The sequence below is a fragment of the Gemmiger formicilis genome (genome assembly GCF_024462815.1).
Classification (GTDB): Bacteria; Bacillota; Clostridia; order Oscillospirales; family Ruminococcaceae; genus Gemmiger.
Genome location: NZ_JANGCG010000006.1, coordinates 55,853 through 113,523, shown reverse-complemented (window position 1 = coordinate 113,523; position 57,671 = coordinate 55,853). Strand labels below are relative to the sequence as shown.

The window sequence follows — 57,671 nt, the reverse complement described above, 5'->3', positions numbered from 1 at the left end:
AGCGGCATCGGTGTAGATCTGGTGCTGCAGCTTGAGGACAACGGTCTGTTGACCCCGCTGCAGGCCAGCACAATTCCCGCGCCGGTAAGCGCGCAAACGCCTGCCGGTAAAACGCCGCCCACCACGCCCCCGGCACAGACCACCGCGCCCACATTCCGTATCCCGCAAACCGGCGATGCCGCCCGGCCCGCGCTTTTGTTGGTGCTGGCGCTGTGCTCCGCCGTGCTGTTTGTGGTATTGTGGCGCAAAAAAGGAAAAAAGTAACTGCACTGCCTTAAAGCTGGGCGGCTTTGACCATCCCGGCTGTTTCCTATACATAAGGAGGACCAAATGAAAGCAAAGCGGATACTTGCATCCGTGCTGAGCGTGGCTTTGCTGCTGCAGCTTAGCCCCTTGGGCGTTTTGGCGCTGGACGAGAGCCTGCCGCAAACGCCGCAGGTAAGCACCGTGCAGGAAAACCTCGACCCAGCCCCCACGGAAGAGCCTGCCCTTGTGGAAGAACCTGTCCCCACGGCAGAGCCTGCCCCCACGGCAGCACCGACCCCGGAGCCCACGGCAGAGCCAACCGCCACACCGGCGCCAGAGGAAACGCCTGCGCCGGACGCCGCGGCAACGTCTGCCCCGGAGCCGTCTGCGGAACCCACGGCAGCCCCCGACCCTGCGGCAGAGGTGCAGGCGATGATCGACGCCCTGCCGGACGAAGTGACGGAGGACAACGCCGAGGCAGTGGAACAGGCGCTGACCGACATTGACGATGCCAAAGAAAGCCTTACCGATGAACAATTGGCAGGGCTGGATTTTGCGCGCTATGACGCCGCCGCCAACGCGCTGCTGGCGCTGTGGGGCGAAGCCCCTGCCGATGCGGTGGAAACGCTGGATAACTACCCCGAACCCACCAAAGAAGGCGAGTGGTATGTTATCGACAGCGTAGACGACCTATACTGGCTGGCAACGCCAGCTGCAAAGAACGTCAATGCCAAGCTGACGAAGGACATCACCGTCAACAACAAAGTATTAAACGACGACGGCAGCTTGATTTCCGACCCCAGCAGCCTCAAATCGTGGACGCCCATTGGCACAAACACCGATCCGTTTACAGGCACCTTTGACGGCGGCGGCTACACCATCCGCGGGCTGTACATTGATGGCAATACGAGCAACGTTGGTTTGTTCGGCTACATTGGCAAAACCGGCACCGCAACCGGCACCGTGAAAAATGTCACCCTCGCGGATTCCTATGTGCGCGGAAACGAGTTTGTCGGTGGCATCTGCGGGTGGAACAAGGGCGGTACCTTACAGGATTGCCACAACACCGGTACGGTTTCCGGCACAACGAATGTCGGCGGCGTGTGCGGTAAGAACGACAGCGGCACTGTGGATGGATGCTATAACTCCGGTACGGTTTCCGCCGGATTTTATGTCGGCGGCGTGTGCGGCCTGATCAACAACGGCAGCACCTTGGAAAAAAGCTATAACACCGGTACGGTTACCGGCACAGAAAATGTCGGCGGCGTGTGCGGTCAGAACGCCGAAAGCACCTTGCAAGAATGCTATAACATCGGCACGGTTTCCGGCACAACGAAGGTCGGCGGCGTGTGCGGTCTGAACTACAGCGGCACTGTGCGTAATTGCTATTACCTTGATACAGGTGCAACGACTGCTGACAGCGGCACTTCAAAAACCGCAGCCGAGTTCAAAAGCGGCGAGGTGGCTTACCTGCTGCAAAAAGCGATAAACGATGCAACAACAGAGGGCACACCTGCTGAGCAGGTTTGGGGGCAGAAGATCGGTGAAGACGACTACCCGAAACTGGGCGGCGACAAGGTATACCAGACCACCCCCTGCACCGCAGGCTACAGCAACACCGACGGCACATACAAAGCCCACACCCCCGGCACGGATGGCAAATGCATCGACTGTAAACAGCTATGCATTTCCTACACCGTGACCATCCCCGCCACGGTGGAGCTGGGCAGCACCGTGACCGTCACAGCCGAGGGCGTCATCCTGCCGACTGACAAGCAGTTGAAGGTCGCCGTGTCAACAACTGACAACAAGTTCGAGGTCGCGCAGGTAGACAAGAACAATACCGTCGTTGACAGATGCGAGTATACCGTCACCAACAAAGGCGACACCCCAAACAACCTCAACGGAACCCCGGTAACCCCCGGCGCCACCGTATTGACTGCCGAGAACGGTAAGAATAAAACCGTTTTCTTGCAGTTTAACGCCCCCGCCACAACCTATTCCGGCGAATACAAAGGCACCGTAAACTTTACCGTCAGTGTTGATAACGCATCTTAATAAGGAGAAACCCCCATTATGAAAAAGCTTGTAACCCTGCTGCTCACCGCAGCGCTCGCCATCACCGCCGCAACCACCGCGTTTGCGGATCACCAGATTGGACCCGACGCTAACGGCAACCCGAACCCGGCTAGCAAGGCAATACCCGTTACTTACACGGTAGCCCCCAAATATACCGTAACCATCCCGGCATCTGTAACGCTGGATAGCGATAGCAAGAGTAGCACGGCAACGATTGTAGTCAAAGATGTGACTGTAGACTTTGGAAAAAAAGTAAAGGTTGCGCTAAATAAAGGTACTTTTAATGTAACAACCGACGAGGGTGCAACGCTGCCCTGCAAGGTTACGAAAGGCACCAACAAAACTCCTGTTAATGATAATGGTACTGTTCTGGAAGTCGCGCCTGCTAGCAAAAGTGGCAGCGAAACTCTTACGTTTGCCATTACCGATCCCGTTGTGTATTCCGGCACCTACAAAGGCACGGTAACCTTTGAAGTCAGCGTTGGTTAAACCCCACCCCATAAAGCCATAACCCCCACCAGCCGTCACGCCTCCGTGACGGCTGGTGCTGTTTTATAGGCACAACGGCAGCAGCGCCCGCGCAGCACAGGGAAAAAGCGCCTGCTGCAGCTTTCAAGGCCAATCGCAAGTAAAAAAGAGGGGACCGGCCTATATCAGCGCACGGAAACCATATCCATAGGATTCACACGCACACCATTCTGCATCACCTCAAAATGCAGGTGAAAACCTGTGCTGTCGCCGGTATTGCCTACATACCCTATAACCTGCCCTGCCGTTACTGCTTTCCCTGCGGTAACGGCAGTTTGCGTCATGTGGGCGTATCGCGTGGACAGGCCCGCACCGTTGTCCAGCAAAACTTGGTTGCCGTAGCTGTTGTTCCAGCCGGAAATGATGACCGTGCCGCTGTGGGCGGCGAGGATAGGGGTTCCCTCCGGCGCGGGAATGTCCGTGCCGCGATGACCGGAGTTGCCGTAAGCGTCGTCGTCACCAAAATTGCAGGAAATATAGGTGTGGCCTGGCAGCGGCCAGCATAACTCGCCATCATCGATGATGCCGATGCCGCCGCAGAGGGCAAGCAGCGTAGGGCGCATTTCATCGGAAAGCAGTTCGTGCAATATGTCTTTTTGGCCTTGGGTGAAATTGTACAACTCAGCCAGTTCATCCACGGTTTTGCTGTTGACGGTGATATGCAGGATGTATTCCGTCTGCTGCTCCGGGGCGGGGTCGTCCTCGGTGGGTTCGGGAGTGGTGTCTACTTCTTCGACCTCGTAGGTGATCTCGTGCATAGCCCAAAAGGCGTCTTGAATACGCTGCTTTTGGGCGGCATTGATAACGATAACGTCGCTATCAGAGTTGAGGTTGGTATGTACTGCAAAGATGGCCAGCACCTCCGGCCAGTAGCTTGCCCATGTATGACCGTCCTCGTAGTCGTAGGTGATGGTGGTTTCGCTGCACTCCGGGTGGGCGGATACGATGTCATTGATGGCCGCGCCGAAGTCGGCGTTGGTGTCGGCCACGATTTCGGCAACGGGGATGCTGTTAGGGTCGCCAGATTCGTCCGCAAACAGGATGCCCATGGGTGAGCCAATCACCGCTGCAGCCGCGCCAATGACCATCGCCAGCACCAACACCACGCCGCCCGCGCCCAGCAGAGCCAGCAGCGATTGCGCGGCGCGGCGCACGGCTTTCGACAACAGGGCTTTGATTTTGGCCGTGATATAGTGAAAGCCACGGCTGATTGCGTCAACCGTGGCTTGTTTATTGCTGCTTGTGGGCAACTTGGGTGCGTGGGTAACGATGGGAGCGGTATTGCCCGCCGCTGTGGCAGCCGTCTGCTTTTGCAGATAGCAGCGCACAGCCTCGCGGGTCAGGTGCTGCCGCTTTAAGCGCTGCTGCATTTGGGCTCGGTAGGGCGGCGGTGCCGGTGTGGCCGATGGCGACACAGGGGCTTGCGGCGCTGGTGTTTTGGCTGCGATGGCCTTTTGCCGGAAACGCTGCTTTTTGAACATTTCCCTGCGCTCGGTCTGCGTGGGAACAGTGACTTTCTCTTTTTCAGTCAGCTTTGATGCAGATTGGGCGCTGCCCTGCAAGGTGAGATTTTTCCGCTTCTCCTGCATTGCACGAAACTTGCGGTAGCTCATGCGGGCGGTGCTTTTGGCGGTGTTGCCTGTACGGGCAGCCACATCGGAAATGCCCTGCTGCACCTCGGTTTGTGCGTATTCTTCGGGGGATTCCTGCCGCTGCTCGGCGGTGCGTTCGCCCTGCACCTTGGCCCGCATAAGTGTTTTGCGCACAAACTGCTTGCGCTTTGCATTAATTCCGGGCATCGTCAATTACCACATCATCCAACTGTCGCGTATATTCCGGGTAGCGCAGTTTTACGGCTTCGTACATATACGGCGCAAAGGAGCAGTCGAACAGGTCATACGGTGTACAGGATTTGTCATCGTATCCATTCCAAAGATTATAGGCAAACCGTGTCAGCTTGGTTGTGCCGCTGGTCTGCCATCCTGCGGCCAGCGATTCCGGCTTGATTTCGTCTTTTTCAAAGTCGAAGCAGCCGTCAATATTGTTGCGAAGCGCGGGTACGGCGGTCAGGGTGTAAATCAGTGCGCGGTGGTAGCTGTCCATTGCCTTGCAGCGGTTGAGGTGGGTTAAGTATGCCCTACGGTGGGCAGGGGTCATAAACTTAGGTTCGGTCATGCTGGTGTCCTCCTGCTTTCTTTATATATGAGGTTATATTTTTGAGATTCTAAGGCGGGCGACACCCCGCCTTTTGTTTGTGTAAAATCATGCTCTTAGCGTTCTCCGTGGTCGATGGGTTTGATTTTCAGCTTATTGCCATCGCGCTGGAATTGCTCGTATTGTTCAGGAGTGCATTTCATCGGCAACAGGCCGTGCGGCGTGGGGAGAAAGACAACAGGGTTATGATACAGCCTTTCATATAAGAAAACCTGTCTATCAGTCAAACTGATAAAGTCTTCTCCGCCATTGCCGCAGACCACAAAAGAACCTGCAAGAAAATCTGTATGTCCGTAAAGCCGGTTAGGCGGCAAACCGTCAATCTTCCCGGAGTCGTTGCAGATAACGCAAACGCTATCTCTCCACGGACGGCAACATTCAATATCACCGCCGACAAGCTCCTGCAATGCCCTTAATGTGTTGGGAATCGTGCGCTCCTCCGGGTATTTACCGGGCTGCACATACAGCACGCGGATTTCATTTTCACTCATAGGATTCACTCCATTTCACCGGGTTTGGTCGTGAGTAATTTGTATGTTTTGGTGTCTTTCGGTTGAGGGTTATTGAATGGGATAAGGCTGTTGCCCATCTTGATAATTCCCTCACCGGGCTGAGCCAGCAGCAAATATTTCCTCTGCGGCTCGGACAGGCCGTACAACTCCACCACGCTGTCAATGTCCTTGGTTTGGCGCAGCATGACCACAAATTCGGAGTTTGCCAGCATGGCATAGGCGGTGTCATTGGTAAGGCAGTCCTGCACATTTTGCGTGATGCCGGTGGCGTAGGCGTTGTACTTTCTGAATCGCTTCCAACTTGTGTACAGGAAATTGGCGCTCAAAGAATCGCGCAGTAGCAGATAGATTTCATCAAAGTATACCCATGTGGCGGCCTTGGGGTCGTTGCGTTCGTTGCTCATAACGGCGGTGTTGATGTACTCCAGCATAGAGAGCATGGCAACAGGTTTTAACTGCTCTCCCAAACTTTGGATATTGAAGCAGATAAGGCGGTTGCTCATGTCCACGTTCGTGGGCTGGGCGAACGCTTGCATACTGCCGGTGGCGAAAATTCGCAATGCAAGCGCGATTTCTTTTGACCGTTTATCGCGCTGATTGTTCAGTGCCATCCACAAGTCCTTGATAGTCGGGCATGGCACGGTATAGTGGGATTCCATCAAGGGTTTGTAGATGTTTTCAAGGGCATCGTCAATCAGACTTTTATCACCGGCCAGAATATGCTCCTTGCCCATTATCTGCTCACACAGGCTCAACACAAATTCTGCCTTAGCAACATGGGGAGGTATTTTCGTTGACTTATCATATTTGAAGTCCAGCGGATTAAAGTGCGTAGCGCTGTCCACCGAGATATTCACAACCTCGCCACCCAATTCCTGCACGAGGGGCGCATACTCATTTTCGGGATCTACGACATAGAATCTAGCCTTAGTAAACCGCAGATACAGCATCAAAATTTCCAGCTTAACAAACATGGATTTACCGCCGCCGGAGGTAGCGACAACCATTGCATTGCCGTTCACAAGGCTAGTGCGCAGCCCGATGATGAGATTGCCTGTCACGGCGTTTCTGCCGTAACAAATGCCGCCCGGTGTGAGAATTTCTTGCGTATTGAACGGTACCAGTGCTGTCAGCGATTTTGTCAGCATCGTGCGCATGCTCTCGATGCGGCGCAGACCGTAGGGCATGGCCGTGTTAAAGGCGCGTTCCTGCTGAAAGTACAACTCGGTGAATCGGCAGTTATAGTTCGCCGCCGTGGTTTTCAGTGCATCGGTTTCCAGCGCGAGATCTTCCAGTGTGTCAGCAAAGTAAGTGACGGTGAGCAGGCTCAAAAACATCTGCTGGTCATTTTCCGTCATTTCTTTACGGATGCTGGCAATGATGCGGTCCTGCTCCTGCGTCCGCTGCGGTACGGAAGATGTAAAGTCGAGATTTTCCACGGATTTCTTATTGAAACGGACTTTCTCGGCATCGGTTTTCATCTGCGCATTGTCAATTTCTTTGAAAGCATCCTCGGTTTCCACCGGCTCAATGTCGATTGATAACACAATGTATGGCACTTGCTGAAGCAGTGCGGAGATAAACTTATCATCAAGCTGCTGCGGGTACTCGCTGATCGTCATGCACTTGGCATAAAAATCCTCGATTTCAATATGCTTTTTGCAAAAGCGGATGCAGTCCGGAGCGATAGAATCGCGGAAGTCCTGCCCCAGTTTGGCACAATTATCAAAGTCGAAGTTAAAACGACCCTCCTCGGAAATGCGGAAAAACTTGTGCAGCACCTCCAGCCGTGCGCGGTTGTCCAGCGGCGTGACGGCACATTCCAAGGCGGAAAATGCAGACAGCAAATGCCCCTGCACCTGTACAAAGCGTTCGCGGGCCTCTTTTACGCCGGGTTTGTTCGTGGACACGATGATGTACTTATGCTGCACCACATTTCCATTTTCGCGGGCGTTGGCCTTGATTTGGCGGTTGCGTTCGGCGCGGAGGGCATCAAAGCCGTCGTTCTCGCGGTGGTACAGCACATCACGGGCAAAGGCTTTTTCATCCATGCGCTGGCTGACGATGCAGACTTGCATCCAGCAGTCAGCGGGGATGCCCGCGTAGACCGTGCCAAGCTGCGTTAGAATATTCTGCTTGGCCGCGTCACTCTGCATGGCGTAGTTGATGTCGCTGATTTGCCACATCATGCTGAACACATTTCCCGATTGCCAAACACCGTCTGCATAGATTCTGTCGATGGGGATGCTCTGCTGCACCGAACGCGGCATTTTATGGCTGCCGCGTGTTTTTCGCGTAGATGCGTACTCACTCAATCTCAATGCTTATCACCTTTTTTCTTTTTGCAATATTTGTTTTCAGTTTTCCATAACCGCCAATCGTTTCTGATAACTGTGCTGTCTATTACAACAAGCAGGAATTTTTCAAAGGTCAGACAGTCATAAGTAAAAAATCCTGCTGCTGCAATCGGCGCAGCGGCCACAATGCAGACCCAGCCCGCCGTTTCATGACCCAACAGCGGAGTCAGCCCCAAATAGACCGCAACTGCCACGGCAATGGCCGCGCCGGAGCAAATCATCTGCCGCAGATTCAGCCCCAAAAAGATTTCCTCTTGGTAATGGCGGATTTCTTTATTTATCGGAATTTGCATATTACAACCCCATCATTTCATGGATAATTCGGTCAGAGCCTTTGATAAGGCCAACCAATACGAGCATATTGAAAACTGTTTCCGCAAGATAACTCCACACAATAGTGGTCGCTTCGCCGCTGGCTACTGTTGGCATACTGACAAACGCCGAGTAAATCACGCAGGCCAGCACAATGACCGCACCCTCTAAGCACACGCCGACATAACTTTTCAAAAACGATATGCCCACGGATTGTGTGCTTTCCCCCGCAAAAGCCGCCAGCGGCAGCGGGGCCAGCGCTGTGTACATATACAAGCGGAAAAAGCGGCCATACACGGTAAGGATCATTACAAAGGAAAGCACCGTAATAAACAAGCTGCCGAGAATCGTTACGAGCCATAGCGGTATGCTGGCGAGAAATCCAACATTTTCGATAGCTGTTTGCATTTCTGTGGGCAGCGACACCATAGCTTCCGAGATACCGCCCATGCTGTCGGCCATATCTGTGACGATGCCGTTACAGATGGAAAACACATTCAGCATAATGTCCATGCCGTATCCCACAAGCGCTTTTGCCGCCACAAAGCGGAGAAAGTAATGGATTGCAGCTTCGGGGCGTTTTAACTCGTGAAAATTCATTGTGTTTTTGCATAGCGATATAGCAAAGAACAGCACGACCAGTGCATAGCCAATGCCAACCATACCATTGTGCAAGGTCTGCATCACACTCCACACTGCGCCGCCCTTAAAAGTTTGGGGGCCGGTTGTCACCAGCCCCCATAACTCGCCCAGCTTTCCATTCCATGTGGAAAAAGCATTGTTCAGATTCTCAACGATCCAGTTTTGATTCAAGTTTTCACCCACTTTCAGATAAAAGAAAACAGCCGACAGAGAGTCTGCCGACTGCATAGCTTAATTAAAAAAATTGTTTGTTATTAGGGTGTCCATTGTAGAAGCAACTGCATCACACACTTCATCAAAGCTGATAGTGGAAGCGTAGTCGAAATCTTTTCGGTAATTATCCCATTGCCTACGCATAATCTCGCTGTTTCGCACCGCTTCCACAATTGCTCTATAATCTTGCAAAATCGAATCAGAGCCTCGCTTACTGGCTGTAGCCATCAGTGCCGCCCCTAAAGCGGGAAAGTCTATATTTTCTGCTTGCAGTTTGGTAAGGATATAGACATCATAATAATCTCTTGGCCGGGTATTCTGGTCACTGCGAGATATTACAGTCTCCAGCTTTTCCGCCAGAATGGTGGCCAAATTGTATGCCATAACTTGAATATGACGATCTTCCAGCATCAACTTGTAGTCATATTGAATTTCGCGTGGTGTGATTTTATCGCCAGTAGTGATGTCCAGCTTTAAGGGAACTGCCATAGGCGAAAAATCGGCTGTCAAAGCTACGCGGTATCCAGTATATTCATCACCCTCCCGGATTTCACCAATGCTTTTGAATGTAAATGTGATGTCATCGTCAACAGGAACGGTGAGAATCTGCTCTATCATTTTTTGGACGGCATCCTGCGTAACTGGATAACCCTTTATGGTTGCATCCATATCCATTGTCGCTCTGGAGTTCAGCCCCACCATAGAGGAAATTAAAAAGCCACCTTTGATAATGTAATTATCCCGATACGGGGATAATGATACCCGCTCCAAGAATCGTTCCAGCATATAATTTTGCAGAACAAGCTGTGCGGAAATCTGGTTTTCTTTCGCCAGCTTTTTCATAATCGCTTTCAGCTGCATAGCGTTTTTCATAATAGTACCTCCAAATAAGGACGCAGCCGTTTTTCTACGCGTAGTTGATGAGCATATTCCGAAAGCAAAGGAATGTTCTTATCTTTACGGCCAGCGTACCGCTTGAATGCATCTGTAATGATCTGAATATCCGTGTGGCTGATGGGCTTTAGAATTTCACATAGGGTTTTTTCTGCATTGTAGGCCCGGACTGTATTTCCGGCAGGGGTGTCAACCAGCGCGATTCCAAGACTGTAATAAGGCTCTTTCTTGCAAGAGCATAAAATTCCCGCTGCTTTTGGACTGGATGTATTATATCCATAGGGAAATGCCATGTGAAACTTGTGTGGTGTCCTGTCAGTCAAATCATGCAGAAACAGTGCGGTATCCAATGCAAATACACCACGCTTATATCGCTCTTGAATGGATACAAATTCATCCTCCCAAACTTCCGGCAGGGTATATACCCCACGGGAGACCTGATCTAAACGGCCTGTATCGGCCAAATATTTCAAACTTCCGCGTGATATTCCGGCAGAAGAAATCATAGCAGCAGTTACGATGCCATTATTTTGGGAAGCCAACTCTATAATCTTCGTTGTAGAATCCATAGCACACACCTTCTCTCGAATTGACTTTCACGCTAAACATTATACGCTTATTTAGCATAAAAGTCAACAAGACGGCATCGCTTACAGAATCATATCAAGAATATCCTTTGCAAAGTAAATGACCACGCCGCCAAAAAACGTCATAAAACCTTGCGCCCGCTGGCTGGCATCGTGGCCTTTGAGAGCAAGGCCGATTTGCACGATGCCGAACCCCAGCAGGATCGCGCCGATGGCTTTAATGGCGCTGAACACAAAGTCGCTCAGATTGTTGATGGTCGTCAGCGGATCATCTGCAAAGGCAGGCATGGCCATAACAAAAGCAGCGGCAACCACCGTCGCCGCCACAAGATAAAGGCGCTTGATTTTGCGGTCATTCGCCTTGGTCGTATTGAGAGAAGCTTTCTTCATTTTCATAATAATTTTCCTCCGGGTGTTTTTCTAAGTAGTCGAGCTGTTCGTACATTTCTTCGGTGATTTCGGGTGCTGTCGCGGCGGCAACAGCATCCATTGTAATAGTGGCCGCGTCGCCCATATAGTCGGGCGGCATTACATAAGGCTCACCTCCTGCATCGGGCGTATATTTTACATTGGGATGCTTTAATAAGTTATACTTTCGATCAATTACCGGGTCCTCGCTGCGCATCAGAAGCAGGCACTCATCGTCACGCATACGGCGGATTTCGTCGGGCATACACAGTTCGCGGCCAGCGGTTTGCAGGCTGTCGCTGCTGCTGCCCCGGCTGCCTTTGCCAATGCTTTGGCTTTTGGTACGTTCGGTTTCCTTGCCGAGAATCTTGGAAAGATATTCGTATGTGCCGTACTCGTTACCGCCGAGGTAAAGCAGGGTGTCACAGTTTCCGATTATGCCTTCCCAATCATCTTTGAACAGGCTTTTTAGTTGGGCAATGTTCTGCAAAATGATGTCACAGCTGATATTTCGGCTGCGACACACTGCCAAGATATTTTTGAAGTTCTTGGGCAGGGCGACATTCGCAAACTCATCCATCATCAGCCGCACATGAACCGGCAGCGCACCGTTGTATTCCGGCGTGGAATCGGCCAGCCGAAAAAGCTGGTCGAAAAGCTGCGTGTAGAGCATGGTAGCGATGAAATTAAAAGTCGTGTCATTGTCGGGCAGCACAATGAACAGCGCCCGCTGCTCCAGCCCCATACGCGGCAGGAACATTTCATCGCGCGAAGTCATTTCCGCAAACTTGCGGGAGTTAAACATGTACAAGTTTGCTGCTGCCGAAATCAGGATGGATTGCAGCGTCTTTTTTGCACCTAACATAAAAGATTTGAATTGCAGGACAGCGGGGTGCTGCGGGTCGCGGCGCTCCAGTTCTCCAAACAGCATCATCAAGGGGTTCTCAACCATTTCATTTTCGCTGACTTGGCAGTTCAGAATCATGTACATCAGCGTCGAGAAATTCTGCTCACTGGCGGGCGCTTCGTACATGAGATAGAGAATCAGCGCGGAGATCAGCAGCACCGAGGAATCATCCCAAAACTTATCACCGCCGCTGGGGGCATCTTTGGGCTTCGTATTGTTGACAATCGCAAAGGCCAGCTTGATAGCGTCCTCGTCAGTTTCAAGATAGGCCATCGGATTGTAATGGCCTTGAAAATGCACAAGGTCAAGCACGGTCACATGAATACCTTTTGCTTCCATGATTCTGCCGAGGGTGCGTGTCAACTCCCCCTTGGGGTCCAGAAATAGATATGAGCCAATCAGTTGCAGCGCGTTGGGCTTCACATAAAAGCGTGTCTTGCCGCTGCCAGATCCGCCGATTACGATAATGTTGAGATTATGTTTATGCGCGTGGCTGTCGGTGCTGAAGCGTACATTCTCGGTCAAGATGTAATTTTCTTTGGGGTCTTTGGTATTGCGGTACTTGATGTTTAGTCTGTGGGCGCTGCCCCACTTGGCCGTACCATGTTCCGCGCCGGGGTGGCGGTCTGCTTGGTCGAGCATATAGCAGTAGACGGCCAACGGATAAAACACCAGCACCGCCAGCAGAAATTTTGGAGTGCTGGCGCACCAGCGCAGCATGGATGGGGTGTGCAGAATTTCGGACAACACGGCGGTGATTTCTGCCAGCCCCTGCGCCTGTTCAGTTGCCTGTGCCAGCGCTGCGGCAGCAAACAGCAGCGGTATCAGCAACAGCCCGTACAGAATAATTTCTGTGCGGCGGTCCTTATTCGGGCGCATGATGTTTAGCGGGCCTCGTCCCGCTGCGGTGAGCTTTGGCCGCGCTGCAAACCGAGTGCCTTTTCCACAGTGTCTCCAATAGTCACAGACAGTTCCCGAATTTCTTCCAGTGTTTTGCGTTCCTCACCGGGTGGAATGTGGGTGTCCATCCCGTCCAGTGTAGCGGCAGCGGTATCGGGCATCGGCAGGGAAAACCGCCCGCAAAACTCCACCGAAACGGCCATTGCTGTTTTTCGCAGATAAGGCGCTTGGGAGATACCCGGCGTGTGCTGCTCTGCGGTTGCAATGACGATTTCGGCGGGCAGTCGTGCCAGCACTTCACGCTGCGGCATGGCCGTTGGGAACACAATCGCGTGTTGCTCGGCATCGTACCCGACAACGCCCTCATTTTGAAAAATGATGTTGACCGGAGAAAGGCGCTCCAGTTCCTTGATGGCCTTGTCCATCTGCTCCGGCTTGATTTCAGGAATCGGATACGGCTTATTGCCGTAGGTCATGGACACATCGAAAATTGAGCCGACATTATAATAACCGTTGACGCGCACAAGCTGCGGGATGCCTTTTGCCCCTTTGTTTACGCGCCGCCCGAATTTATCCCAGTCTTTGGCGGTCAATACGGCCCGCGCTTGCGGCAGGGTTTGCAGCACAAGTGCTGCATTGCCGGATGTGATATGGCTACCAAGCCGCCCCCTGCCGTACAGATAGTCGACAAGGCGCTGGCCATCCTGCACAACTTCCTGCAATGCGGATTTTTGCGCCGCAATGGTTTCTTTAAGTTCGGCTTGCTTTTTGGCTTTCCACTCCTCGATGGGCAATCGCTGTTCGTACATTTATCGCTCCTCCTCTGCAATAATATTCTGCACTTTTTTCTGTGCCTGTGCTGCTGTGCGGGCGGCTTTTTTCAGTGCCATAATGGTTGCCCGCACAGATGGCCGGGGGTCAATATCCAAAGGATTCTTCCCGCGCGTCAGCAAGCTGTCGCCGGATTGACGGCGGGTTGGGTCTTTTTTTCTGTCTGCCGTGGTGACCTTGGGAATGGCATATCCCAACTGCTCATAGATGCGGTTTAGTTTGGCGACATCTTCAGCTTTGAACATGACGTCAACTTTTTCGTTCTGTGCCTTATCCTTGATGACCGCGAACAAGACGCCGTACTGCTTTGCCAATTCCTTAAACTGTCCCACGTCTTTGCTTTGCAGGGCAATAATTTTTAGTTCCTTGCCCTCCCGCAACAGACGGTCAAGGCTGGTTTTGCCTTTCACTTTAGGATTTTCCTTGGCGTAGGCCAGCGATAAGGCCAGTGCGTTTTTAATGCCCAGCGCAGACAGCTTAATGGCTACTTCGGTAACCTGTAAGGCTTCCCGCACCATCTGATCGGCTGCTTCGCCTCCGTTGTTCATCTTGTTTCACCTCATTTCGTTCTTCCTGTGCGGCAAGTTCTGCTTGCCGTAGTTTTTCCTGCACCTCGGCAGCATCTGTTTCGATGTCGGAACAGATGTAAACCTCATGGCGCAGGGCTTTCATTTGCTGGGTCAGTGATTTGATTTTTTCTTCCCGCGCGGCACGTTCCGGTTCACGCTTTTGCCGATATAAAACTTTGCGCTGGCGGGCAAGCTGTTGGATTTGGACTTCTGCATTTTCCTTGTAGGCCAGCAGTTCATCCATAGTTTCAATATGGTTTTCCCATAGGAATTTTGTCTGCTGCTGGTATCGGCTGAACAGCAGAAAATCCTCACGCAGCAAAAAGTAGCAGCGCTTTGTGCTCTTGCCGTGGTAGGCTTTGCGCAGCAGGGCGCAGTAGTGATAGTAGCAAGCCATAAAGCCGGATGCATTCGGATACTGGCGCGCCAGCTTGCCGCGATACCGCGCTCGCCGCACAGTGGGCTGTAATTCTGTGGGCTGCCATTTCGGTTTTGCCGGGGCGTTTTCCTGCCGGTATTCCTGCTGCATTTCGGTGGGCATACGGTGCAGTTTGTGGTAGTACTCCCGCAGCGCTGTCTCGGAAAAGCGCGGGTCGAACCGGTCAATGCGGATATTTCGTTGAGCGTCTTTATGGCGCACAGCCATGTGTTCCACACGCGGGCCATATTTGACCGTGTAGCCCATGTTCTGCAATTCCGTGATAAAGCCATCAAAGCTGTCGGCGGCAGCAATAGCCTGTTCCACATCTTTACGAACCATACCTCGGATGGTAGGCTTGCCGGCCTGACCGCTTAGCCACTCGTCATAAGATTTTCCCTTGCCGTCCGTTTCGATGACGGACAGCCGATTTTCTCGGCAAAGTTCATCCGATACCTGTCGGATTCCGTGGTAGTAGGTGTCAAAGTTGTTGCGGAACATTTTTCCGTCCGCATAGGATACCGAATTGACGACTATATGATTGTGCAGGTGGCCTTTGTCCAAATGGGTGCTGACCGTACACTCAAACCGATCCGCAAGAAACCGCCGTGCAAATTCACAGCCAATCTCGTGTACTTGGTCGGGCGTGGCTTCACCGGGGCTGAAACTTTGTATGATGTGGTAGGCCAAAACTCCCTTATCCGTGGGTTGCTCCCACAATCGTTTGGTTAATTCCATGCTCATACAGGCTGTCTCCGGGTCACAATGAAAGCCTGTCACATACAGTTGATGCTCTGTCTTATCTTGGTTCTGCGTATAGGATAAGAGCCGCCTTAAATCATCATCAGCAAATTTTTCAGTTTTGTTTGGATTGCTGGTATAATCCAGACATCGTTGCAGATGATGCTTTACTGCTTTGATTTTTGTATAAGCTATTGGACGCCACCTCCCTTAATGTACCTCCATATTTGCTCCATGATTTGTTTTGCAGTCAGCAAGTCGGTATTACTTACTTTTCCGCTGGCGTTGGCAATGTGGGCAAGCTGGTTTAGATTGTTGCCAAGGGCTGCAATTTGGCGTGACATTTTTATGTAGTCGGCTGTCGGACGCTCCAGAAGTGGAGCGTCCATCAATACTTTGCGCAGCACTTGCTCTTGATTTAGCCCTGTGCTTTTACTTAAATACCGCAGTCGTTCCTGCTCGTCTTGATTGAGCCGTAGGAGTTTTTTATAGGTTCTTGCTTTCATAATTCACCATCCGATGCAGGGGTTTTAGGGGTATTCCCCTAACAAGTGGGCGATGTGATATCACATTGCCGTGCTTGCTCGTACTGTGCCATAGGCACAGTACGCCGCCCGCTGACAATCACCACGGCAGCCGCAGACCTTTTCTGGTCGCATAACGTTCGACACGACGAGCCAGCCGAAACATATTAACCCGGTCACGCAAACTGTACTCGGTGGCTGTGACCTGTATGCCGCGCTGCATGAGCCGCTTGAAAAAGGAGTACAAGTGGCGCTCCTTGCCGCTGATCTGCCGCATACGGCAGATGTAAACGCGGTCAACTTTTCCACCCTTAATCTGCTGCATCATATCGCGGTAGCCGGGGCGCAGCAGCCAGCCGCCGCGCTCGTCAATGCTTCCACCGACAATATCACAGCCGTCATGTAGAGCCTGCATTGAGCAAACTTTATAGCTGTTCATTGTGCCATCGTAGTCGCCGGGAATTCGCGCGTACACCCACGCGCGGGGTCTTTTCTGTTCGTCCATTGTTCACCGTTCCTCATAAAAACTTAGTTGTTCGCCCTCCTGCAGAAAGCGTTCGTCTATCTCACGAAAAGTGCGCCGCCAACTAAAACGTTCGGTGGGTTTATTCGGCACGTCCTGTAATTCAAGCAAAAGCTGCCAGAGTTCGGGGTGGTATCTGTAGAGATGCCGCAGTTCGCTGATTGATGCGTTCGGGCAAAACCAACAACCCCCGCGTTTAGTGAAGTCATACAGCGGGGACAGCAGCTCCTCAGCTGCGCACATAGACCTCGCTTCGGGTTCGGCCACATGGTACTTGTCCAGCAAAGAAATCTGACCGGGCTTTAATCGTGCCAGTCGCTTGGGTTCATCTGCGGCGATGCCGATGTACTGCACCGTGTCCGGGGGCAATGCCTTCTGATATGCCTTGATCGGCGGCAGCTTGCAATCCCGCTGAATTGTACAGCGCCCACTCAGAGGGAATCCCGAAAGCATCCCCTTGGTTTTTCCTCGTGTGACAACATGGTAAAAGCAGGATAGATAGGTCTTTTCGGAGCGCAAAACCCGTGTCGGGATGCCGCGCTGTTCAAAATACGGGATTGCTGTTTCGTGGATAAATCGGTTGTGTTCGGGCAGCTCGCCGGATATTTCCTCGCTGAACATGACCTCGCAATACACAAGTTCGTCCAGCGGTTCACCATGCTGCAAGGCCAGCAACGCGGTGGCGATACTGTCTTTTCCGAAACTGCAACTTAAAATGTGTTTTGCCATCTTCTCTCCTATAAAAATAGGGAGGGCCACGCGGTCCTCCCTGTAAAAAAGTATATTTCATTTTCCGATTATTCCTTAGTCCTCGGTGTCCTCGTCATCATCGTCACGGGGCGCAATATCTTTGCGGCGGGCGCTCTTGTGGACCAGAACGGCCAGCCCTGCAAGAGAGATTCCCGCAATCGCCAGCAGCAGTCCCAACGAAGAATTGTCGCCGGTCTTAGGAATCGTCAGCAGCGGCGTGGGTGTTGCAGTGGGTGCAGCGGGCACGGGTGTCGGCGCTGGGGTCGTGTTCGGCGTGGGCTGCGGAGTATGGTCCGGGGTCGGCGTGTTGTCGGGGGTAGGTGTCGGTGTGTCCTCGCGGGCATCTTTCATTACCACGGTCTGCATCTCGCCGGTGGGCAGAACGGTAAAGTCGATACTTTCTGCAACCTTGTAGCCGTTGGGTGCGGTGATTTCCGTCAGTGTATAATCTCCTGCTGGCATCTTTTCCACATAATGTGGTCCGTTTGTGGAAATCCAACGGTCAATCTCGGTGCCGTCCTTGTCCTTGATAACCAGTTCTGCGCCGGGAAGTTCTTCGTTGGTGGTGATGTCTACCTTGGAAATCTTTACCTTGATGGTATCATCAAACATTTCAAAGGTCTGCACCTCACCGTTGGGCAGCACCTCAAACTCCATGCGCTCCGCAATGGCATAACCGTCCGGGGCAGTCACCTCGGTCAAGGTATACTTGCCAGCGGGCAGCTTCTCCATGTAGTGCGGTGCATCGGTAGAAATCCAGCGGTCAATTTCGCTGCCTTTTTCATCGGTAATGATAAGTTCCGCGCCGGGAAGTTCTTCGTTGGTGGTAAGGTCTTTCTTGGAAATCTGTACCTTGGTAATATCATCCTGCATAATAACGGTGACATCGTCCAGCAGTTTCCAGTCATCCCACTTCCAGAACAAAATGTTCTTGGTGGTCAGATAGTAAACTTCGCACTCCTCCAGAGGATTGCCGTCCTCATCGGATTTCTGAATCAGGCAGAACGTAATATTATCGGCCAGTGCGTACCCATCAGCGGCGCGGAGTTCCGTCAGTGTGTAAGATTCACCGAAATGCAGCCCGGTCACGCGAAGCGGCTCATCGGTGGACACCCATGTGGTTACGGTATTGCCGTCCGTATCCTTGATAGCAAGGGTGGCGCCGGGCAGTTCCTCGTCGTTGGTAAGGTCACGCTTGCTTACCCACATTTCCGTAGGCTTGTTGGCACAGGTGTTATCCAGCACCATGACAGCCTGTCCGTCATAGGTGAAAGTAACCTCCATCGGCTCCTCGTTGACGTAATAGCCGAGAGGGGCGCGGAGTTCCTTGACGATGTAATTACCGCTGTTGGTGGTGGCGTCCTTGCGGATGCTGCTGCCGTAATACTCGCCGCGAATAGGAATATCGCAGTCAAAATAGGTGTAGCCGTCTGCACCGGTTTCGGGGCTGGTGGCGACCAGTTCGCCCGCTGCAAACAGCAGTTTTCCGTCCACGCTGTAAATATCGTCGGCAGCGTACAGGTTGAATACCGCACCCGCAAGGTATTTGCCGGTTTCGCGGTCAACTTTATAAACACCTACTTTGGCCTTTTCGCGGTCATTGTAGAATTTTAAGGTCTGCTGCTCGGTGAAATCTGCGTTGGCATCCTTGCTGCGCACGACCTCAAAACTCTGGGAAGATGCAGCGCCGTCAACCTTGGCAATGCTCGTGGCCATAACCACATCGTTCAGTTCGTTATCCCATGCAAAGGTGACATCATAGCTTTCAGTGGTGCCGATATAGCCGTAAGGCGGCTTGGTTTCCTCAATGTGGTAGCTGCCCAGCGGCAGGGTCACACTGACTTCGCCAATCGTGCCGTCATGGATTACGGACAGGAAATCGTAGGTGGCCTTGATGCGGGCAGGGGCAAAGGCGGCAATGTCTGCGCTGCCGTCGCCGGTGGTGACTACGGCGACCACATCGCCCTTGGCATACCAGAGCGTGCGGTTGCCATAATTGTCGGTCTGCCGATCCTGCGTATAAATATCCTCGGCGGCGGTGATGGTGTATTCCGCACCGGCCAGCGGGCGGGTTTCATACACAAAATTGCCGTCCTCGGCCTCGCCGGTCATCCACGGGTCAAGTGCGCCAACTTCTGTTTTCCAGCCAGCTAAGACCTCGCCTGTTTTGCGGATTGTCAATTTTCCCAGCGTCTCATGGTTAGAGTAGTTTTCACCAATCACAAGGGTATCCATGCCGTTCTCGTTTTTGTCGCCGGTGGCTGCATAAATGCGGTCTGTGGTGATTTCAAAATCCACATAGTAGCTGCCATCGGCATCATCGGCAAGGACCCCGTTTTCGTACCCGGCAGAATCCAGCCATTCGTTGTAGAATCCGTTCGGGCCGGTGACTTCTACAATGCGATACTTGCCCAATGGCAGCTTTTCGGGCAAGGTCAGAATGCCCTCGCCGTTGGTATGAAAAGTGTTTACATCTTTTGTCAGATGGCCGTTGACAGTATCGGTCATTGTGACGAGCTTCGGGTTGCCGTTGCTGTCATAACGGTAATGCCCCTGCTCGTCCAGCCAGTAGATTTGGAAAGCGGTGTCGGGCAGCAGTACCGGTTTGCCGGTTTCCTCGTCAATTTTTGTGATGCGAAGATAAACTTCGATTTCCTCGTCCAGTACCGTAAATTTCTGATAACTGTCAGAGCCTGTCATTACGCTGTCCTTGGGGGTGGCCATAGCGCCCCACGGGTTGTTATCCTGTTCGGGGTCAACGGTGACAATAAAAGGCTCAGCTTGGAACAGGTCGTGCGGTACGGTGGTTTCCACGACCAGATAAGTGCCATAGGGCAAGCCCTGCACACGAATATTCCCGGTGTCATTGCTGAAGATTTCGGCAAGCTGGTATTCGTTGGCGCTGCCGGTGGGCTGCCAGCCATCGCCCTTACCGTTCTTGTTTTCTCCTGCGGCAGTCAGCGTTTTGTTGTACGCGTCAATTTCGTCAGCGTTGACCTCATAGGTCTTTGCGATGGCCTGCGTTTCCGCAGAAAAATCCCACTTCGGATGCTCGTTATCGTAGGTCTTATCAATGTAGGCATCCAAAATGCTTTGCAGGGTGTAGCTGCCGCTGCGGGTCTGCTCAAACTGCTTCAGTTTGGACAGGTCGGACACAAGGAAGAATGTAAAGCCTGCGCCCTCCAGTTCCAGTCCGTTGCTTTGGCCGCTGGAGGATACGATTTTACTGATTTCCACATTGCCTTTTGCTACTTGGTCTTGGCTCTCGGCCAGTGCATTGTCAGCATGGATGTGGTAATTGGCGCTGTAACTGGTCTTGTCGATCTGTTCACCGGCTGCCTGTCGGTTGTCGGCAAAGGTGGTCTTTTCTACATACCAACCCTCATCAGAATAGGCAGGCGTGATGTAGTAATTATGCTCATCGCAGAGGTAGCCATCTGCAAAGGACAGGTAATAGGCATCGTAAGTCCAAGAGCCATCCAACGCTTTACCTTTAGAGACTGTAGAAAACTGGTTCTTGTACACCCAATCCGTGTACTGCCCGCTGTCGTTCTTGGCAAGCGCGGCGGTCTGCCCGGTGACTGCCTTGGTGCGGCTGTCCACGGTGGGATAGGTGCCGGAAACAGCAAGAGCGCCGTCACGCAGCGGGATAACCACGCCGGTGGAGCGCTCTACGACATAATATTTGCCGAGGTACAAATTGCTGAAGCACAGCCAGCCATTCTCGATTTTAGCGCTGGCTACAAGGTGGTCTTTTTTCAGAACGGGTAAATAATCAGACACCCACTGCCCACTGTTGTCGCGGATTGTGGTGTGCCAGATGGGATTGCCGTCTGCATCCACGATTTTGGAGTAGTCCACCACGCCGGTCACGCCATCGGGGTGCGTAATATCTTCGGCGGCGTAGAGGTCATACACCGCGCCGTCCAGCGTGGCATCGCCGTGGGCTTGCCCGCTGGCAAGAGCTGTGCCGTGGGTGGTGCTGCCGCCCACATACCGCACGGCATCAAGGTCAACCTTGGAGATGCTGATTTCGCCCAAGGTGCGGTCATTTTTCATAACGCCGTCTGTTGGCGTGATTGTGTAGCTGTCCTCATTGACCGCCTTGCCGCTATTGTCGGTGTTATAAGTGCGGCTGGGGTCTTTGGCAGTGTCGTAAATGGTAACGGTAGTTTCTACACCTGTACGGGTGACAAGTTTGGTGCCGCCTTTGTCGGTAGTGGCAATGTCGGCATTGTAGTCAGCGTTGTCCAGCCAGATTACAGAATTGTCGCTGTCCTCGGTGATTTCGATATAGTAACCGCGCTTGCCCAGCGGAGTGTTGGCTATGCCGGGATGATTGATGTCTGTCCAATCGCCAAAATAGCCTGTGGGCGCTTTGCTTTCCACAATGATAAACTTGCCCGTATTACGCTGGGTGTAGTAAAGGGTATGCCGCATGGAATCCCTGGTCGCATAGGCTGCACTGTTGATGACCGCATAAGTGCCATCGCCTTGGCGCTGCACACTGTAAGTGTTGTAACCGCCGGTGGGCTGGTATTTGCCTGTTACAGTATCCCACTGGAAAATCTCATATTGCGCGTCGGCAGCAATCTGATTGCCGGTTTCGCTGTCGGTTTTCTTGATGTTGACCTGCAAGGACCATTCATCGTTTTTCATCAGATAGGCATTGTTTGAATTGGCCGGTACAGAAATGGTCTGGTTGCTGCCGTTGCTGCCCCAATACATTTCAAAACCGTATGGAACACCCACTTCCTCATAGCGGAATTTGACGTTCGCCAGTTCTGCCTTTGCAGATGCAACCGCATTGTCCACCATGCGCTGGGCCTCGCCCTGCAACTCGGCAATCGCAGCATCGCGGGCGCTGTCGGCGGCTGCATCGGCTTCGTCCTGCGTGGTGTAGGGGCCTACTCGTCCGTTGCGGCTGTCGGTGGTTTTGCTTACGGAGTAGTGCAGCGTCCAACTTGCAGATGCAGCACCGCCATTGTTTTGAAAATTGTCATCGTTGGTGTGGCCAGCAGTGGTAACGCTCTGTTTATCTGCGGGAGAAATATTCCATGTGCCGCCGTCAATAGTACCGCTTTGGGTGATGGGTTCAATCTCGATGGTCGCGCCGTCCACTTTCTCGGTGGTTTTAAGCTGCACCTTGTTGGTGATGATACCGTAGTCAAAATCAAAGCTACCGCTTGCGGTCTGCGCAGGGGCTTCCCAGTTGGCGTAAATTTCCTGCACGATGGGTTTGGGGTTCGGTTCGTCATCGGAGATTTCGGGGCCAATCACAGCCACAGTCTGCCAGCCCGCACGGCCCGGCTGATAAATATAGGTATAGTAGCCGCGGGCGGATGCGTAAGCGTCTGTGCCCTCCAACAGCGTCTGCGCGGATCCAATAAGAATTTTGGCGGCAGTGCTGTCAGGATAATTCTCGATAATCTGCATCTGCGCATTTGTATAGATCGTGCGGCAGAAATCCAGCAAACTCGGCGCTTCTGCGGAGAGCGCAACCGGAGGGAGCTCCTGCATACCGAGCGAAAGCTGGGTCAAACCGCCCCAGATTCTGTACTGGTTGCCATAGTGGTCGCCGGGTACATACTGGTCTGCGCCAACCATAGAAGTATTGACATAAGTGTACGTTGGACAGTTCTTGGGCTGGCCGTCTGCGCCAGGGGTGCAGCAGTAGGCGGGTTCGCCGTTGAACCAGATCAGCCAAGTGCCGTTGACCTTGGCAACCTTGGTGATCTTGCCACTTGTCACCGCAGGGGTGGGGCGCTCGGCAAAGGCGGCAATTTCGCTGTCGGGGAAAGGATATTCGGCAGTCGCATTGCGGTCGATGGCTACCTGTAGGGTTTTGGTCAGTGTACTGCCATCGGGTGCGGTGTAAACCAACTGCGCGGTAAAATTCGCATCTGCCTGCACATATACACCCAGCACCGCAGCGGAAGTTTCACTGTATTCGCTATGCAGCAGACTTTCGGCATCCGCGGCAGGCGCGCCGTAGTAGTCCAGCAGGGTCACGCTGTCCGGCAGAACCAGATCGAGCGTGCTGCCGTTGGCGGGGTACTCCACCTGCGCCATAATGGGAACAATGGCATAGTCTGCGCCATCCAGCAGGGGCGCGGCCATGGTAAGGCCGTCATTGTCCAGTGCAACGGCAGTCAGATAGCTGCCGCCTTCTTCCAGCTGGCTTTCGGGCCACTCGGAAATGCCGATTTTAGTTTCACCGGTGGCAACCGGCAGACCCTCGCTGCCGATATAGGAGCCGATGGGTGCATCGGGCAAGTCAGTGTACAGTTCCGCGCCGACAACGGCAGCAGAGATTTCTTCTTCAGCGGGCTGCTCTTCTGCCGTTTCCGGGGTGGCTTCGGTTACATCTTCGCCGGGGTCGGGGCTGCTCTCATCGGTCTGCCCGTTGTCTGTTTCAGACGGCTCGGTCTGCTGCTCCATCTGCACGGTTTCCTCGGTGGGCTGCGGTGTGGGTTCCTCCGCAAACGCTGCACCGGGCAGCATGGAGCAGAGCATTACCGCCGCCGCAAACAGCGCGGTAACGCGGTGCTTCAATTTGTAATGTGTTTCTTTCATTGTGAAATCCTTTCAAAACAGAGATTTTTTCACGAAAAAAAGCGCCTGCAAAATGCAGACGCTGCGGTTATCTTTCGGGAGTATTCTGGGCGGGCTGGGCTTTTGCTTTTTCAAATTTTCGCACTTGGTTTACAAAACCGTCCAATAGGCAGGTATGCGCTTGTAGGTCAGCGTAGTAACAGGAACGGTCAAATCCACGGCGATCCATATCTTTGATCGTGCGAATGGAATCTGCCCATTCTCTATTTGTGCGCGAAATGCGACCATCTCCATCACGGGTTTGAATGGCCGCTGCCAACACATATTTTGTGCGCTCCAAACCATATTCTGTCACTACCTGTTCAACAGCGCCAGCGCCCAGCCGCAAACCATCAAAGCGCTGTGCAAGCGCTGCGTCAATCTCGTCCCGACACCTTTCATTCAAGTGGCAAGACGCATGGTACTGCTGCAATTCGCCGTGTTCGCGGGCATAAGTGACGGACTGTCGATATACTTTAGGTGGGTTCTGCTGCTGTTCCTCTTTCAGCAAGTCATCTGCGCGGTCTTCCACGCACTGAGCCACAATGCTCATATAATCGGTTTCCAGCTTGGAAAAATCCTTATACACATCCGCCAGCGGCGCGGGAGATTTCAGCAGCGCCCGCACCTGTGGAGGGGTGAGGTTCATTTCTTCCGTTGCAAGAATAATGTCCTCACGGACGCTGTACTCGTAGGCGTGGTGTAGAATTTCTTCTGGCGGCTGTGCGGTCAGCCATAAGCAATAGGCGCTCTGCTCCACCCGCATTTTTTCGCAGAGCTGCTCCTGCGGGGTCATTCGGCATCCTCAAAAACAAGCGAGTTGCTTTCAAGAATATATTCCCAAAAGAAGCGTCTACCGTTCATATCCGCAGCATCATAGCAAAATGTGATAAGTGCCGGGAACATAGCTGCCGCTGCATCTTCGGAAACATTCAGCTTCTTCCCCATGGCTGTGCAGTGGTTCAGATATTCCACCAGTTCGCCCAGCGTGGCCGCACCGCTTTCTTTCAGAATCGGTGCGCATTCCTCCGGCCACTCCTGTTTGTGCAGCGGCAACGCCAGCATTTCCTCGCTGATCGGTGCGCTGACTTCGATTTCTGTGTCTGGACGCTGGCTGAAACCGTCCAGCACTTCAAGACAGCCTAGGGTGTCTGCTTTTTCGAGCAACGCAGCGGCCAAAACTTCAATAATATCATCGTAAGACATAACGTCCTCCTAAAAAGAAAAGCGCCCACAAAAGTGAGCGCCCAGATAAAATATTCGGTTATGAGAACATCGGCAAACTGCCGTTTGCTGCATCTGTTTTCAGAATGGTGATCCAGTTGCTTTTGCCGTAGAGAAACCGCACGATATGCACGGTTTGCGTGGCATCGTCCACCGTATAGAACGCAAGGTAGTTCATAACGATGGTGAAGCGGATTCCCCATAGGGAAAGCAGTTTGTCGGAAACGACTTCAAATTTGTGCGGGAATTCTGCCAGTGCTCCGATTTTTTCGTCGGCCACATCCAACAGCTTGTCGGCGGCAGTTGGATTTTTCAGTACAAGGTCGATATAGTCGTAGGCGTTCGCCATATCGCGCTCGGCAGCGTGGGTAATGTGAATGTTGTATTTCATCTGCGCTCCCTGCGGTGGCGCAAATCAGCCATAACATCGGCAAAGGGGCGCGTGTTCCCGGCTTCCACGTCGGCAAGGCCCTCTTGCAGCTTGCTGTACAGTTCAATGCGGCCCGCCATTTCCTCATAGGTTTCCATGCTCATAACGGCAAGGTCGCCCTTACCGTTTTTGGTAATGAAGACCGGCTCGTTGTAGGCATGGCAGTAAGAGGAAATGTCATTGTAGTTGTTTCTCAAATCTGCGCTGGAACGAATGTTCGGCATAGATAGCACCTCTCTTTCATACAGAAATTATATCATAATTTGTGTATGAAAACAAGTAGGAGTTTTAATTGAATGTGACAGTCCAGTAGGTATACTGCCCCTCGGCGGTGGAGCAAAACCAACAGGCCACACCCATGCTCGTAAAGCTGGCGTTGGTGATGTTGGCATAGTGGGCAGGACTGTTCTGCCAATAGCTGCATACGCTGCTGGCTGAGCCGATAGGACCGGCTGCGCAGATTTCGCTGCGGGTGGTCATGCCGCTGTGGTCGAACGCACCGCCCGCGACAAAGCTCTCGCAGCGGGCATCTGCCGCCGCGCTCAATCCGCCGTCCATTGCCAGCGGGGAAAGTCCCGCCGCCGCACGGATGGCGTTGATGTTCTCCTGCACGGCCCAGTATGCGCTGTCGCTGCTGTCGATGCTCCACCATTGCTCCGTACCGGCTGCAAGGTCGAACGGCACCGCACCATAACTCATACTAACCTGTGCCGGAGTGGCGGCTACGGTTTCCTCCACCGGGGCTTGCGTGGGTTCTGCGGTGGGGACTGCCGCAGGCTCTGCTGTCGGTGCGGGCGTGGGGGCCTGTGTCGGTTCGGGTGTCGGCGCAGGGGTTGCAGTCTGCGCAGGTTCGGCGGTTGCAGCAGCTTCCACCGGCTGCGCAGTTTCTTCGGTGGCCGGTGAGATTTCCACCAGCGCAGCCGGTTCAGCCGCAAGAGTTTCATCCGCTGCCGCTGTACACCCGGACAGCGCCAATACCATGCCCAGTGCAACAATAGATTTTTTCATAAAAACTACTCCTTTCATCCTTGGGGTGGTCGCGTATACGATTGGTCTTTCTGCCTTTAATCATAAAATTTATCGTTCCTCCTGTCCACGCTGTCGATTGTCGGCCTGACACTGTTGTTCCGGCTCGGTGTCGGTCACAATGTCTTTGTCATTCATGTTCAGCAGTCCCTCCAGCACCGCAAGGCGCTTGCTCTTTTCAGTCAGTTCCGTTGCCTGCGGAAATGGCCGCTTGACTTCTTCCTCGGCGCTGGCAAGCTGCTGTTCCAACTGGATTTGCATATTGCGGGTCTTTTCAATGCTCGGTTCAATACCATTTGCCAAATTGGAAAGGCGTGTCAGATTGCCCAGCACATCAGCTCCCAGCTGAGTGCTGTATGTACCAGAGCCAACCAACCTTGCATGGTACTCGTTGCCAAAAGACAGATGTTGGATTTGCAGTTCCATACCCTTGAAACACCCGATGGGTACGGGCTTTTCGCTATTCAGTGCCAAGCCCAGCAACCCCAACAACGCTTTTCCAGCCGGTTCTTTTTCGTAGTAAACTTCCTTTTCCAACTGGATACAGAAAACATCTTTGCCGTCCGCATCCACTACGGAGTGTTCCTTTACGGTGGCGGCGTCTACCGTGGCATTTTCAATCTGTTCTTTGCATTTTCGGATTTCAGCCGGGAAACCGATGGCAATTTTATTTTCCAGTTCATAACGCTGGCTGTCATGGGCAGCTTTCAGTGTTTTAAGACGGGTCAACTGCACGTCCAAGTCCATCTTTTCCTTGATAAGCGGATTGCCAGCCGCCAATGCCTTTACCTCGGCGTAGGACAGCGCGGCCTCGTCCATATCATTGCAGCTGCGAGCCGGAGATTTTGAGGTCATGATCTGACCGATGAATTTTTGCTTATTCTCGATAAGCTGCCATGAGTAGGCATCAAATGTGCCCTCCGTTACATAACGGAAAACATAGACCGCCTTATTTTCATTGCCCTGTCGTAATATTCTGCCCTCACGCTGCTCAATATCAGATGGCCGCCACGGTACATCCAGATGGTGCAGCGCAATCAACCGCTTTTGGACATTGGTTCCGGCTCCCATTTTGGCGGTGCTGCCCATCAGCACGCGAACTGCGCCGCTGCGGACTTTTCCGAAAAGTTCTGTCTTGCGGGCATCGGTGTTCGCTTCATGGATGAAGGCAATTTCTGTTTCGGGGATTCCGCGCTCGATCAGCTTTGCTTTCATGTCATCGTAGACATTGAAAACGCCCGCCTTGGGCGTGGACAGATCGCAGAAAACAAGCTGCGCACTGCGTTGGGGCATGGTCTGCTCCCATATCTCAAAAATTTTGCTCACACAGATATTTACCTTGCTGTCAGGGTCATCGGGTAAGTCGGGGTCAATCAAGCGCTGATCCAGCGCCAATTTGCGTCCGTCGTTGGTGATTTTCAGCATATTGTCCTCATAGGGCTTTACCATTTTATTGCGGATTTTATCGGCCCGTTCGCCCAATTCCGCTACCATCTGTTTTTGTATTTCAGAGGGCTTTAGCTGAATGTTGGTCGGCTTGCCGCCCACAAGAGCAGGAACAGGCAGTTTCAGCATATCTGCTGTTTGAATGTCAGCGCATTCTTTGAACATTGCCATGAGTTCCGGCAGATTGAAAAAACGAGCAAAGCGTGTTTTTGTGCGGTAGCCGGTTCCCTCCGGCGCAAGTTCGATGGCTGTGACGGTTTCGCCAAAGGTGGCCGCCCAACTGTCAAAGTTTGCAAGGCCGTTGCGTTCCAAGGTGTACTGCTGCAAATAGCGCTGCATGGTATACAGCTCGGTCATACTGTTGGAAATGGGGGTGCCTGTGGCAAATGTTACCCCCCGCGCCCCGGTGATTTCATCAAGGTACTGGCACTTCATAAACAGGTCACTGGCCTTTTGGCTCTCGGTGGTGCTGATACCCGCGATGTTGTGCATCTTTGTAACGGTCATGAGGTTCTTGAAATTGTGTGCTTCATCGACCATGAGGGAGTCTGCACCCAGTTCCTCAAAGGTCACCACATCATCCCGCTTCGGGGCGTCCAGCAAATTTGACAGCTTGGTTTTCAACTGCTTTTTCTTACTTTCCAACTGCTTGACGGTCAGACGGCTGTCGCTGTTGTCCATGCTCTCCAACTGCATCTCCACTTCGTCAATTTGCTTGCGGATAAACTCGGCTTTTCTGGCATCGGAAAGTGGAATCTTTTCAAACTGGCTGTGACCGATTACCACAATGTCATAGTTGCCGGTGGCAATTTTTGCACAAAACCGTTTACGGTTTGACTTTTCAAAATCGCGCTGCGTTGTCACCAAAATGTTTGCATTGGGGTACAGCTTCAGCGCTTCACTGGCAAATTGGCCGGTCAGATGATTTGGCACGGCGACAAGTGTTTTGCTGCATAATCCCAATCGCTTTTTCTCCATCGCGGCGGCGACCATTTCGTAAGTTTTACCTGCGCCGACCACATGGGCCAGCAGAGTGTTATGACCGTACAAAATATGGGCAATGGCATTGCGCTGGTGGGGCCGCAGTGCGATTTCCGGGTTCATACCGAAAAACTGGATATGGCTGCCGTCGTACTCACGGGGGCGGATGCAGTTAAACTTTTCATTGTACAGCGCCACCAAACTTTCCCGGCGCTCACGGTCCTTGAAAATCCAGTCTTTAAAAGCATCTTCTATCATCCGTTGCTTGGCCTGTGCTTCTTCGGTGGCAGGACCATTGAGCTTATGCTGCTCCTTGCCGTTTTCGTCATAGATTGTATCGTAAATTTTGGTGGCCCGCAGGTTGAGTGCGTTCTCCAACAAATGATAGCCGTTGATACGTTTTGTGCCGTAGGTGTTCGTGACGCGGATATTATCGTTGCCCTGGCTCTTGTTGGAAATATACCAGCTATTCAGGTATTCATTGTAACTGACAGCTATTTTCTGTTCGCGGTAGGTTGACTGAAAAAGTTCATCGGCAAACTGCTTGATGATTTCCGACCCAATCCATGTGACACCCAACCGAACCGTTATCTCGCCCGCAGTCAAGTCCTTGGGCTGCACCTGTTCCAACGCTTCTACATTGATGCGAAACGCCAGGTCTTGGTCGGCGGCAACATGAGCAATACGCAGCTTTTCGCGTACATTGCCGGATAAATACTCGTCCGCCATAAGGTAAACAGGGCTGCCGTCCTCCTGTTTGCGGAAAGGCTCTACAAAAATAACGCCCGCCAGTTCCTTGGCAAGCGTTGCTTCATCTTTTCCGGTAAGGTGCATCATGTAGGGCATATCGACCTTAGCGCGTTCCCCGATGCTCAGTGCCAGTGCATCCGATGCCGTGTCGGCGTGGTCGGGTATCTGTGCAGAGCGAATAGTTCTCTTGGTGAACATATCCGACTTGCTGATAAAGTTTCCTTTTTCATCGACATTTTCCAGTGAACACAGCAAATAGTAGCTGCTGTCATCCCGGAAAGACAGTTCCGAACTGCGGCTGTTGATTAGGCCGTGCTTGCTGCGGAAGGCATCATACTGGCGGTTAAGCTGGGCTTGCAGACGGTGGATTTCATCGTCCGACAAGTCCTGCAACTGCGCATCGATCAATGCGCGGGTGGTATCGCGCAGTTCCACCAGTTTGCGGATGCGCTCGGCGGATGCTGCGTTGGGATTACATTCCCGCATGACTGCGCCCTCACGGTAATAGATTTTATCGTCCTTTACCGTGTAGCTGAAATTACGCACAAAGGGATCGGCATCAATGTACTTGGTATCCTCGCCGCTTTCTTCCTGCACAGAGATTTCGGCTTTTGTCAGCGTGGCGGTCAAGTGCTGCATAGCAGTGTCGATTTGCGTTTCCAACAACGGCTTTCCGAAACGGTCAACCGCATCGGGGTCTATTGGCTGGCAGGTGGAAGTCGGTCCATACGGGCCGGCGACGATCTCCATTTTGCCGCAAATCATTTCAGGGTGCTCCACAAAGTAGTGGTTCATAGTGATGCCGTTGGCATCTTCTGCAAGGTGCAGCCAAGGCTCGTCCTGCTGGCGCAGTGTGTCACGCTTTTGCAGGAAAATTACATCCGTCATAATTTTAGTGCCGCTGCCCTTGAACGCATTGTTGGGCAAGCGCACCGCACCGATGAGGTCGCAGCGCTCGGCAATGTACTTGCGGGCGCGGTCATCCTTTTTGTCCAATGTGCCGCTGGAGGTGATGAACGCCATGATGCCGCCGGTGCGCAGCTTGTCGATGCTCTTGGCAAAGAAATAGTCGTGAATGGGAAAATGCAGCCGGTTATACTGCGGGTCATTGACTTGAAAATTACCGAAAGGGACATTGCCAATAACGCAGTCAAAATAGTTGTCTGGGAGAAGCGCATTTTCATAGCCGGTTACTTGGATATTTGCCTTTTGATAAAGTTGCTTGGAGATGCGGCCTGTGATGCTGTCCAATTCTACGCCGTAGAATTTGGCGTCACTGCTGCCAAAATGTCCGTGTGCGAGAAATGCGCCTGTGCCCATGCTGGGTTCTAGGATTTTGCCGCCCTTTACGCCGAAGCGTTCCAATGCACGGTAGATGGGGTGGATAACGGTGGCGGGGGTATAAAACGCCGTCAGGGTGCTGCTGCGGGCAGCTTCATACTCAGATTCAGACAATGCTGCTTTCAGTTGGCTGTACTCGTTCGACCATGCACTTTTGTTCGGGTCGAACGCATCCGAAAGCCCGCCCCAGCCCGTGTACTGCGCTAAAATTTTCTGCTCATCCTCAAAAGCAGGGCTGCCACCGTTCGCTACGCGCTGCTCAATTTCTTTCAGCTTTTGGATAGCGGCAATGTTGGCTGCAAACTTTTCGCGCGGTGCTGTCGGCAGGTTGTCCAGATAGGGAGCTTCATAGGTAATGGGTTCACGGTGGTAAGGTTCATCTTCTGCCGAAAGCCGTTCTGCATCCGCCATAACCTGTGCCACAAAGGGGCTGGGTTCTTCGATGACTTCGCCCACGATGGGTTCAGCAGTTTCTTCCTGCTGCGCTTGGCGGCTTGGAACTTCCGGGGCGGATAGTGCTGCATTTTTGGGGTTGGCAGCAAGCAGCCGCGCAAACTCCTCGTGGCTGACGGCACGGCCTACCAGCGGGAAACTTTCATCCCGCAGATGAATGTTTTCTCTGCCGATTTCCTCCACGGTAAAGGGTCTGGCATCTTCCAGATAAACCGTACTGCCGATAGTTACAGGTGATTTTTCGACTTTTCTTGCAGTCGGATGATGCTTTTCAAACTCTGCTTCGGCGGTATTGATAAAATCCGAGAAAGCGCTGTTTTCAATGCCCTGCGCAGCAAGCTCGTGGTTATCTTGGAAGTAGTCGATATGGACAATGTTACCGTCAACCTCATAGCGGATTTCGTTCCGCAGAAGATTGGCATACACTTGGATCTCGTGCTCATCGTCCTCGGTGGTAGAGTAAGCAAACTCCACGCGGGTCAAGTCGGAGAAATTCGGCTCGTTTAGCCCCTCATTCTCACAGAAATCCGCGATGACGTGTTTTGCATGGTCGAGGGCGGCATCGTTCGCTGCGCGGGCGGCTTGCTGTTCTGCTGCCCATGCCTGATAGGGGGCTTTTTCGGCATCGGTCAGATACTGGTCGTTGTAAACCAAAAGCCGCAGGCGCTGGGCAACCTCTTTCCACTTCAAAACGCGGCGATACTCGCCGTCCTCTGTACGTCGGGTGATCTCAAGATTTTTGCCCATGTGGTTAAGAAAGCCGCGCCCACCATCACGGAAGATCCATGTGCCGCCGCCGATGCCGTATTCCTTTTTCAGCCAGCGGGCCTGATCTTCCTCGATAGGAAGTACCTGTGCAGAGAGATATTGCTGAATGCGAAATTTGCTATCTTCAAACCCGCCGCCTTTGCACAGTGCATCGGTAATGTCCTGCTCCGTAATGTACTTGCCGGATGCGTCAATGATGGGCTTGTTCCACTTTTTGGCTTCTGCCGCAAGGTCGATATTTTTTGCTTGCTGCTCATGGCTCGGCAGCCCTGCCTTTTCAGAATCTTCGGGAGTAAGAGTAAGCTGCTCCATCTGCTGCTGCACGGGTGTAGCCTTGATGGGAACCATCAGCCGCCCTTGCTCGATAAGGTCAGCAATCTTTGCGGCAACAGCATCCCATGTCAGATTGACCTGCGCTGTTTTGGTAAGATAGTTGCCCTCCCAAAGTTCAAGGTACATATCATGCCGGATAAAACCCACGGTATGGTCATCCACGAACAAATATGTATAAATTTGCTTGTAACAGTGCTTGCAAAAGGCGCTGCGCTCGGCAAGGTCGGGATGCTCATTGAAATATTCCAGAATAGCCGCATTGTCGGCACGGCTGGAGGAGTCCTTCGCCAGCAAGCCTAGAATCAGTTCATCGCTCAGCGGCGGCAAATCAGAAATGGGCACAGAAAAAGCGGAGGGCGTGGTATCGCTCTCCGCTTGGGGTTCTTGTGTTACAGGCTGTAAATCTGCTGCATCGCCAGTTCCTCGGCTTGGGCCTGCAAGGCGTTCATCCACTGCGTCCAGCCCATCGGGTCGGTCTGCCGGTTCGGGGCGGTGCTCTGCTGCATCAGCGTCTGCATCGTCTGTTCGATTTGCCGATGTACTGCGTTGTCCATCTCCACCAGATGCGGGTACAGCGTTCCCTCCAGCATCATCTCGTCGAACATCATCGGAGCGTTCTCCAGCAGGAATTTCCGCCGCAGGCTGCCGTACTTCCCGATTTCCGGCATCGGCGGCTCGTTCAACGTCAGCGCCGGGATTTGGTAGCCGTTCACCATCATGTACTCCATTGTTGACCTCCTTGGTGTTATTGGTTTCTTCCTGTTTGTCACCATAATAGCGGACTTTTTCGGCGCGTGCAACACTGTCGATTTCTCTCGTGATGCTACCGATCTGCTGCATGAGAGGCCGTGCCGCCTGTTGGCAAGCGCTGCCCAAACACAGAGTGATGCGGTTTGTATCAAACTGGTTCACGGACTCAAGGGCAGACAGGTCCAGCCGCGCAGTATCCACACCGCACCGCAGCGCGGCCATATACAGACAGCTTTGGGTGATAAGCTGTAAAAATAGCTGCCGCTGTTCGTCCGGCTTGGCCCACTGTAAGCTGCTGCCGTCTATCGCTTTTCCCAGTGCGGTTGTGAACATGGCGCTGCGCTGGGCAACGCAGGATGTAGAGAGCATGAGTAGGGCGCTCTGGATGCTGTCAGCGTGATTATCCGCTACAATTTTATCCCAAACAGGCCGCCAGTTCTGGTCTGTAATGACCCACGGCAGCGCTTCGGGAACCTCTGCGCGGGGAATGGTATCGGAAATGTCAAACAGATACCGCAGCCGGGAAGAATTTGCCCGCGTGTCAAATACCGCGATACCGTGCGCGCCGCGCTTGACCCAGCGACCCGCATTATTATTCCAGTAGGCTATGTCGGCCACGGCTGTGGCGGTGGGGCTTTGCTCGTGAATCAAAAGCTGGTTCGGGAAACTATAATTATAAGCAATGGCCGCTGTCCGCAAAAATGCTTTCCAACGGTCACTGCTTTCCGTGACGGCTTGCAGTTGCTTTTTGGCAAGCGCACGGATATTTTCGTATTTAGCCATAGGCTGCTCCTTATCGCTCGTGCTGTTCTGCTTTTGACAGTGTGGCATTTTCAAGTTCCGGCAACAAGTTATCTACCTGCTTATACCCAATCGGCTGAACATAAAAAGCGTGTGTCTCGTTATCTTTGTGTGTCACAATAATATCGCTGACAGAGACGGAACGCATAGTTTTGGCGTTTGGACGGTCATCCCGATTATGCCGTGAATAAATGCTGTCCAGCGTTTCCCAACGCTCCATCTGCCCCTTGTACACGAGTTCGTAGTCCTTTGCTCCGGCAGCGAGCCGCGCAGGAGAATACTCCATAAAAACAAGGTCTCGCCTGTTAGTTTGATAGATTTCATAAGGAATTTGCACTCGCTTTTCGCTGCGAAATCCCCACGGGAAATAGGTGCCTGAATCAAATTGGAGTGGCTCATCCAGTTCATCTGAGAATACAACCGGTGTCACTGGCCGCCCACAATCCAAGGAATCCAGAATTTCATCCTTGAATTTTTCCACGCTTGTGTAAGGAACGATTTCACCGATAGTCCCGCCTGCACCGAGATATTCGATGTAGCCGACTACTTTATCTGTCTTTTCTTCCATTATCTTTCCAACCTTTCCCAAAAAGATAGTTTGTTCCCGTAGCGTTCATCCTGCGGGCGTACCTTTGCGGCGGGCAGTTCACCGCTTGCCATATCTTCGACTTGCGGTAGAAAAAGTAGACGGCTGTACCGGTCTGCCTGATCCTTGGATAGCCCTATGACCTTATCGCCATTTAGTCCGCAAACGAGAAAGCGTCCGCGCACAGTCACGCCCTCATCATTGACCTGTCTGTTATATTTCAGTCGGCTTTGGGTTTTGCTGCATATTAGCCCGATTCGCGGTGTGCCGAACGGTTTTAGGATTTGGCTCTCGCCCTCAACAACTTCGGAAGCAGCCGCCATCGCGCTGGGAAAACCCGCTTGATAAGGACAGTAGCCGGGTTCAACAACTAATAATCTCGTCATCGGTGTTCCCCCTCATCTGCTTCCGTGCTGGTGGGCACGGGCATAGTTTTCCAGCAGTTTTACGATAACCTGCTGCATCTGGTCGCTCGTAAATCCTTTGGGGAAATAGCGCTCAACTTTAGCAACCGGAATCATAAGCTGCGGGTCACGCGGCTTTACACTTGGCGGCTTGGCGGCCATAATATGCTGGATTTTTTCGGGTGTCAACACGCTTTCCTTGCTGGCCTCCTTGAGTTTTTGTGCTTGAGACAGTGACGGGGTACAGCCCTCGGATTCCATATAGGACAGGAAGTCCTCTTGTTCTTCCGGGGTAAGGTAGCTAAGTTCTACGGCGGGAGTGGTTTTTAGCTTGCCATCATCCACCATTTTCATAAGTTCGGGGGTGAGTTTGTTCAGACGGATGAAGCGCTGGACTTGCTTAACACTTTCACCCGCTTCGTCTGCGACTTTCTCTACGGAAAAAGGCTGTGTAAAATTCTGGCCAACTTGGCCAGAATTTATTTTTGACGGTCTACCGCCCTTTCGCTTTATAGCTTGCAGTTTCATCTCATACGCTTTCGCCTTTTCACTCGGCAAAATATGCTCTCGTTGGCAGTTGGAATCTACCATCAGAATAATAGCAGTATCATCGTCCATATCCCGCACTATGCAGGGCATAGTCTCCACGCCCGCCCGCTGGCTGGCATGACAGCGGCGGTGGCCCGCCACGATTTCATACCCACCATCTTTCCGGGGGCGGACAATGGCCGGGGTCATGACACCGTATTCCTTGACACTGTCCACCATTTTGTCCATTTCGTCATCGTCACGGACTTGAAAAGGGTGATTCCGAAAGGGATGCAGTTCCGTCAGCGGCAAAATTTGGATTTTCTCTAATTTTGCGTCCTGCCGCTCCTGCTCACTCGAAAAGAGATTATCGAGCGAGGGCAGATTGATGTTGCTGCCGTACTCTCTCATTTTCCGTCACCTCCTTGGCAAGCGCTTTATATGCCATACTGGCTGGCCCGTTGGCATCGTAGGTCAGCACGCTATGTGTACTGGCAGCGCTTTCTGCTGTGCGCGTACTGACCGGGATTTCTGCACGGTAAATTTTCAGCGCGTGACCGTAGGCACTGCGCAGGGCAACACACACATCTTTGGATAGGTTGGTGCGCTTGTCCACCATCGTCAGCACAATGCCGTCAATATCCAACCGGGGATTGATACGGCGCTTTACTTGGTTGACGGATTTGAACAGGGATACCAGACCTTTGAGGGCGAAATGCTGTGCCTGCACAGGAATCAGCACTCGATCCGCCGCAACAAGCGATGCCACGGTGATGATGCCCAGCGAGGGCATACAGTCGATCAAGCAGTAGTCATATTTATCCTTAAACGGCTCCAATGCCTGTTCCATGATTTTTTCGTGCGCCATAACATTTACAAGGCTCACTTCCATATCAGACAGACCAATGTCGGAGGGAATGAAATCCACCTTTTCTTCATGGTGAATTACCACTTCTGGCGGCTTTTCGTCCTTGATAACAGATTCCATTAGGTCGCTGATTGTTGCGCCGTTTTCGGTGCCCGCATAGCCGAGATAGCTGCTCAAATCACCCTGCGGGTCGGCGTCCACCAACAGCACCTTGTAGCCCATAGCCGCAAGTGCTGTGCCGAGGTTTACTGTGGTGGTCGTTTTGCCCACACCGCCTTTTTGGTTTGCAACTGCAATAGTTTTCATGTTCCGCTCCTTTACCGTTCCATGCTGATAAGTCTACGAGCCGCCAGCAGATAGTCGTTATAATCCTTGCCTATGGCCGGGGGCGCGTCCTGTACGATATATCCGCGTTCTGCAAGCTGTTTCGCAACAATTTTTGTGAAGTTTCGTCCGGGGTCGTCACGGTCAAAGCAAAGCGACACGCGCTTTACTTCGGGATGCTGCTGCAAAAAGTAGTCAATCGGCTGATGGTTCAACCCGCCCAGCGCCAAGTAGTGGACGCTACGCCACGGGGAATCGTGTTTGTACTGCCGCAGCGTTGCGCCGGACATGGCATCAATGGGGGCTTCGTAGATTTCCACGGTATCGCAGTTTTCTGATTCGGCGGGAATCAGAAAGCCATACTGTTTTTGGCTGCCCGCGACATCTCCGCGAAAGCTGCCTTGACAGCCGCGCTGAAAAGCAGAGCGCGGTACGCCGTTTTCATCTTTGCCCACAAAAACGCAGTTGCGGTAGTTGCCGCGCGTAGTTTGGTATAGGATTCCACTACCCACACAGTAGCGCAGCACTTTCGGGCTGATGCCACGGTGCATCAGATAGGCCGTTGCAGCTTCGGTGTTCCTGTCCGCAGGCGGCAGCACAAAGGGGCGGGATGTCTGCTGCTGCACAGGTGCTGCCTTAGCCGTCTGAACAGAGACCGGCATCGGTGTCATTTCGTTCAGCAACCGTACCGCTGAGACAAAATCCATGCCCTCGACCTTTACCAGATAGTCGAGTGCATTGTTGCCACCCTTGCTCTGCGAAAACCAGTGAAACAGCCCATTTGCGGGCGTGATAACAAGGCTGCTGTGCGTCTTGGTGCAATACTCCTTGTCCGTTTTGCGAACCAGCTCGCCGGGGTGGTAGGTTTCGAGATACTGCATTACGCTGATGCGCCTTGCCGCTTCGATGTTTTTCTGATATTTACCCATGATAACCTCCGATTTTTGAAATTAAAAAAGCACCTTGCCTGTGGACAGGTAAGATGCTTATAAGAGCCGATATTCTCTTTTTCAGTTGGCTGTTTCTTCAGCCAGCTGGAGAGGGGGTGTGGGGGAGAGGAACGCGCCGCGCCCTATTCCTATAAAAAGATATAGTTTCCCCTTGGATAGTTTTGACAAGTGTAACAAAGTGGCAGAATGACAGTTTTTGAATAATAGCGGGTCGCCAAACCGTTAGATAGTAGAAAAATGTCCGCTATTGGGTACTGCCGTTTTTTATGTGCTTTTATTTTCCGAATGCAATAGTTTTTGGTCTGCCATTTTTGAAAGATTGTCCACAATGTAAGAACAATTTTCGATTCCGTTGGGTCTGCCAGCTTTTCAATCGAGAGTGCGTTCGAAAATTGAAAATTATGCCGTAACACGGCATCTTTTCGTTGAAGAAGAGCAGAAAATAAGTTCCTTGAAATTCCTAAAAACACCGCATATTTCCGCTCATTTGGGGCGACTCAAAATCCGTTGGTGGTGACACCGTATGGGTTCGACCCCCATCACCGGCATAAAAATAAGTTCCCCAGCCGGGATACAGCTGGGGGACTTATTTTTATTTCCCAGTGTTGAGGGGTCGAACAGCCCGTTCCCGCCGCAGCGGGACGCAAATCAGCCCAGTGGGCTGTTTGCGAGGGCGCGGGAGACCCCCACCACCGGCATTTCCTATACCTAAGCCATTTTTCGTAATGAATTCATTTGAATTTATTCTGATTTTTGACTTGTCCATCGACGAATTATATGGTATAATACCTGTTAATAAGTTCATAAGCAAACCCGGCGCAAGCCGGCGACGCAAAGCTATAGGGACCCATTGGGTCAGCCAGTTGCCAGCAAGAAATTGTTGCTTTTTCTGTCATCAGTAGCTTTGTGTTCTTTTTTGAAAACATGGGTTGACAAGGGTGAATGCACAGCGATATACTGACCACAGAACAGAGCGGAGCAGAGCAACTATAATGCTCTGCCGTTTTCAGTTGCCCGCAAATATTGTTTTATAAGGTTAGATAACGCTTTCAGGTATGGGTTCGCCATACCTTGAAAGCGTTGTTTGCTTTTTTAGGCGCCATACATAGAATATAAACATAGAGGGGATCGTACTATGAATCTTATAAAGCGAGCCGGTGTTTACAGGCAGCTGGCCATTCTGACAGCGATGCTGATTCTAACGGCGCTGCTGTCTTTCCCGGCGCGTGCGGAAGAGGCGGAAAGCCAGCATGAGCACGTGCGCGTTGGCTTTTTTGCGATGGACGGCTATCACATGATGGATGAGGATGGAAACCGCAGCGGTTACGGCTATGATTTCCTCCGCCTGATGGCGCGCTATTGGGATGCAGACTATGAGTACATCGGCTATGACAAAAGCTGGGAGGATATGCAGCAGATGCTGCTGAACGGCGAGATCGACATGGTCACTTCTGCCAGCAAAACGCCTGACCGCGAAAAATTGTTTGATTTTTCCCGTCCCATCGGAACCAGCAACGATATCCTGACGATCCGCGGCGATAATACTGCTATCGTTGAGGGGCAATACAGTACCTACAATGGGATGCGTGTTGCACTCCTGAACGGAAACTCCCGGAATATTGAATTTGCAGAGTATGCACAGACCAAAGGCTTTACCTACACATCGGTTTATTTCGATTCGACTGAGGAGATGGCAGCGGCCCTTCAGAACGGAACGGTCGATGCCATTGTCACCAGTTCCCTGCGCAGGATAAACAACGAGCGCATCCTTGAAAAATTCGGCAGCAGTGATTTTTATGTGATCGTCAAAAAAGGAAATACCGAGCTTCTGAACCAGGTAAATTATGCAATCGATCAGATGAACGCCGCCGAGGGCAACTGGAAAACGACCCTCTATAACAAAAATCACGAAAGCACCGATGCCAAAAATCTGGAGTATACGGAAGAAGAAAATCGCATCATCGCCCAATATTCCAAGGACAATCCCCTTCACATCCTGTGCGACCCGACCCGGTATCCCTATTCTTATACAGAAGATGGCAAGGTAAAGGGCATTCTCCCGGACTATTTCCGGAAGATAGCGGACTATGCCGGGCTTTCCTATGAATTTCTTGTCCCCGCAACCAGAGATGAATATATCGCGTATCAAAGCGATAAGACCGCGGTAGACATCAGCATTGATGCACGATTGGATACGGACAATTACGCAGAAACCAAAGAATGGGGATTGACCGCACCCTATATCACGATGCGCATGGCAAGGGTGACGCGGAAAGATTTTGACGGGAACATCCATGTCGTCGCCACGGTCAATCAGACCGCGGCCCAGTCGATTGCAGATGCAGTGGCACCCGGTGCGGAAAAACTGATGTGCAGTACCCGTCAGGAGATGATGGAAGCTGTCCGTGACGGCAAGGCGGATGCAGCGTTTGTCTACTATTATATGGCGCAGGCGTTTGTCAACGGCGACACGACAGGCACCATGACCTACACGCTGCTGGAACAGCCCACCTTCAGCTACCGCATGGTGGTTTCCTCCAAGGAAAATCACGCGCTGGCAGGTATCCTGACAAAGGCAATGTACGCGATGCCGGAGAATCTTGTCGAGGATCTTGCGGTGCAGTACACCACATATAAAGCGACAAATCTGACCTTTGCAGATATGCTCCGCCTGCATCCGGCTGCGGCTTTCCTTATCATCGTATTTATCTCATGTATGGCGGTCACGCTGATTATTATTATGAGCCGTTTGCAGACGCGCAGAGAATTACAGCTTGCCGCCCAGCAGAAAGCAGAAGAAATGACCGCCCTTGCAGAGCAGGCGCAAGCCGCCAGCAAAGCAAAAAGTGTCTTTCTTTCCAATATGTCCCACGATATCCGTACCCCGATGAATGCCATCATCGGCTTTACGAATATCGCGTTGCATCAGGATTCTGTACCCGAAATCCACAACTGCCTGAAAAAAATCGAGGACAGCTCGGATCATCTGCTGTCCCTGTTGAATGATATACTGGATTTGAGCCGCATCGAAAGCGGAAAGGTGGAATTCTCCCCGGTTCCGGCGGATATCACCGCCGTTACGGATAGTGCAGTTGAAATCATAAACGGTACCCTTCTGAACCGGAGCCTGAACTTTGAGGTACACCGTGAACCGATGGAAAATCCCTATGTCATGACGGAGCCTGTCCGCATCCGGGAGATTCTGGTCAACATCCTGAACAACGCCGTAAAATTCACCAATGACGGCGGTACGATCCGTCTGGATGTGAGCAACCGTCCGGGAGCTGATGCACAGCACAGAGTGGTTTGCTATCGAGTTCAGGATACCGGTGTCGGTATGAGCGAGGAATTTCTGACAAAGCTCTTTGACGAATTTGAACAGGAGAAAAACGACGCAAGAACGCAGTATAAAGGCACAGGTCTGGGTATGCCCATCGCAAAGAGATATGTAGAATTGATGGGCGGAACCATTGCGGTGGAAAGCAAAAAGGGAGTCGGCACGACCTTTACCGTGGAAATCCCCATGGAGCTGACAAGCTCTGAAAAGGTCGAAGAAACAAAGAAGCCGGCAAAGCACAAAAGCCTGAAAGGGGTCAAGGTGCTTCTGGCAGAGGATAACGATTTGAACGCCGAGCTTGCCACGATACTGTTAGAGGATTCGGGGATGATTGTAACCCATGCGGCGGACGGGCAGGAGGTTGTCGACCTGTTTGCCAATCACCCGGCGGGTACCTATGATATTATCCTGATGGACATTATGATGCCGAAAATGGACGGACTGCAGGCAGCAAAAGCCATCCGCGCCATGCAGGCGGAACGCCCGGATGCAGAAGAAATCCCCATCATTGCACTGTCGGCCAACGCTTTTGCGGAGGATGTGCAGACCTCTCTGGATGCGGGCATGAACGGTCATATTTCCAAGCCTCTTAATGTGGCAGAGGCAGCCAAAGTCATTGCGAGAAATCTGAATAAGTCATGACAGCTTTTTGCAAATCAAGACAGCGGAGGTATCCTTACCGCCGTTTGCTGCTTGCCGCTGGTTGTCGCTTCCGGGTAACACAAAAGCGCCGTATTGCTACGGCGCTTTTGTCTTGCTCGGAAGATAGAGCGAATAGGTTGCTGTTCAGTTATCTGTTGTGCTTTTTCTTGCCGGCAACAACGGCTGTTCCAATGGCTGCACTACCGCTGACCAGCATAAGGACAACCAACAGAGCAGGGTTGCTTGTGTCGCCGGTCTGCGGAATGATGCTCTGAGGCGCGGTTGTCACAGCGGGAGTCGGCGCGGGCGTTGCGGCAGGTGTCGGTGTGGTCTTGCCAGCGTCCTTGTACTGCAAGGCTGCAATGGCATCTTCGATAGCTTTTACCATAGCATCCACTTCGCTCTGCTCGGTAATGTTTTTACCACGGACAACGGCATTGACAGCGGCCTCCACAGCGGAGAAGTCCTTGTAGTTGGCCTTGTTCAGTGCATTTGCCTTGGCAATGGCTGCATCGACCTTGGTGTAGTCAGCATCCTTGTACTGCAGGGCGATAATGGCATCTTCAATAGCCTTCGCCATTGTATCCACTTCGCCCTGTTCAGTGATATTCTTGTCACGGACAACAGCATTGACGGCGGTTTCCACGCCGGTGAAGTCCTTGTAGTTGTCCTTGTTCAGTGCCTTTGCCTTGGCGATGGCTTCGTCGACCTTAGTGTAGTTGGCAGGCAAATAAGTCATTGCAATGGTCTGCGTATGCGTTGCTGTATCAGCCGTAATCGTAATATCGGAATTGAAATCCTCGCAATTATCTGCGCTGACTTCGACAGTATAAGTACCCGCTTCCAAATCAACAGGGTTTGCTACTTCCTGACCATTCACTTTAATGGCTACATTCGCCAACTCGGCAGGCGTTACAACAAAAGAAACTGCATATTTCGGTGCTGGCAAAGCCGGGAAACCATCCGAATTAAGCCGATAATTGCCACCGGCAGCATTGATTTCCTTATAGAAATCCTCGGTTTTCATATAGTCAAGGGTCTTTGCTGTACCTGCATCTGTATACTTACTGCAAGCAGTAGCATTTTCTGTTTCAATGAAATAATTGTTTTCAAAAACTGGTGTATTAGAAGAAACACCGCCTGCAATACCGCCTAAACGCGTATAAGGTTTAGTGGCAGTATATTGAGACAAATCCACTTCCCCGGCGAAATAGCAATGTCTGATTTCTGTACCTGCACCAACTGTGCCTGCAATGCCGCCGAAATCCCTATCTCCCTTGCCAAGAGGGACCATTTTCCCGGTGGAATAACAATTTATGACCTTTGAGTTCTGAATCAACTGCCCAACAATTCCGCCGGTACAGGGTGTCCAAGAGGTCATAGCGCCTGTATTGGCGCAATACTGTACGGTACTGTTTTGAGCAATACCTACGATACCGCTCATCTGAAAAGAAGTTACATCCTTCGTTATTGAAAAATTCCCCTTGTTTTGGCAGTGTTCAATCGTGCTATCTATCGCATATCCGCACATAGCCAAAGTACCGTTTATATATTTATCTGTATCCGTGAACGATACATCCGAAACGCAGTCAGAAATTTTGCTGCCTGCTGCAACGCCCGCCACCGTTCCAAAATAGACATACTCTGAATTGGCCACATCCAGCTTGCCTTGAATTGTCAAACCGGAAATTTCAGCGCCGTAAACCTCACTGAAAAATCCAAAAGACGGATACTCTGTCTTTCCATAGTTTTCGGAAAAATCTAAATTGGAAATCGTATGTCCGTTTCCGTAAAATTTGCCGCTGAAGTAATGCTGCAGAGTTCCATCAGCAGCAAATACGCTGCCAATCGGTTTCCACGCAACACCTGTTAAATCCAAATCTGCATCAAGCGATACAACCGCATCTGTTTTATCGTCATATTCGCCATTGTCCACAGCTTTTGCAAATTGCAAAAGCTCATCTACTGTTGTGATTGAGATTTTGTCGGGTCCCTCAGCAAACGCTGCCATTGGCACGAAAGTCATAACAAGGCAAAGCGTTAGCAGGAAGCTAAGAACTTTTTTCTTCATTTTCATTCCTCCTGTGTGTCTAAGTCATTAAAAATTGTTGCCGCAGTAAGTGTACCGATAAAATAGATTGAAGCATTCGCAACACCTGACATTTAGGCGTAAAGTTTCAACAGTGTTCCCCCTTCCCACAAAAGAAAAAATCCGAAAGCAGGGCATAGTTCACCCTGCTTCCGGATTTTACACAATAATTTAATGTAATAGAGCTTGACACACTGAAAAAAAGGCGCAATACTACTGCCGAGCCGAGCCGAGCCGAGCCGAGCCGAGCCGAGCCGAGCCGAGCCGAGCCATTTTCGCACCTTTGCGTATCATTGTCAAGCCCTCCTTCCATAATTTCTAAAGCAAAAAAGGATATAAATCCCTCTGCCCCATAAATATACAACGGTATCATAGCAGATTTTCCCAAAAATCTCAAGTGTTTTTCAAAATATTACTCTCCGTTTTTACATTTTTTGAAAAAAGCTATTGACAAGCCCTACCAACATTGCTATAATAATTAGCGTCGTCTGACACAGACGCAAAGTTATTGCCCCATAGCTCAGTTGGTTAGAGCACCTGACTGTTAATCAGGGTGTCGTCCGTTCAAGTCGGACTGGGGCAGCCAACAAAAAAATCACCGACCATCTCGGTGATTTTTTTATGCGGCCGTAGCTCATCTGGTAGAGCGCCACCTTGCCAAGGTGGAGGTAGCGAGTTCGAGCCTCGTCGGCCGCTCCATTTCAGAATCGGTTGAAGCAAGCGCTTCAGCCGATTTTTTTGTGCGCCCCTGCCCGCACAAAATTTCGATTTTTTCGGTTTTCTCTATTGACAACCGGCCCGGATGCCGCTATAATAATAAAGTCGCCTGACGGCAGACAAATTGAATATTGCCCCATAGCTCAGTTGGTTAGAGCACCTGACTGTTAATCAGGGTGTCGTCCGTTCAAGTCGGACTGGGGCAGCCATCAAGGCTTGAAGCAATCGCTTCAAGCCTTTTTGTTTTGCTGCCACTCGCCCGAAAATTGGCCTTTTTTACCGTTCTGTGCCACTTTCTTGCAGTTTCCTCTTGCAATCCCTATAAAAATAGTATAGTATAGTTCGGTAGAGCAAAACTATCCGGGGGGACACTTGTGCCCATATCCCGGTTTATACCACTTGGAGGTGTTTTTTCCATGAGCAGCCCGCTGCTGGAAGTCAAAGATTTACAGGTCGTTGTCGGTGAGGAAAACAAGGTTCTTCTCGACGGCTTGAACCTTACCGTAAATGCCGGCGAGACCCACGTTCTGATGGGCCACAACGGTGCCGGCAAGTCCACCCTGATGAGCGCCCTGATGGGCGATCCCCGCTACACCGTCACCCGCGGCCAGATTATCTTCCGCGGGCAGGATATCACCCACGAGACCGCGGACGTCCGCGCCCGCGCCGGTATGTTCCTGTCTTTCCAGACGCCGGAGGAAATTCCCGGCATCACGCTGGAGAGCTTCCTGCGCACGGCGGCCGGCGCTGTGACCGGCAAGCCGGTCAAGGTCATGAAGTTCCGCCATGAGATGGCCGCCCAGATGGAGGCCCTGAACATGGACCCGTCCTACGCCGACCGTTATCTGAACGTTGGCTTCTCCGGCGGTGAGAAGAAGAAGGCCGAGATTCTGCAGCTGCTCATGCTCAAGCCCGCGCTGGCCCTGCTGGATGAGACTGACTCCGGCCTTGACGTCGACGCCGTCAAGACGGTGGCCAGCGGCATCAAGGCCTATCACAACGCGGACAATGCCCTCATCATCATCACCCACAACGCCAAGATTCTGGAGGGCCTGCAGGTCGATTACGTCCATGTGCTGGACGATGCCCGCATTGTGCGCACCGGTGACGGCAGCCTGGTCAATGAGATTATTGAGGAAGGCTTCACCGCCCTGAAGGAGGACGAAGCAAAATGAGAGCCTTCGAGACTGAAAAGACCGAGGTAGCTGAGGTTGACCGCAGTGTCTATGACATCAAGGACAAGGTCAACGCGGCATTTGAGGTCAATTCCGGCCTGACGGCAGAAATCGTCGAGAAGATTTCCGAGGAAAAGCACGACCCCGAGTGGATGCGTGAATTCCGCCTGAAGGCGCTGGACACCTATAATAAAATGTCCATTCCCAACTGGGGTCCGTCCCTGACCGGGCTGGATATGAGCAACATCGTCACCTATGTGCGCCCCAACACCGAGATGCGCGGCAAGTGGAGCGAGGTTCCCGATGACATCAAGAACACCTTTGAGCGTCTGGGCATCCCGCAGGCCGAGCGTTCCAGCCTGGCCGGTGTCGGCGCACAGTATGACTCCGAGGTCGTCTACCACAACGTCAAGGAGGAGGTCGCCGCGCAGGGTGTTGTCTACACCGATATGGAAAGCGCACTGACCGGCCCCTACGCCGATATGGTGAAGGAGCACTTTATGAAGTGCGTGCCCCCCACCGACCACAAGTTTGCGGCGCTGCACGGCGCTGTGTGGAGCGGCGGTTCCTTCGTCTACGTCCCCGCGGGCGTACACGTGGATATTCCGCTGCAGTCCTATTTCCGCCTGAACGCACCCGGCGCGGGGCAGTTCGAGCACACCCTGATTATTGTGGACAAGGGCGCGTATCTGCACTTCATCGAGGGCTGCTCCGCCCCGAAGTACAACGTGGCCAACCTGCACGCGGGCTGCGTGGAGATTTTCGTCGGCGAGGGTGCCCGTGTGCGGTACTCGACGATTGAGAACTGGTCCAAGAATATGTACAACTTGAACACCAAGCGCGCCAAGGTGGAAAAGGGCGGCACGATTGAGTGGGTTTCCGGCTCGTTCGGCTCCCACACCGGTTGCCTGTACCCGATGAGCGTCCTGCAGGGCGAGGGCGCCCGCATGGAGTTCACCGGCATCACCTTTGCGGGTGCCGGGCAGGATCTGGACACCGGCGCCAAGGTTGTCCACGCTGCACCGAACACCACCAGCCATATCTCCACCAAGAGCATTGCCCGCGACGGCGGCGTTTCCAACTTCCGCTCTTCTGTTGTGGTGCTGCCGAACGCCAAGGGCAGCAAATCCAGCGTGAGCTGCGAATCGCTGATGCTGGACGACCGCAGCCGTTCCGACACGATTCCCGCCATGGACATCCGCTGTGACGCAGTGGACGTCGGGCATGAGGCCAAGATTGGCCGCATCAGTGAGGAGGCCATCTTCTACCTGATGAGCCGCGGTATGACTGAGGAGGACGCCCGCGCCCTGATCGTCGGCGGCTTTGCCGAGCCCATCGCCAAGGAGCTGCCGCTGGAATACGCGGTTGAGATGAACAACCTGATCCATCTGGAGATGAAGGGAAGCATCGGCTGACGCTGCCGCGTCAGAAATAATAAATAAAAAATAAGAAATAATAAATCCTTGCCAATACCCTCACGTCAAAAATTCGTTTTCGACCGCAGGGAGAAAACTCCACCATTTTTATTATTTATTATTTATTATTTCTTATTTGCCTATCTGCCAGTAATATTGATTACCAATAGTTAAAATAATAGGTGATTATTGCTTATGAATTCTACCATGAACCGCCTGCCGGTTTCCACCTGGAACCCGCTGGGCGTGAACTATGCACCGGCGTCCGCGGCGCTGCCCGGTGTGCCCGCCGGGGGCTGGGCCAAGGCCGCCGCGCTCTCCCCTGCCCTGCCTGCAGGCGTGATTGCCCCCACCGAGGCTGACTTTGCCCATTTTGCGGAAAGCGGCATGGGCACCGAGGCCGACAGCTGGCTGGCTGAGAACGCCAACCTTGTGAACCATCTGGCCGTCAGCGGCACCGCCGATGCGCCGGTTGTCTTTGAAACGAAGCTGGATGCCGACCATCCCCACGCTTTGACCTATCTGACGGTGGACGCTGCCGCAGGCAGCAGCCTGACCGTGGTGCAGGTTGTGCGCGGCGATGCCGAGAACGGCGTTTCCGCCAACCTGACCCGCATCCGTGCGGCGGAAAACGCCCATGTGATTCTGGTGCAGGTGCAGCTGCTGGGCAATCAAGCCCGCCGCTGGAACGCCGTTGCGATTGAGGAGGCCACCTCCGCCCGCGTGGAGCAGGTCCGCATTGAGCTGGGCGGCGCTGTGACCGCCTGCGGCACCCGCGCCGTGTTGGACCACAACAAGTGCGAGTACGATCTGGACGCCGTCTACTTTGGCTCCGGCAGCGATGTGCTGGACTTCAATGATGTTTCCGTCCACACCGGCAAGGACACCCTGTGCGAGATGCACACCGCCGGTGTGCTGACCGGCCACGCCAGCAAAATTCTGCGCGGCACGGTGGATTTTCAGCGCGGTGCCAAGCGCGGTGTCGGCCATGAGAGCGAGGACGTGCTGCTGTTCAGCCCCAACGCCCGCAACCGCACAGCACCCCTCATCCTCTGCGGTGAGGAGGAGGTCGAGGGCCAGCACGCCGCCTCGGTCGGCCGTCTGGACGAGAACAAGCTCTACTATCTGCGCTCCCGCGGATTGAGCGAGGCGCAGGCCCGCCGCCTGATGGTGGACGCCCGCTTTGCCCCGGCCATCGACAAGATTCCGCTGGCGGACTTGCAGGACGAGGTACGTGAAAATGTTGCAGGGAGGCTGAACGATGAACTGGACGGCTGATTTTCCCATTCTGGCCGCAGACGAAAACGGCAAGCGCCTTGTCTATCTGGACAGCGCCGCCACCACCCAGCACCCCACGCAGGTTCTGAACGCGGTGGTCAATTACTATAATAAAGAGAACGCAAACCCCCACCGCGGCGTCTATGAGCTGGCTATGCGCGCCACCGATGCCCACGAGGGGGCCCGCCACACCGTGGCGCAGTTCTTCAACGCCGAGGACGATGAAATCGTCTTTACCCAGAACACGACCGAGAGCCTGAACCTGGTTGCCTACAGCTACGGTATGAACTTTCTTCACGAGGGTGACGAAATCGTCATTTCCGTGGCGGAGCACCACTCCAATATGGTGCCGTGGCAGCGCGTGGCCAAGGCCACCGGCGCAAAGCTGGTCTATATGTACCCCGGCGAGAACGGCCGCCTGACCACCGAGGAGCTCGACAAGAAAATCACTTCCAAGACAAAAGTTGTCGCGGTGGCGATGGTCTCCAATGTGCTGGGCCTGCGTGCCCCCATGGAGGAGATCGTCAAACGCGCCCACGCCGTAGGCGCTGTGGTGGTGCTGGATTGCGCCCAGAGCGCACCCCACACCCCGGTGGACGTGAAGAAGCTGGATGTGGATTTTGCGGCCTGCTCCGCCCACAAGCTGTATGCTCCGATGGGCGTCGGCGCGCTGTACGCCCGCGCCGAACTGCTGGAAAAAATGCCCCCGTTCCTGAGCGGCGGCGATATGATTGCCGCTGTGCATGAGAGCGGTGCCACCTGGGCCGACGGCCCCCGCAAGTTCGAGGCCGGCACCCGCAACGTCGGCGGCGAGGTCGGCTTTGCCGCCGCCATCGACTACATGAAGGGCATCGGCTGGCAGGCCATGGAGGAGCACGAGCACATGCTGCTTGACCGTATGCTGGCCGGTATGCGCGCCATGCCGTGGCTGACCGTCTATGGTGAGCCGGTGGCTGAGGGCCGCTACGGCGTTGTCAGCTTCAATGTCAACGAGGTGCACCCCCACGATGTAGCAACCATTCTGGACGCGGGCGGCGTGGCCGTGCGCGCCGGACATCACTGCGCCCAGCCCCTGATGGAGTACCTGGGCATCGGCAGCTGCTGCCGCGCCAGTGTGGCGATTTACAACACGCCCGAGGACGTGGACGCCCTGCTGGAAAATCTTGAAAATGTCAGAAAGGTGATGGGCCTGTGAACCTGAACGAACTGTATACCCAGATCATTACCGAGAACAGCCGCAGCAAGGAGAACCGACACCCCGTGGAGTGCGCCACCCACAGTCTGGAGGGCGTCAACCCCAGCTGCGGTGACGATATCACCCTGCAGCTCCGCGTGAAGGACGGCAAAATTGAGGACGCCGGTTTCATCGGCAGCGGCTGTGCGATTTCGCAGGCGTCTGCCTCCCTGATGATTGACCTTGTGAAGGGCCGCACCGTGGAGGACGCCCACCGCTTAATCAGCCTGTATTTCCAGATGATTAAAGGCAAAATCACGCCCGAGGAGCTGGACGACCTGGAGGACGTGGCTGCCCTGCAGGGCATCGCCCATGTGCCCGCCCGCGTCAAGTGCGCCGTGCTGGCATGGCACACGCTGGAGGAAGCGCTGGACGGCGAGGGCAAGACCGACAAGGTGACGACGGAAGATAAAGCGTAAAACCGTTTATATGAGGCAGAGTTTCAACGCTCTGCCTCATTTTTGTTGAAAGCTGCGCATCCGCCCGCGCAGTTTATCAGCGGCGGCAGCGTTCCCGGGTCGATGCCAAGCATCGACCCCTACAAAATCTTTTACCATTCCGCTTTACCACTTTTCTTTTCCCTGCATCTGTGGTACAATATACAAATATATAAGTAAAATTCTGTCTAATTGTTCTATATACGAAAGGGAATGAACCTATGTGTGGTTTTGTTGGCTTTACCGGTCTGCGTGAACAGCGCGAGGCCATCCTGCACAAAATGGCCGACCGCATCATTCACCGCGGTCCCGATATGGAGGGGTATCACATCAGCGGCGAGGATCCCCGCACCGCCATTGCACTGGGCTTCCGCCGCCTGAGCATCATTGACCTGGCTGCAGGCAAGCAGCCCATGTACAATGAGGATGGCACGGTTGTCTGCGTTTTCAACGGTGAGATTTATAACTTTATGGATTTGCGCACCGAGCTGCAGGCCAAGGGCCACATCTTCAAGACCCACTGCGACACCGAGGTCATCATCCACGGCTATGAGGAGTACGGCACCAAGCTGGCCGGTATGCTGCGCGGTATGTTTGCCTTTGTCGTGTGGGATACCAAGACCAACGAAATGTACGGCGCACGCGATATCTTCGGCATCAAGCCGTTCTACTACACCCAGACCGACGCGGGCGAGCTCTTGTTCGGCAGTGAAATCAAGAGCCTGCTCGAGCACCCGGGCTTCCGCCGCGAGGTCAACGCCGAGGCACTGCGCCCCTACCTGACCTTCCAGTACAGCGCCATGAACGAGACCTTCTTCAAGGGAACCTACAAGCTGCCCCCGGCGCACTGGTTCACCTACAAGGACGGCCAGATGCACATTGAGCGCTACTGGGATGTGGATTTCCGCCACCCCACCACCCTCTCCTATGAGGCCGCGGCCGACCAGATTGATGCCCGCGTGCGCGAGAGTGTTGCCGCCCACCGCATCAGCGATGTCAAGCTGGGCGCTTTCCTGTCCGGCGGCGTGGATTCCAGCTATATCACCGCCTGCCTGATGCCCGATGAGACCTTCTCGGTCGGCTTTGCCAGCCCGGACGGCACCCACAAGTTTGACGAGACCACCGAGGCGGGGGAGCTTTCCCAGAAGCTGGGCATCAAGAACTACCGCGAAATGCTGACCAAGGAGCAGTGCCTGGACGCCTTTGCGGACATCCAGTACCACATGGACGAGCCCCAGTCCAATCCGTCCAGCGTGCCGCTGTATTTTCTCTGCCAGCTGGCCCGCCAGCACGTCACGGTTGTGCTTTCCGGCGAGGGCGCGGACGAAATCTACGCGGGCTATGAGTGGTATGCCGACACCCCGCTGATGCAGAAGTACAAGCACGTGCCCGCCCCGCTGCGCCATCTGGCCAGCGATGTGAGCCAGCAGCTGCCCTACTTCAAGGGGCATGACTTCATCATCAAGGGCAGCGGCCGCCCCGAGGACTGGTTTATCGGGCAGGCACACGTCTTTGAGGAGAAGGACGCCTATGACATTCTGAAGCCGAAGTACCGCGTCGGCCCCACAGCCCGCGAGGTTGCCGCGCCGATTTATGACCGCGTGAAAGACCTGAGCGAGCTGGAAAAGAAGCAGTACCTTGATCTGAACCTCTGGCTGCCCGGCGACATCCTGCTGAAGGCCGACAAGATGAGCATGGCCCACAGTCTGGAGCTGCGCGTGCCCTACCTTGACCGCGAGGTTCTGCGCGAGGCGCAGGCCTACCCCGACAGCTACAAGCTGCGCGGCGACACCAAGGCCGTGCTGCGCACCGCCGCCAACAAGACCCTGCCCGACGCGTGGGCCAACCGCACCAAGAAGGGCTTCCCGGTGCCGATTGCCAAGTGGCTGGAGGACCCGGAGTTTTCCGCCAAGGTGCGCAAGAGCTTTACCAGCGATGTGGCCGCCGAGTATTTCAACCAGGACAAGCTGGTTGCCATGCTGGCCGACCCCAAGCACGAGCGCCGCAAAATCTGGACTGCCTACACCTTCCTGACGTGGCACGAGCAGTTCTTTGAGAAATTTGATGCGTAAGCGGTAAAGCCTTCCCCCAAAAGGGGAAGCCCAAAGCTACCAGAAATTGGAGATGTATTTCTATGCCCGCCATTATCCCTGTATTTTTAGGCGCAGACCTCAACTGTTATAACTTTGCCCGGGCCTTCCATGAGGCTTACGGCGTGGATAGCTATGCCTTTGGCCGCTACCCGATGGCCCCGACCAAGTATTCCAAAATCGTCCACTTCACCACCGTGCCTGATATGGACAACGAGGACACGATGCTGCGCATCCTGCATAAGTTTGCCGCCCAGCACAAGGGCAACCGGCTCTATCTGTTCGGCTGCACCGACGATTACGCCGCCATGATTATCCGCCGCAAGGCCGAGCTGACCGAGTATATCGCCCCCGGCCCCGCCGCCGACCTGTACGGCTCCATCCAGAAAAAGGCCGAGTTCTACGAGGTCTGCGAGAAGTTCGGTATCCCCTACCCCGACTCCAAAATTCTGTCGGCCCCCGTGGACGCCGCTGAACTGACCGAGGAGAAGCTGGGCTTCGCCTACCCCATCATCGTCAAGCCGTCCTCCAGCGTTGACTACTGGAAGCACCCCTTCGACACGATGAAGAAGGTCTACACTGCCGCCACCCCCGCCGAGGCCGCCGAAATCGTCAAGACCATCTACGCCAGCGGCTACCCTGACCGCATGGTGCTGCAGAAGATGGTGCCGGGCGGCGATGACCATATGCGCGTGCTGACCGCCTTCTCGGACGAGAACGGCAAGGTCCGCGCCATGTGCCTGGGCCACACGATGGTCGAGGAGCATACCCCGCACGGACTGGGCAATCACGCCGCCATCGTCAGCGAGGACACCACCTCCCTGCCGCTGGTCGAGAACATCCGCAAGATGCTGGAAGCCTGCCACTACACCGGCTTCTCCAACTTTGACATCAAGTACAGCGGCACGCCCGGCGATTACCGCGTGTTTGAAATCAACCTCCGTCAGGGCCGCAGCAACTACTATGTGACCGCCACCGGCATGAATATTGCACGCCTTGTTGTGGAAAAGTGGAATGACGGCGGCACCGACTGCGTGCTGAACAAGAATGAGGTGTTCTGGCATCACGTGCCCGCGCAGGTGGCCTTCACCTACACTGAGGACAAGGATCTTGTGGCCCGCGCCAAAGCGCTGAAGGCACAGGGCAAGGAGGCCTGCTCCCTGCTCTACAAGCCCGATTTGCTGTGGAATCCTGTGCGCTACGCCTGCGTGCTGGAACAGCTGCGCCGCCAGTTCAAGAAGTTCAAGACCTATTATCCGGTCAAGAAGTAACAAAAGGAAATTTTCTATGAAATTGAACGACCTTGTCCGCCGCATTGACCACACCGGCGCGTCCGATGCGGACATCACCGCTATCACCTACGATTCCCGCAAGGCGGGGCCTGGGGCGCTGTTCGTCTGTCTGGTCGGCGCGTGGCTGGACGGCCACACCTATGCGGAGAGCGCCTACCGGAACGGCTGCCGCGCCTTTCTGGTCGAGCGCACGCTGGTCCTGCCCGCCGACGCCGTGCAGATTGTCACCGAGGACACCCGCGCCGCGCTGGCGGTCATCGGTGCAGATTTCTACGGCAACCCCGCGGATAAGCTGCATCTGATTGGCATTACCGGCACCAAGGGCAAGACCACCACCGCCCTGCTGACCGCCGCCATTATGACCGAGGCCGGCCTGCCCTGCGCCTACATCGGCTCCAACGGCGTGGACATTGCCGGTGTGCACGAGGCCACCGCCAACACCACCCCCGAAAGCCTGGAGCTGCACCGCCTGTTCCGCAAAATGCTGGACGCCGGTGTGCACCACTGTGTGCTGGAGGTCAGCAGTCAGGCCCTGCGCCATCACCGCGTGGACGGCGTGCCCTTTGAGGTAGTGGCCTTCACCAACCTGTCGGAGGACCACATCGGCCCCGGCGAGCACCCGGACTTTGAGGACTACAAGTGCGCCAAGCGCCGCCTGTTTGCCGAATACAATGCCCGCACGATGGTCTATAACGCCGATGACCCCTACAGCACCTTTATGCGCGAGGGCTTCCAAGGCGAGCCGGTCAGCTTTGGCATCCAGAGCCCGGCTGACTACCACGGCGGGAATCTGGCCCAGTACCGCAGTGAGACCGCGCTCGGCATTGATTTTGTCTGTGCGCACGGCGGCGCGGCCACCCCGGTGCGGGTTATGTCCCCCGGCGCGTTCAGCGCCTCAGACGCGCTGTGCGCCATTGCCCTGTGTGGGGCCTTCGGTGTGACACCCGCGCAGGCCGCCGCCACACTGGCCCACACCCCGGTGCAGGGTCGCTTTGAGGTGGTGGAGGGCCTGCCCGGCCGCACCTTCATCGTGGACTACAGCCACAACGGTCTGGCGCTGACCAGCGCGCTCAAAACGCTGCGCGCCTACCAGCCGCACCGACTGATTTGTGTGTTCGGCTCGGTCGGCGGCCGCACGCAGGTGCGCCGCAAGGAACTGGCGGATGCATCCAGCGCCTACGCGGATTACAGCATCATCACGAGCGACAACCCCGACAACGAGCCGCCGGAGGATGTCATCCGGGACATTGCGGGCCATATGGCCCCCGGTGCGCCCTACGCCTGCATCACCGACCGCTGCGACGCGATTTATGCCGCGGTAAAGATGGCCGAACCGGGCGACATTGTCCTCTTTGCCGGCAAGGGCCACGAGGATTACCAGCTCATCCACGGCCAAAAGCAGCATTTTGTTGAGCGCGACATCATCAAAGAGGCCTGCGCAAAATTGCAGAAATGACAACAGCCGCCTTGTGTTTCACATCGGAAACACAAGGCGGCTTATTTTTTGTTCTCAAATGTGTGGGTATCTATGTAGGGGCGGGGTGACCTCACCCCGCCGCAGGTTTACGCCGCATCCCTTTTACGCGCCGGCCCGCGGTACAAACAGAGCAGCGGCGAGGTACAGCGCATACAGTACCATGCACAGCCCGCCCTGCCAGCGCTTGAGCTTGTGCCTGCGCAGCGGCGGCAGCAACAGAATCAACGCCATAGCCGCGCAGACCGGCACCTCATAGCTGCGGAACTGCGCGCCCACCGGCAGCTTGTGGCGGTACATCAGGCTGGAAATCGGCAGCGCCAGCGTCAGGTTCAGAATCGCGCTGTTCAGCAGCTGGATGGGCAGCGAATCCGGCGGGTAATAGCGGCAGCGCACGGCAAACCACTTCCAGACCGAGCCCAGCGGGTGCTCCAGCGCCTCCACCAGCAAAGGAATACAGAATCCCAGGCTGATGAGCGAAGCCGCCCAGAGGGCCTGTATTGTGCCTGTGAGGTTGGCCAGCGTGGTGGCACTGTAGAGCAGCGCCTGTGCCCCCGCCGCCAGCAGCGCCAGCCCGCCCACAACGCCCGCCAGATTCTTCAGCGAGTTGTGCAGATTCATAACCGGGAACGCCATCGTGTGGGCTGTGTAGCCATAGTCCTGCGCGGCCAGCCGCGGGCTGGGGGCCTCCTCGGAGGTGGAGACCGCTTCAATCATATCGCCGTAGGTGAACTCGTGCTGGAACGCAATGCTCATCAGCACAAACAGCACAAATAACAGCATCAGCAGTCCGGTGCCGGTGTAGCTCAGCTCTCCATCCCGCACAAAGAGCACCAGCACGCCGCAGGCGGCCAGCAAAAGCACACACTTGCGGCAGAACTCGTCGCGCTCGGCCACGGCGGGGCGGTGACGGTTCAGCAGACAGACCGCCAGCGCCAGCCCCAGATTTGTGACAGCGCCCGCCAGCGCCGTGCCCACGGCCAGCGCTGTAACCGACATACCCGCCGCCAGAAACGCCAGCATAAGCTGGGGCAGCGCCAGGCATAAGGGCGCGACTGTGCCGCCCACAACCCACATGGGCAGCCCCAGCAGGGCGCAGCACCATGTGGTGCACCGCCCGGCCAGACGGCTGCCGACCGCTGTAAGCAGCAGGCCAGCCGCATAAACCAGCAATGTTGCAGCTAAAATTTTCATTCCTGTACCAAAAAAGCGGTGCCGCGGCACCGCTTCCTTTTTGTTAGTAAGCTACGCCCCAGACAACCATCTTCTGGGCAGGCTTGCCGCAGACCGGGCAGACATCGCTCAGATGCTCCTGCGCAAACGGCATACAACGGCTGGACAGGCCAGCCTCGCTCTTCATGGCTTCCTCGCAGGCCAGGTCACCGCACCACATCGTCTTGATGAAGCCGGTGTGCTCCTTGGTAATCTGCTTGACCTCGTCCATCGTGGTGGCGCTGTAGGTGCGGTTCTCACGGTTCTGCAGCGCACGCTCGTACAGGTCCTTTGCCAGCGCGTCCATAGCGGCGGGGATGGCGGTAGCCAGCTCCTCAAACTTGACAAACTGCTTCTCGCGGGTATCACGGCGCACCAGCACGCACTGGCCGTTCTCGATGTCACGCGGGCCAACCTCCAGACGCACGGGCACGCCCTTCATCTCCCACTGGGCAAACTTCCAGCCGGGCTGCTTGTCGCTGTCATCCAGCTTAACGCGGGCATACTTGCCGATTTCGGCAGCCAGCTCGCGGCACTTGTCCAGCACGCCGGGCTTGTGGGCGGCAACCGGCACGATAACCACCTGCACCGGGGCAATGGCCGGGGGCAGAATCAGGCCGTCATCGTCGCCGTGGGTCATAATGATGGCGCCAATCAGGCGGGTGGATGCACCCCAGGAGGTCTGGAACGGATACTGCAGGGTGTTGTCGCGGCCGGTGAAGGTCACGTCATAGGCGCGGCTGAACTTATCGCCAAAGTAGTGGCTGGTGCCGCTCTGCAGGGCCTTGCCGTCCTTCATCATGGCCTCGATGGTGTAGGTAGCCTCGGCACCGGCAAACTTCTCCTTGTCGGTCTTGCGGCCCTTCAGCACCGGGATGCACAGGTCATGCTCGGCAAAGTCGGCGTAGCAGTTCAGCTGCTGCTCGGTCTCGGCCTTGGCCTCCTCGGCAGTCTCGTGGATGGTGTGGCCCTCCTGCCACCAGAACTCGCGGGTGCGCAGGAAGGGGCGGGTAGACTTTTCCCAGCGGACAACACTGCACCACTGGTTGTACAGCATAGGCAGGTCACGGTAGGAGTGCAGTACATGGCTGAAATGGTCACAGAACATCGTCTCGCTGGTGGGGCGCACCGCAAGGCGCTCCTCCAGCGGGTCGCTGCCGCCTGCGGTAACCCAGGCCACCTCGGGGGCAAAGCCGTTGACCAGCTCGCCCTCTTTCTTCAGCAGGCTTTCGGGAATCAGCACCGGCATGGCCACATTCTCATGGCCGGTGGCCTTGAAGCGGGCGTCCAGATTCTTCTGGATGTTTTCCCAGATGGCGTAGCCATAGGGGCGCAGCACCACAAAGCCCTTGACGCTGGAATACTCAACCAGCTCTGCCTTGGTGCAGATATCGGTGTACCACTGGGCGAAGTCAACCTCCTGCGCGGTGATTGCTTCGACCATTTTTTTCTTATCGTTTGCCATTTTCTGTCCTCACACTTTTCTTACAAACCGAAGCGCTCAGATGCGCTCCTCCAGATAGTTGACCACATCGCCGACGGTGTGGAAATTCTCGATGTCCTCGTC

The 57,671-nt window shown here is 53.9% G+C and carries 46 protein-coding genes, 3 tRNA genes and 1 riboswitch (2 of these 50 running past the window's edge); of the genes, 16 read left to right on the top strand and 33 right to left on the bottom strand.

Translation table 11 applies throughout. The features are described 5' to 3' along the window. The 3 genes from NE623_RS07100 to NE623_RS07090 all read left to right on the top strand — a co-directional run. On the top strand, positions 1–264 hold the 3' end of the coding sequence (locus NE623_RS07100; RefSeq protein WP_256272957.1) for a carboxypeptidase-like regulatory domain-containing protein. The gene continues 633 nt to the left of window position 1, outside the view; the window shows 264 of its 897 coding nt (coding positions 634–897); its start codon lies off the left edge, out of view; the stop codon is at positions 262–264. Between the two features lie 66 nt (positions 265–330). Further along, positions 331–2,304 (top strand): hypothetical protein, encoded by a 1,974-nt coding sequence (locus tag NE623_RS07095; RefSeq protein ID WP_256272956.1) that lies wholly within the window; start codon positions 331–333, stop codon positions 2,302–2,304. 18 nt (positions 2,305–2,322) lie between these two features. After that, positions 2,323–2,814 carry a hypothetical protein gene (locus tag NE623_RS07090; protein WP_256272955.1) on the top strand — a complete coding sequence of 164 codons (492 nt, stop codon included), beginning with the start codon at positions 2,323–2,325 and terminating at the stop codon, positions 2,812–2,814. A 164-nt stretch (positions 2,815–2,978) separates the two neighbouring features. Here the strand turns inward: NE623_RS07090 and NE623_RS07085 are convergent, their stop codons facing one another. From NE623_RS07085 to NE623_RS06970, 24 genes are all read right to left on the bottom strand, one after another. After that, positions 2,979–4,652: a M23 family metallopeptidase gene (locus NE623_RS07085; RefSeq protein ID WP_256272954.1), complete on the bottom strand. Its 1,674-nt coding sequence runs from the start codon at positions 4,650–4,652 to the stop codon at positions 2,979–2,981. Beyond that, the gene (locus NE623_RS07080) at positions 4,639–5,028 is read right to left on the bottom strand and encodes a DUF6075 family protein (RefSeq protein ID WP_256272953.1); all 390 of its coding nucleotides are present in this window, start codon (positions 5,026–5,028) and stop codon (positions 4,639–4,641) included. The genes NE623_RS07085 and NE623_RS07080 overlap by 14 nt, the downstream gene beginning before the upstream one ends. 95 nt (positions 5,029–5,123) lie before the next feature. Further along, entirely contained in the window at positions 5,124–5,558 is a 435-nt protein-coding gene (locus NE623_RS07075; RefSeq protein WP_113998747.1) for a DUF3846 domain-containing protein, read from the bottom strand. Between the two features lie 5 nt (positions 5,559–5,563). Continuing rightward, complete coding sequence (locus NE623_RS07070) at positions 5,564–7,849, bottom strand: VirB4-like conjugal transfer ATPase, CD1110 family (RefSeq protein WP_256272952.1); 2,286 nt, start codon at positions 7,847–7,849, stop codon at positions 5,564–5,566. A 47-nt stretch (positions 7,850–7,896) separates the two neighbouring features. Further along, complete coding sequence (locus NE623_RS07065) at positions 7,897–8,229, bottom strand: PrgI family protein (protein WP_113998745.1); 333 nt, start codon at positions 8,227–8,229, stop codon at positions 7,897–7,899. Between the two features lies 1 nt (position 8,230). Next, positions 8,231–9,061 carry a hypothetical protein gene (locus NE623_RS07060; RefSeq protein ID WP_256272951.1) on the bottom strand — a complete coding sequence of 277 codons (831 nt, stop codon included), beginning with the start codon at positions 9,059–9,061 and terminating at the stop codon, positions 8,231–8,233. Between the two features lie 60 nt (positions 9,062–9,121). After that, positions 9,122–9,976, bottom strand: coding sequence for a nucleotidyl transferase AbiEii/AbiGii toxin family protein (locus NE623_RS07055; protein ID WP_305146163.1), 855 nt, complete (start codon positions 9,974–9,976; stop codon positions 9,122–9,124). After that, positions 9,973–10,566: a type IV toxin-antitoxin system AbiEi family antitoxin domain-containing protein gene (locus NE623_RS07050; protein WP_078784608.1), complete on the bottom strand. Its 594-nt coding sequence runs from the start codon at positions 10,564–10,566 to the stop codon at positions 9,973–9,975. The genes NE623_RS07055 and NE623_RS07050 overlap by 4 nt, the downstream gene beginning before the upstream one ends. Before the next feature lie 81 nt (positions 10,567–10,647). Continuing rightward, positions 10,648–10,980: a TrbC/VirB2 family protein gene (locus NE623_RS07045; protein WP_370866710.1), complete on the bottom strand. Its 333-nt coding sequence runs from the start codon at positions 10,978–10,980 to the stop codon at positions 10,648–10,650. Then, entirely contained in the window at positions 10,937–12,778 is a 1,842-nt protein-coding gene (locus NE623_RS07040) for a VirD4-like conjugal transfer protein, CD1115 family (RefSeq protein ID WP_256272950.1), read from the bottom strand. The genes NE623_RS07045 and NE623_RS07040 overlap by 44 nt, the downstream gene beginning before the upstream one ends. 5 nt (positions 12,779–12,783) lie before the next feature. Further along, complete coding sequence (locus NE623_RS07035; protein WP_256272949.1) at positions 12,784–13,608, bottom strand: hypothetical protein; 825 nt, start codon at positions 13,606–13,608, stop codon at positions 12,784–12,786. Then, positions 13,609–14,178: a PcfB family protein gene (locus tag NE623_RS07030; RefSeq protein WP_256272948.1), complete on the bottom strand. Its 570-nt coding sequence runs from the start codon at positions 14,176–14,178 to the stop codon at positions 13,609–13,611. It abuts the gene before it with no gap. Next, complete coding sequence (locus NE623_RS07025) at positions 14,108–15,505, bottom strand: relaxase/mobilization nuclease domain-containing protein (RefSeq protein WP_370866713.1); 1,398 nt, start codon at positions 15,503–15,505, stop codon at positions 14,108–14,110. Before NE623_RS07025 ends, NE623_RS07030 begins: the two co-directional genes overlap by 71 nt. A gap of 44 nt (positions 15,506–15,549) precedes the next feature. Beyond that, positions 15,550–15,864: a plasmid mobilization relaxosome protein MobC gene (mobC, locus tag NE623_RS07020; protein ID WP_227593505.1), complete on the bottom strand. Its 315-nt coding sequence runs from the start codon at positions 15,862–15,864 to the stop codon at positions 15,550–15,552. A gap of 118 nt (positions 15,865–15,982) precedes the next feature. After that, positions 15,983–16,387 (bottom strand): recombinase family protein, encoded by a 405-nt coding sequence (locus tag NE623_RS07015; protein ID WP_256272947.1) that lies wholly within the window; start codon positions 16,385–16,387, stop codon positions 15,983–15,985. Positions 16,388–16,390: 3 nt separating this feature from the next. Then, positions 16,391–17,134 carry a phosphoadenosine phosphosulfate reductase gene (locus NE623_RS07010; RefSeq protein ID WP_256272946.1) on the bottom strand — a complete coding sequence of 248 codons (744 nt, stop codon included), beginning with the start codon at positions 17,132–17,134 and terminating at the stop codon, positions 16,391–16,393. Positions 17,135–17,209: 75 nt separating this feature from the next. Next, positions 17,210–23,731 (bottom strand): SpaA isopeptide-forming pilin-related protein, encoded by a 6,522-nt coding sequence (locus NE623_RS07005; RefSeq protein WP_256272945.1) that lies wholly within the window; start codon positions 23,729–23,731, stop codon positions 17,210–17,212. 67 nt (positions 23,732–23,798) lie between these two features. Further along, positions 23,799–24,545 carry a DUF3849 domain-containing protein gene (locus NE623_RS07000; RefSeq protein ID WP_256272944.1) on the bottom strand — a complete coding sequence of 249 codons (747 nt, stop codon included), beginning with the start codon at positions 24,543–24,545 and terminating at the stop codon, positions 23,799–23,801. Next, positions 24,542–24,955 carry a hypothetical protein gene (locus tag NE623_RS06995; protein WP_256272943.1) on the bottom strand — a complete coding sequence of 138 codons (414 nt, stop codon included), beginning with the start codon at positions 24,953–24,955 and terminating at the stop codon, positions 24,542–24,544. Before NE623_RS06995 ends, NE623_RS07000 begins: the two co-directional genes overlap by 4 nt. Before the next feature lie 58 nt (positions 24,956–25,013). After that, positions 25,014–25,364 carry a type II toxin-antitoxin system RelE/ParE family toxin gene (locus NE623_RS06990; protein WP_256272942.1) on the bottom strand — a complete coding sequence of 117 codons (351 nt, stop codon included), beginning with the start codon at positions 25,362–25,364 and terminating at the stop codon, positions 25,014–25,016. Beyond that, positions 25,361–25,627 (bottom strand): type II toxin-antitoxin system prevent-host-death family antitoxin, encoded by a 267-nt coding sequence (locus NE623_RS06985; RefSeq protein ID WP_177802135.1) that lies wholly within the window; start codon positions 25,625–25,627, stop codon positions 25,361–25,363. Before NE623_RS06985 ends, NE623_RS06990 begins: the two co-directional genes overlap by 4 nt. Before the next feature lie 64 nt (positions 25,628–25,691). Continuing rightward, entirely contained in the window at positions 25,692–26,411 is a 720-nt protein-coding gene (locus tag NE623_RS06980) for a CAP domain-containing protein (protein WP_256272941.1), read from the bottom strand. A gap of 69 nt (positions 26,412–26,480) precedes the next feature. Continuing rightward, positions 26,481–31,358, bottom strand: a complete 4,878-nt coding sequence (locus NE623_RS06975; RefSeq protein ID WP_256272966.1) for an N-6 DNA methylase — start codon at positions 31,356–31,358, stop codon at positions 26,481–26,483. Positions 31,359–32,890: 1,532 nt separating this feature from the next. Further along, complete coding sequence (locus tag NE623_RS06970) at positions 32,891–33,169, bottom strand: TnpV protein (protein WP_256272965.1); 279 nt, start codon at positions 33,167–33,169, stop codon at positions 32,891–32,893. A 49-nt stretch (positions 33,170–33,218) separates the two neighbouring features. Between NE623_RS06970 and NE623_RS06965 the strand changes: the two genes are divergently transcribed. Beyond that, positions 33,219–33,503 carry a hypothetical protein gene (locus NE623_RS06965; RefSeq protein ID WP_256272940.1) on the top strand — a complete coding sequence of 95 codons (285 nt, stop codon included), beginning with the start codon at positions 33,219–33,221 and terminating at the stop codon, positions 33,501–33,503. Positions 33,504–34,044: 541 nt separating this feature from the next. On the opposite strand, the gene NE623_RS06960 is transcribed toward NE623_RS06965, so the two are convergent. From NE623_RS06960 to NE623_RS06940, 5 genes are read right to left on the bottom strand one after another with little or no spacing between them, the layout of a single operon-like run. Next, a complete protein-coding gene (locus NE623_RS06960; protein WP_256272939.1) occupies positions 34,045–34,620 on the bottom strand; it encodes a YodL domain-containing protein in 576 nt (191 codons plus the stop codon). Beyond that, positions 34,620–35,024 (bottom strand): DUF3846 domain-containing protein, encoded by a 405-nt coding sequence (locus NE623_RS06955; RefSeq protein ID WP_256272937.1) that lies wholly within the window; start codon positions 35,022–35,024, stop codon positions 34,620–34,622. Before NE623_RS06955 ends, NE623_RS06960 begins: the two co-directional genes overlap by 1 nt. A gap of 12 nt (positions 35,025–35,036) precedes the next feature. Next, entirely contained in the window at positions 35,037–35,981 is a 945-nt protein-coding gene (locus NE623_RS06950; RefSeq protein WP_256272936.1) for a ParB/RepB/Spo0J family partition protein, read from the bottom strand. Further along, on the bottom strand, positions 35,938–36,744 hold the full coding sequence (locus NE623_RS06945) for a ParA family protein (protein WP_256272935.1): 807 nt from the start codon (positions 36,742–36,744) through the stop codon (positions 35,938–35,940). The genes NE623_RS06950 and NE623_RS06945 overlap by 44 nt, the downstream gene beginning before the upstream one ends. Positions 36,745–36,755: 11 nt before the next feature. Then, entirely contained in the window at positions 36,756–37,691 is a 936-nt protein-coding gene (locus tag NE623_RS06940; RefSeq protein ID WP_256272934.1) for a DUF3991 domain-containing protein, read from the bottom strand. Between the two features lie 817 nt (positions 37,692–38,508). Next, a riboswitch (cyclic di-GMP riboswitch) is annotated at positions 38,509–38,583 on the top strand. Positions 38,584–38,847: 264 nt separating this feature from the next. On the opposite strand from NE623_RS06940, the gene NE623_RS06935 reads away from it, so the two are divergent. After that, positions 38,848–41,691: a transporter substrate-binding domain-containing protein gene (locus NE623_RS06935; protein WP_256272933.1), complete on the top strand. Its 2,844-nt coding sequence runs from the start codon at positions 38,848–38,850 to the stop codon at positions 41,689–41,691. 148 nt (positions 41,692–41,839) lie between these two features. Here the strand turns inward: NE623_RS06935 and NE623_RS06930 are convergent, their stop codons facing one another. Further along, the gene (locus tag NE623_RS06930) at positions 41,840–43,762 is read right to left on the bottom strand and encodes a GLUG motif-containing protein (protein WP_256272932.1); all 1,923 of its coding nucleotides are present in this window, start codon (positions 43,760–43,762) and stop codon (positions 41,840–41,842) included. 527 nt (positions 43,763–44,289) lie between these two features. On the opposite strand from NE623_RS06930, the gene NE623_RS06925 reads away from it, so the two are divergent. From NE623_RS06925 to NE623_RS06875, 11 genes are all read left to right on the top strand, one after another. Further along, positions 44,290–44,366, top strand: a tRNA-Asn gene (locus NE623_RS06925). Between the two features lie 37 nt (positions 44,367–44,403). Next, a tRNA-Gly gene (locus NE623_RS06920) sits at positions 44,404–44,479 on the top strand. Between the two features lie 150 nt (positions 44,480–44,629). Next, positions 44,630–44,706: transfer RNA gene (locus NE623_RS06915), tRNA-Asn, on the top strand. 207 nt (positions 44,707–44,913) lie between these two features. Then, a complete protein-coding gene (sufC, locus tag NE623_RS06910; RefSeq protein WP_256271545.1) occupies positions 44,914–45,672 on the top strand; it encodes a Fe-S cluster assembly ATPase SufC in 759 nt (252 codons plus the stop codon). After that, entirely contained in the window at positions 45,669–47,087 is a 1,419-nt protein-coding gene (sufB, locus tag NE623_RS06905) for a Fe-S cluster assembly protein SufB (RefSeq protein WP_256271544.1), read from the top strand. Before sufC ends, sufB begins: the two co-directional genes overlap by 4 nt. Before the next feature lie 195 nt (positions 47,088–47,282). Beyond that, on the top strand, positions 47,283–48,365 hold the full coding sequence (locus NE623_RS06900; protein WP_256271543.1) for a SufB/SufD family protein: 1,083 nt from the start codon (positions 47,283–47,285) through the stop codon (positions 48,363–48,365). After that, positions 48,349–49,560, top strand: coding sequence for an aminotransferase class V-fold PLP-dependent enzyme (locus NE623_RS06895; protein ID WP_256271542.1), 1,212 nt, complete (start codon positions 48,349–48,351; stop codon positions 49,558–49,560). The genes NE623_RS06900 and NE623_RS06895 overlap by 17 nt, the downstream gene beginning before the upstream one ends. Further along, a complete protein-coding gene (gene sufU, locus NE623_RS06890; RefSeq protein ID WP_256271541.1) occupies positions 49,557–50,018 on the top strand; it encodes a Fe-S cluster assembly sulfur transfer protein SufU in 462 nt (153 codons plus the stop codon). The genes NE623_RS06895 and sufU overlap by 4 nt, the downstream gene beginning before the upstream one ends. A 239-nt stretch (positions 50,019–50,257) precedes the next feature. Continuing rightward, positions 50,258–52,108, top strand: coding sequence for an asparagine synthase (glutamine-hydrolyzing) (gene asnB / locus NE623_RS06885; RefSeq protein ID WP_256271540.1), 1,851 nt, complete (start codon positions 50,258–50,260; stop codon positions 52,106–52,108). Positions 52,109–52,170: 62 nt separating this feature from the next. After that, a complete protein-coding gene (locus NE623_RS06880) occupies positions 52,171–53,397 on the top strand; it encodes a carboxylate--amine ligase (RefSeq protein WP_256271539.1) in 1,227 nt (408 codons plus the stop codon). A gap of 16 nt (positions 53,398–53,413) precedes the next feature. Then, positions 53,414–54,874, top strand: a complete 1,461-nt coding sequence (locus tag NE623_RS06875) for a UDP-N-acetylmuramoyl-L-alanyl-D-glutamate--2,6-diaminopimelate ligase (RefSeq protein ID WP_256271538.1) — start codon at positions 53,414–53,416, stop codon at positions 54,872–54,874. A gap of 123 nt (positions 54,875–54,997) precedes the next feature. Here the strand turns inward: NE623_RS06875 and NE623_RS06870 are convergent, their stop codons facing one another. The 3 genes in view from NE623_RS06870 to acpP are tightly spaced (at most 43 nt apart) and all read right to left on the bottom strand, a layout consistent with a single transcriptional unit that may run on beyond the window. Then, entirely contained in the window at positions 54,998–56,086 is a 1,089-nt protein-coding gene (locus tag NE623_RS06870) for a hypothetical protein (RefSeq protein WP_256271537.1), read from the bottom strand. 43 nt (positions 56,087–56,129) lie between these two features. Then, on the bottom strand, positions 56,130–57,569 hold the full coding sequence (gene proS / locus NE623_RS06865) for a proline--tRNA ligase (RefSeq protein WP_256271536.1): 1,440 nt from the start codon (positions 57,567–57,569) through the stop codon (positions 56,130–56,132). 36 nt (positions 57,570–57,605) lie between these two features. Continuing rightward, positions 57,606–57,671 carry the 3' portion of an acyl carrier protein gene (gene acpP / locus NE623_RS06860; protein WP_078784576.1) on the bottom strand. It continues 171 nt past the right edge of the window, so the window shows 66 of its 237 coding nt (coding positions 172–237); the start codon falls outside the window, past its right edge — the gene reads right to left on this strand; the stop codon is at positions 57,606–57,608.

What these genes read in the sequence shown, in the direction of transcription:
- NE623_RS07095 (WP_256272956.1), top strand. Translation starts at nt 331, where the DNA reads ATGAAAGCAAAGCGGATACTTGCATCCGTGCTGAGCGTGGCTTTGCTG.
- NE623_RS07090 (WP_256272955.1), top strand. Translation starts at nt 2,323, where the DNA reads ATGAAAAAGCTTGTAACCCTGCTGCTCACCGCAGCGCTCGCCATCACC.
- NE623_RS07085 (WP_256272954.1), bottom strand. Translation starts at nt 4,652, where the DNA reads ATGCCCGGAATTAATGCAAAGCGCAAGCAGTTTGTGCGCAAAACACTT.
- NE623_RS07080 (WP_256272953.1), bottom strand. Translation starts at nt 5,028, where the DNA reads ATGACCGAACCTAAGTTTATGACCCCTGCCCACCGTAGGGCATACTTA.
- NE623_RS07075 (WP_113998747.1), bottom strand. Translation starts at nt 5,558, where the DNA reads ATGAGTGAAAATGAAATCCGCGTGCTGTATGTGCAGCCCGGTAAATAC.
- NE623_RS07070 (WP_256272952.1), bottom strand. Translation starts at nt 7,849, where the DNA reads ATGCCGCGTTCGGTGCAGCAGAGCATCCCCATCGACAGAATCTATGCA.
- NE623_RS07065 (WP_113998745.1), bottom strand. Translation starts at nt 8,229, where the DNA reads ATGCAAATTCCGATAAATAAAGAAATCCGCCATTACCAAGAGGAAATC.
- NE623_RS07055 (WP_305146163.1), bottom strand. Translation starts at nt 9,976, where the DNA reads ATGAAAAACGCTATGCAGCTGAAAGCGATTATGAAAAAGCTGGCGAAA.
- NE623_RS07050 (WP_078784608.1), bottom strand. Translation starts at nt 10,566, where the DNA reads ATGGATTCTACAACGAAGATTATAGAGTTGGCTTCCCAAAATAATGGC.
- NE623_RS07045 (WP_370866710.1), bottom strand. Translation starts at nt 10,980, where the DNA reads ATGAAAATGAAGAAAGCTTCTCTCAATACGACCAAGGCGAATGACCGC.
- NE623_RS07040 (WP_256272950.1), bottom strand. Translation starts at nt 12,778, where the DNA reads ATGCGCCCGAATAAGGACCGCCGCACAGAAATTATTCTGTACGGGCTG.
- NE623_RS07035 (WP_256272949.1), bottom strand. Translation starts at nt 13,608, where the DNA reads ATGTACGAACAGCGATTGCCCATCGAGGAGTGGAAAGCCAAAAAGCAA.
- NE623_RS07030 (WP_256272948.1), bottom strand. Translation starts at nt 14,178, where the DNA reads ATGAACAACGGAGGCGAAGCAGCCGATCAGATGGTGCGGGAAGCCTTA.
- mobC (WP_227593505.1), bottom strand. Translation starts at nt 15,864, where the DNA reads ATGAAAGCAAGAACCTATAAAAAACTCCTACGGCTCAATCAAGACGAG.
- NE623_RS07015 (WP_256272947.1), bottom strand. Translation starts at nt 16,387, where the DNA reads ATGGACGAACAGAAAAGACCCCGCGCGTGGGTGTACGCGCGAATTCCC.
- NE623_RS07010 (WP_256272946.1), bottom strand. Translation starts at nt 17,134, where the DNA reads ATGGCAAAACACATTTTAAGTTGCAGTTTCGGAAAAGACAGTATCGCC.
- NE623_RS07005 (WP_256272945.1), bottom strand. Translation starts at nt 23,731, where the DNA reads ATGAAAGAAACACATTACAAATTGAAGCACCGCGTTACCGCGCTGTTT.
- NE623_RS07000 (WP_256272944.1), bottom strand. Translation starts at nt 24,545, where the DNA reads ATGACCCCGCAGGAGCAGCTCTGCGAAAAAATGCGGGTGGAGCAGAGC.
- NE623_RS06995 (WP_256272943.1), bottom strand. Translation starts at nt 24,955, where the DNA reads ATGTCTTACGATGATATTATTGAAGTTTTGGCCGCTGCGTTGCTCGAA.
- NE623_RS06990 (WP_256272942.1), bottom strand. Translation starts at nt 25,364, where the DNA reads ATGAAATACAACATTCACATTACCCACGCTGCCGAGCGCGATATGGCG.
- NE623_RS06985 (WP_177802135.1), bottom strand. Translation starts at nt 25,627, where the DNA reads ATGCCGAACATTCGTTCCAGCGCAGATTTGAGAAACAACTACAATGAC.
- NE623_RS06980 (WP_256272941.1), bottom strand. Translation starts at nt 26,411, where the DNA reads ATGAAAAAATCTATTGTTGCACTGGGCATGGTATTGGCGCTGTCCGGG.
- NE623_RS06975 (WP_256272966.1), bottom strand. Translation starts at nt 31,358, where the DNA reads ATGGCGGATGCAGAACGGCTTTCGGCAGAAGATGAACCTTACCACCGT.
- NE623_RS06970 (WP_256272965.1), bottom strand. Translation starts at nt 33,169, where the DNA reads ATGCCGGAAATCGGGAAGTACGGCAGCCTGCGGCGGAAATTCCTGCTG.
- NE623_RS06965 (WP_256272940.1), top strand. Translation starts at nt 33,219, where the DNA reads ATGTACTCCATTGTTGACCTCCTTGGTGTTATTGGTTTCTTCCTGTTT.
- NE623_RS06960 (WP_256272939.1), bottom strand. Translation starts at nt 34,620, where the DNA reads ATGGAAGAAAAGACAGATAAAGTAGTCGGCTACATCGAATATCTCGGT.
- NE623_RS06955 (WP_256272937.1), bottom strand. Translation starts at nt 35,024, where the DNA reads ATGACGAGATTATTAGTTGTTGAACCCGGCTACTGTCCTTATCAAGCG.
- NE623_RS06950 (WP_256272936.1), bottom strand. Translation starts at nt 35,981, where the DNA reads ATGAGAGAGTACGGCAGCAACATCAATCTGCCCTCGCTCGATAATCTC.
- NE623_RS06945 (WP_256272935.1), bottom strand. Translation starts at nt 36,744, where the DNA reads ATGAAAACTATTGCAGTTGCAAACCAAAAAGGCGGTGTGGGCAAAACG.
- NE623_RS06940 (WP_256272934.1), bottom strand. Translation starts at nt 37,691, where the DNA reads ATGGGTAAATATCAGAAAAACATCGAAGCGGCAAGGCGCATCAGCGTA.
- NE623_RS06935 (WP_256272933.1), top strand. Translation starts at nt 38,848, where the DNA reads ATGAATCTTATAAAGCGAGCCGGTGTTTACAGGCAGCTGGCCATTCTG.
- NE623_RS06930 (WP_256272932.1), bottom strand. Translation starts at nt 43,762, where the DNA reads ATGAAGAAAAAAGTTCTTAGCTTCCTGCTAACGCTTTGCCTTGTTATG.
- sufC (WP_256271545.1), top strand. Translation starts at nt 44,914, where the DNA reads ATGAGCAGCCCGCTGCTGGAAGTCAAAGATTTACAGGTCGTTGTCGGT.
- sufB (WP_256271544.1), top strand. Translation starts at nt 45,669, where the DNA reads ATGAGAGCCTTCGAGACTGAAAAGACCGAGGTAGCTGAGGTTGACCGC.
- NE623_RS06900 (WP_256271543.1), top strand. Translation starts at nt 47,283, where the DNA reads ATGAATTCTACCATGAACCGCCTGCCGGTTTCCACCTGGAACCCGCTG.
- NE623_RS06895 (WP_256271542.1), top strand. Translation starts at nt 48,349, where the DNA reads ATGAACTGGACGGCTGATTTTCCCATTCTGGCCGCAGACGAAAACGGC.
- asnB (WP_256271540.1), top strand. Translation starts at nt 50,258, where the DNA reads ATGTGTGGTTTTGTTGGCTTTACCGGTCTGCGTGAACAGCGCGAGGCC.
- NE623_RS06880 (WP_256271539.1), top strand. Translation starts at nt 52,171, where the DNA reads ATGCCCGCCATTATCCCTGTATTTTTAGGCGCAGACCTCAACTGTTAT.
- NE623_RS06875 (WP_256271538.1), top strand. Translation starts at nt 53,414, where the DNA reads ATGAAATTGAACGACCTTGTCCGCCGCATTGACCACACCGGCGCGTCC.
- NE623_RS06870 (WP_256271537.1), bottom strand. Translation starts at nt 56,086, where the DNA reads ATGAAAATTTTAGCTGCAACATTGCTGGTTTATGCGGCTGGCCTGCTG.
- proS (WP_256271536.1), bottom strand. Translation starts at nt 57,569, where the DNA reads ATGGCAAACGATAAGAAAAAAATGGTCGAAGCAATCACCGCGCAGGAG.